The organism is Lutibacter agarilyticus (assembly GCF_900188235.1).
Taxonomy (GTDB): domain Bacteria; phylum Bacteroidota; class Bacteroidia; order Flavobacteriales; family Flavobacteriaceae; genus Lutibacter; species Lutibacter agarilyticus.
Genome location: NZ_FZNT01000002.1, coordinates 1 through 57,671 on the forward strand (window position 1 = coordinate 1; position 57,671 = coordinate 57,671).

At 31.7% G+C, this 57,671-nt stretch carries 51 protein-coding genes (1 of these 51 running past the window's edge); 15 read left to right on the plus strand and 36 right to left on the minus strand.

Annotation, left to right across the window (positions count from 1 at the left end):
- Positions 1–217 precede the first annotated feature (217 nt).
- Positions 218–1,012 carry a hypothetical protein gene (locus tag CHB67_RS02720; protein WP_089380220.1) on the plus strand — a complete coding sequence of 265 codons (795 nt, stop codon included), beginning with the start codon at positions 218–220 and terminating at the stop codon, positions 1,010–1,012.
- 29 nt (positions 1,013–1,041) lie between these two features.
- On the opposite strand, the gene CHB67_RS02725 is transcribed toward CHB67_RS02720, so the two are convergent.
- The gene (locus CHB67_RS02725) at positions 1,042–2,268 is read right to left on the minus strand and encodes a hypothetical protein (RefSeq protein WP_089380221.1); all 1,227 of its coding nucleotides are present in this window, start codon (positions 2,266–2,268) and stop codon (positions 1,042–1,044) included.
- A gap of 124 nt (positions 2,269–2,392) precedes the next feature.
- On the opposite strand from CHB67_RS02725, the gene CHB67_RS02730 reads away from it, so the two are divergent.
- From CHB67_RS02730 to aqpZ, 6 genes are all read left to right on the plus strand, one after another.
- Positions 2,393–4,756 (plus strand): TonB-dependent receptor, encoded by a 2,364-nt coding sequence (locus tag CHB67_RS02730; protein ID WP_089380222.1) that lies wholly within the window; start codon positions 2,393–2,395, stop codon positions 4,754–4,756.
- Between the two features lies 1 nt (position 4,757).
- Positions 4,758–5,795, plus strand: a complete 1,038-nt coding sequence (locus tag CHB67_RS02735; RefSeq protein ID WP_089380223.1) for a M29 family metallopeptidase — start codon at positions 4,758–4,760, stop codon at positions 5,793–5,795.
- Entirely contained in the window at positions 5,796–7,049 is a 1,254-nt protein-coding gene (locus CHB67_RS02740) for a purine-cytosine permease family protein (RefSeq protein WP_089380224.1), read from the plus strand.
- Positions 7,050–7,262: 213 nt separating this feature from the next.
- Positions 7,263–7,688: a response regulator gene (locus tag CHB67_RS02745; RefSeq protein ID WP_089380225.1), complete on the plus strand. Its 426-nt coding sequence runs from the start codon at positions 7,263–7,265 to the stop codon at positions 7,686–7,688.
- A 149-nt stretch (positions 7,689–7,837) separates the two neighbouring features.
- Positions 7,838–8,542, plus strand: a complete 705-nt coding sequence (locus tag CHB67_RS02750; protein WP_089380226.1) for a hypothetical protein — start codon at positions 7,838–7,840, stop codon at positions 8,540–8,542.
- Positions 8,543–8,727: 185 nt separating this feature from the next.
- Positions 8,728–9,417 (plus strand): aquaporin Z, encoded by a 690-nt coding sequence (aqpZ, locus tag CHB67_RS02755; protein ID WP_089380227.1) that lies wholly within the window; start codon positions 8,728–8,730, stop codon positions 9,415–9,417.
- Positions 9,418–9,483: 66 nt separating this feature from the next.
- Here the strand turns inward: aqpZ and CHB67_RS02760 are convergent, their stop codons facing one another.
- The 12 genes from CHB67_RS02760 to queG all read right to left on the minus strand — a co-directional run bounded on the left by CHB67_RS02760 (position 9,484) and on the right by queG (position 27,652).
- On the minus strand, positions 9,484–10,464 hold the full coding sequence (locus CHB67_RS02760; protein WP_089380228.1) for an aldose epimerase family protein: 981 nt from the start codon (positions 10,462–10,464) through the stop codon (positions 9,484–9,486).
- Positions 10,465–10,570: 106 nt separating this feature from the next.
- On the minus strand, positions 10,571–12,667 hold the full coding sequence (locus tag CHB67_RS02765; RefSeq protein WP_089380229.1) for a gliding motility protein RemB: 2,097 nt from the start codon (positions 12,665–12,667) through the stop codon (positions 10,571–10,573).
- Positions 12,668–12,676: 9 nt separating this feature from the next.
- Complete coding sequence (locus CHB67_RS02770; RefSeq protein WP_089380655.1) at positions 12,677–13,252, minus strand: acyltransferase; 576 nt, start codon at positions 13,250–13,252, stop codon at positions 12,677–12,679.
- A gap of 1 nt (position 13,253) precedes the next feature.
- The gene (deoC, locus tag CHB67_RS02775) at positions 13,254–13,997 is read right to left on the minus strand and encodes a deoxyribose-phosphate aldolase (protein ID WP_089380230.1); all 744 of its coding nucleotides are present in this window, start codon (positions 13,995–13,997) and stop codon (positions 13,254–13,256) included.
- Positions 13,998–14,104: 107 nt separating this feature from the next.
- Complete coding sequence (locus CHB67_RS02780) at positions 14,105–14,836, minus strand: energy transducer TonB (protein WP_089380231.1); 732 nt, start codon at positions 14,834–14,836, stop codon at positions 14,105–14,107.
- A 236-nt stretch (positions 14,837–15,072) separates the two neighbouring features.
- Positions 15,073–15,792: an energy transducer TonB gene (locus tag CHB67_RS02785; RefSeq protein ID WP_089380232.1), complete on the minus strand. Its 720-nt coding sequence runs from the start codon at positions 15,790–15,792 to the stop codon at positions 15,073–15,075.
- A gap of 62 nt (positions 15,793–15,854) precedes the next feature.
- A complete protein-coding gene (locus CHB67_RS02790; RefSeq protein ID WP_089380233.1) occupies positions 15,855–16,223 on the minus strand; it encodes a VanZ family protein in 369 nt (122 codons plus the stop codon).
- Positions 16,213–16,593, minus strand: a complete 381-nt coding sequence (gene gcvH / locus CHB67_RS02795; RefSeq protein ID WP_089380234.1) for a glycine cleavage system protein GcvH — start codon at positions 16,591–16,593, stop codon at positions 16,213–16,215. Before gcvH ends, CHB67_RS02790 begins: the two co-directional genes overlap by 11 nt.
- Positions 16,594–16,620: 27 nt before the next feature.
- On the minus strand, positions 16,621–23,688 hold the full coding sequence (gene sov / locus CHB67_RS02800) for a T9SS outer membrane translocon Sov/SprA (RefSeq protein WP_176461198.1): 7,068 nt from the start codon (positions 23,686–23,688) through the stop codon (positions 16,621–16,623).
- Between the two features lie 4 nt (positions 23,689–23,692).
- Entirely contained in the window at positions 23,693–24,274 is a 582-nt protein-coding gene (gene ruvA / locus CHB67_RS02805; RefSeq protein WP_089380236.1) for a Holliday junction branch migration protein RuvA, read from the minus strand.
- A 14-nt stretch (positions 24,275–24,288) separates the two neighbouring features.
- On the minus strand, positions 24,289–26,592 hold the full coding sequence (locus tag CHB67_RS02810; RefSeq protein ID WP_089380237.1) for an NADP-dependent malic enzyme: 2,304 nt from the start codon (positions 26,590–26,592) through the stop codon (positions 24,289–24,291).
- A gap of 136 nt (positions 26,593–26,728) precedes the next feature.
- Positions 26,729–27,652 (minus strand): tRNA epoxyqueuosine(34) reductase QueG, encoded by a 924-nt coding sequence (gene queG, locus CHB67_RS02815; protein ID WP_089380238.1) that lies wholly within the window; start codon positions 27,650–27,652, stop codon positions 26,729–26,731.
- A 106-nt stretch (positions 27,653–27,758) separates the two neighbouring features.
- Between queG and CHB67_RS02820 the strand changes: the two genes are divergently transcribed.
- On the plus strand, positions 27,759–28,769 hold the full coding sequence (locus CHB67_RS02820) for a DUF4421 family protein (RefSeq protein WP_089380239.1): 1,011 nt from the start codon (positions 27,759–27,761) through the stop codon (positions 28,767–28,769).
- 3 nt (positions 28,770–28,772) lie between these two features.
- Here CHB67_RS02820 and CHB67_RS02825 read toward each other — a convergent pair whose 3' ends face one another.
- From CHB67_RS02825 to CHB67_RS02835, 3 genes are all read right to left on the minus strand, one after another.
- On the minus strand, positions 28,773–29,885 hold the full coding sequence (locus tag CHB67_RS02825) for an alkaline phosphatase (protein ID WP_089380240.1): 1,113 nt from the start codon (positions 29,883–29,885) through the stop codon (positions 28,773–28,775).
- A gap of 329 nt (positions 29,886–30,214) precedes the next feature.
- Positions 30,215–33,106: a molybdopterin-dependent oxidoreductase gene (locus CHB67_RS02830; protein WP_089380241.1), complete on the minus strand. Its 2,892-nt coding sequence runs from the start codon at positions 33,104–33,106 to the stop codon at positions 30,215–30,217.
- 140 nt (positions 33,107–33,246) lie between these two features.
- On the minus strand, positions 33,247–34,863 hold the full coding sequence (locus CHB67_RS02835; RefSeq protein ID WP_089380242.1) for a 4Fe-4S dicluster domain-containing protein: 1,617 nt from the start codon (positions 34,861–34,863) through the stop codon (positions 33,247–33,249).
- Positions 34,864–35,019: 156 nt separating this feature from the next.
- Between CHB67_RS02835 and CHB67_RS02840 the strand changes: the two genes are divergently transcribed.
- Both CHB67_RS02840 and corA read left to right on the plus strand, forming a co-directional pair.
- On the plus strand, positions 35,020–35,262 hold the full coding sequence (locus CHB67_RS02840; RefSeq protein ID WP_089380243.1) for a MoaD/ThiS family protein: 243 nt from the start codon (positions 35,020–35,022) through the stop codon (positions 35,260–35,262).
- Between the two features lie 37 nt (positions 35,263–35,299).
- Positions 35,300–36,355: a magnesium/cobalt transporter CorA gene (corA, locus tag CHB67_RS02845; protein ID WP_089380244.1), complete on the plus strand. Its 1,056-nt coding sequence runs from the start codon at positions 35,300–35,302 to the stop codon at positions 36,353–36,355.
- Positions 36,356–36,367: 12 nt separating this feature from the next.
- Here the strand turns inward: corA and CHB67_RS02850 are convergent, their stop codons facing one another.
- Entirely contained in the window at positions 36,368–36,643 is a 276-nt protein-coding gene (locus CHB67_RS02850) for a DUF3817 domain-containing protein (RefSeq protein WP_089380245.1), read from the minus strand.
- 78 nt (positions 36,644–36,721) lie between these two features.
- Here CHB67_RS02850 and CHB67_RS02855 point away from each other — a divergent pair, with 78 nt between their 5' ends.
- On the plus strand, positions 36,722–37,147 hold the full coding sequence (locus CHB67_RS02855) for a molybdenum cofactor biosynthesis protein MoaE (RefSeq protein WP_089380246.1): 426 nt from the start codon (positions 36,722–36,724) through the stop codon (positions 37,145–37,147).
- On the opposite strand, the gene CHB67_RS02860 is transcribed toward CHB67_RS02855, so the two are convergent.
- From CHB67_RS02860 to rplU, 15 genes are all read right to left on the minus strand, one after another.
- Positions 37,144–38,913, minus strand: coding sequence for a MutS-related protein (locus CHB67_RS02860; RefSeq protein ID WP_089380247.1), 1,770 nt, complete (start codon positions 38,911–38,913; stop codon positions 37,144–37,146). The genes CHB67_RS02855 and CHB67_RS02860 overlap by 4 nt on opposite strands.
- The gene (locus CHB67_RS02865; RefSeq protein ID WP_089380248.1) at positions 38,914–39,990 is read right to left on the minus strand and encodes a HesA/MoeB/ThiF family protein; all 1,077 of its coding nucleotides are present in this window, start codon (positions 39,988–39,990) and stop codon (positions 38,914–38,916) included. It lies immediately after the preceding gene.
- Positions 39,987–40,823 carry a DUF1835 domain-containing protein gene (locus CHB67_RS02870; protein WP_089380249.1) on the minus strand — a complete coding sequence of 279 codons (837 nt, stop codon included), beginning with the start codon at positions 40,821–40,823 and terminating at the stop codon, positions 39,987–39,989. Before CHB67_RS02870 ends, CHB67_RS02865 begins: the two co-directional genes overlap by 4 nt.
- The gene (locus tag CHB67_RS02875) at positions 40,816–41,928 is read right to left on the minus strand and encodes an NTP transferase domain-containing protein (protein WP_089380250.1); all 1,113 of its coding nucleotides are present in this window, start codon (positions 41,926–41,928) and stop codon (positions 40,816–40,818) included. The genes CHB67_RS02870 and CHB67_RS02875 overlap by 8 nt, the downstream gene beginning before the upstream one ends.
- Positions 41,921–42,400, minus strand: coding sequence for a cyclic pyranopterin monophosphate synthase MoaC (gene moaC / locus CHB67_RS02880; RefSeq protein WP_089380251.1), 480 nt, complete (start codon positions 42,398–42,400; stop codon positions 41,921–41,923). The genes CHB67_RS02875 and moaC overlap by 8 nt, the downstream gene beginning before the upstream one ends.
- A gap of 99 nt (positions 42,401–42,499) precedes the next feature.
- Positions 42,500–43,261 (minus strand): phosphatase PAP2 family protein, encoded by a 762-nt coding sequence (locus CHB67_RS02885; protein WP_089380252.1) that lies wholly within the window; start codon positions 43,259–43,261, stop codon positions 42,500–42,502.
- Positions 43,262–43,340: 79 nt separating this feature from the next.
- A complete protein-coding gene (locus tag CHB67_RS02890; RefSeq protein WP_089380253.1) occupies positions 43,341–44,558 on the minus strand; it encodes a molybdopterin molybdotransferase MoeA in 1,218 nt (405 codons plus the stop codon).
- Between the two features lie 89 nt (positions 44,559–44,647).
- Positions 44,648–45,634, minus strand: a complete 987-nt coding sequence (gene moaA / locus CHB67_RS02895; RefSeq protein WP_089380254.1) for a GTP 3',8-cyclase MoaA — start codon at positions 45,632–45,634, stop codon at positions 44,648–44,650.
- On the minus strand, positions 45,634–46,266 hold the full coding sequence (locus CHB67_RS02900; RefSeq protein WP_089380255.1) for a Crp/Fnr family transcriptional regulator: 633 nt from the start codon (positions 46,264–46,266) through the stop codon (positions 45,634–45,636). The genes moaA and CHB67_RS02900 overlap by 1 nt, the downstream gene beginning before the upstream one ends.
- Before the next feature lie 10 nt (positions 46,267–46,276).
- On the minus strand, positions 46,277–46,690 hold the full coding sequence (locus CHB67_RS02905) for a DUF6691 family protein (protein ID WP_089380256.1): 414 nt from the start codon (positions 46,688–46,690) through the stop codon (positions 46,277–46,279).
- Positions 46,691–46,701: 11 nt separating this feature from the next.
- Complete coding sequence (locus CHB67_RS02910) at positions 46,702–47,259, minus strand: YeeE/YedE family protein (protein WP_089380257.1); 558 nt, start codon at positions 47,257–47,259, stop codon at positions 46,702–46,704.
- A 74-nt stretch (positions 47,260–47,333) separates the two neighbouring features.
- Positions 47,334–47,969, minus strand: coding sequence for a Crp/Fnr family transcriptional regulator (locus tag CHB67_RS02915; protein ID WP_089380258.1), 636 nt, complete (start codon positions 47,967–47,969; stop codon positions 47,334–47,336).
- Positions 47,966–49,198, minus strand: coding sequence for a 3-deoxy-D-manno-octulosonic acid transferase (locus CHB67_RS02920; RefSeq protein WP_089380259.1), 1,233 nt, complete (start codon positions 49,196–49,198; stop codon positions 47,966–47,968). Before CHB67_RS02920 ends, CHB67_RS02915 begins: the two co-directional genes overlap by 4 nt.
- An 87-nt stretch (positions 49,199–49,285) precedes the next feature.
- A complete protein-coding gene (gene rpmA, locus CHB67_RS02925) occupies positions 49,286–49,546 on the minus strand; it encodes a 50S ribosomal protein L27 (protein WP_089380260.1) in 261 nt (86 codons plus the stop codon).
- Between the two features lie 27 nt (positions 49,547–49,573).
- Positions 49,574–50,068 carry a 50S ribosomal protein L21 gene (rplU, locus tag CHB67_RS02930; RefSeq protein ID WP_089380261.1) on the minus strand — a complete coding sequence of 165 codons (495 nt, stop codon included), beginning with the start codon at positions 50,066–50,068 and terminating at the stop codon, positions 49,574–49,576.
- 311 nt (positions 50,069–50,379) lie between these two features.
- On the opposite strand from rplU, the gene CHB67_RS02935 reads away from it, so the two are divergent.
- Together CHB67_RS02935 and CHB67_RS02940 are read left to right on the plus strand one after the other, a co-directional pair.
- The gene (locus CHB67_RS02935) at positions 50,380–51,699 is read left to right on the plus strand and encodes a M16 family metallopeptidase (protein ID WP_089380262.1); all 1,320 of its coding nucleotides are present in this window, start codon (positions 50,380–50,382) and stop codon (positions 51,697–51,699) included.
- A gap of 12 nt (positions 51,700–51,711) precedes the next feature.
- Entirely contained in the window at positions 51,712–53,766 is a 2,055-nt protein-coding gene (locus CHB67_RS02940; RefSeq protein WP_089380263.1) for a M16 family metallopeptidase, read from the plus strand.
- 51 nt (positions 53,767–53,817) lie between these two features.
- Here CHB67_RS02940 and CHB67_RS02945 read toward each other — a convergent pair whose 3' ends face one another.
- Positions 53,818–54,690 (minus strand): DMT family transporter, encoded by an 873-nt coding sequence (locus tag CHB67_RS02945; RefSeq protein ID WP_089380264.1) that lies wholly within the window; start codon positions 54,688–54,690, stop codon positions 53,818–53,820.
- 158 nt (positions 54,691–54,848) lie between these two features.
- On the opposite strand from CHB67_RS02945, the gene CHB67_RS02950 reads away from it, so the two are divergent.
- Together CHB67_RS02950 and CHB67_RS02955 are read left to right on the plus strand one after the other, a co-directional pair.
- Positions 54,849–55,217, plus strand: a complete 369-nt coding sequence (locus CHB67_RS02950; RefSeq protein WP_089380265.1) for a heavy-metal-associated domain-containing protein — start codon at positions 54,849–54,851, stop codon at positions 55,215–55,217.
- Positions 55,218–55,288: 71 nt separating this feature from the next.
- Complete coding sequence (locus tag CHB67_RS02955; RefSeq protein WP_089380266.1) at positions 55,289–55,543, plus strand: hypothetical protein; 255 nt, start codon at positions 55,289–55,291, stop codon at positions 55,541–55,543.
- 48 nt (positions 55,544–55,591) lie between these two features.
- Here CHB67_RS02955 and CHB67_RS02960 read toward each other — a convergent pair whose 3' ends face one another.
- The 3 genes in view from CHB67_RS02960 to CHB67_RS02970 are tightly spaced (at most 7 nt apart) and all read right to left on the minus strand, a layout consistent with a single transcriptional unit that may run on beyond the window.
- Positions 55,592–56,644: a COX15/CtaA family protein gene (locus CHB67_RS02960; RefSeq protein ID WP_089380267.1), complete on the minus strand. Its 1,053-nt coding sequence runs from the start codon at positions 56,642–56,644 to the stop codon at positions 55,592–55,594.
- Positions 56,645–57,196: a gliding motility lipoprotein GldD gene (gldD, locus tag CHB67_RS02965; RefSeq protein ID WP_089380268.1), complete on the minus strand. Its 552-nt coding sequence runs from the start codon at positions 57,194–57,196 to the stop codon at positions 56,645–56,647.
- A 7-nt stretch (positions 57,197–57,203) separates the two neighbouring features.
- On the minus strand, positions 57,204–57,671 hold the final stretch of the coding sequence (locus CHB67_RS02970) for a gliding motility-associated protein GldE (protein WP_089380269.1). The gene runs 843 nt beyond the window's last position; the window shows 468 of its 1,311 coding nt (coding positions 844–1,311); its start codon lies beyond the right edge, outside the window — the gene reads right to left on this strand; its stop codon occupies positions 57,204–57,206.

Sequence of the window (57,671 nt, forward strand, 5' to 3'; positions counted from 1 at the left end):
ATAAAACTATTAATGAATTTGAAATAGAAATGTATAATCAAAATGTAGCGGCTTAAGTCTCGCAATTAATTGTACAGTTTTTTGTTGTAGGTCCAATCTAAAACGAAATAAAAAAATAACCGATAAAAAAAATTAATTAACTTTGAAGTGTTAGTTAAATACACTCTGCAGAAAAGTCAAAATTAGCTAGAATACTTACAAATAAAATACTACACTAATGGTTTCAAAAAAAGAGAACATATCTAATTTCAACTATTTCTTATTTCATTTTAAATCAATAAACATATTTTTAGTTTTATTACTTATAAGTAACTCGGTTATTGGTCAAGAAAAAGCTATCAATGAAACGGTTGAAATTCCTGAACCACTTATGTTTGATTTAGTTAGAGGTTTAGGTGCTAAACAAGGAGAATTAGAAATTAATGCTTTAGCTGACTTCCCTTTAAATGACACTTCAATAAGAGGAGTAGATTGGGCGCCTGAAATAGAATATGCACTATTTGATAATTTTGCTATTGAATTAGAATTCCCTTTCAATAATTTTGAATTAGAAGCCTACAAAATGGCAGTTCAATGGACAATTGGATCCTCTAAAAATAATAAATACATTCATGGTATTCAGGTGATTGGAGAGAAATACATACATGATGCTATTTTTGAACTCAACCTTCTCTATGTTCCTGCTTATAGATTTAATGAAATTTGGAGCGCAATTGGTTTATTTGGTGTAATGCTAGAATATGGTGATGATACTCCTAAGAAAAATCACACCATTATTTTAAACGCCTCTCTTTTTGCTAACCTTAACAAACATACTGTGGTTGGGCTTGAAATAAATAATTCAGACCCTACATTTCAAAGAATAGATGACAACAGCATGGAATTACTTTTACTACCTCAGGTACATTATGAATTTGACAGTGGTTTTGCATTTCAATTTGGAATTGGACCTAAGTTTAACGAAGATAACACAGATCTTTCTGCTGTATTAAGAGTTATTAAATCTTTTTAAATTCTTTAATCGAAATTAAGGATCGAAGGTTAACAAGTACTGTATTTAAGCGTTAAAGTACCATTTACCAATCTATTTTCATTATCAATCCCACTAAATACACCTTTCTGAATTTCTCTACCGTCTTTTAAATAATAGGTTTTGAAATAAATGTTAACTCTTTCAAGTGCAATAATTCCTGAAAAATTAAATCTAAAATTTAGAATAGAGCCTTTATTTAATAATTCTATTCTATCTTTTTCTATGTAAACATTTTCAGTAAGTGTATTAATTTTATAATTAGTTCCTACAATTTCAAATTTTAATACTTCTGAAAAATCATTTTTAAAATTAAATGTAATCTCATAAATACCTGGTATTTTCCCATAAATAGATGAGAAAGGACTCAGTTTTGATAATTCTAATGAATTCTTAGGAATTGTACTGGTATTAATAATACGCTTATTTCTAACTTCCAAAGCAATATAAGCCGGGATGTTTGGGTCTTTAGATTTCTCTTCCATCTCTTCCTTATTTTCGCATTTTTCTAATATTGAACGCCCAGCAACTGTATTTGTGTAAATATCAAAAGTACAATAGGTTCCAACCAAATATTTTATACTTGAAGGTGATTTATGACCTATATAGTAAATTTCACTAGCTCCATCAATATACTTTTCACCAGAAAGTGTTTTTGAATTTATACATAAAGTATCTCCTTTTAAAATTACATTTCCATTACTGTAATGTTCTTTAAAAGAACCATCCTCGAGCGGATATAAAAAAGTATGTTGAATTTTTTTCCAGTTATTAAAAATAACGGTTCTTCCCTTTATAATCACATCATCTTCACCAAAGTAATAGTTCAAATAATAATGTGTTTCGTTTTGTTTAATTTTTCCATTTAAAGACAGTTGCTTTTCAATTTCCAACTCAGATAATGGATGCTCTTTTAAAAAATCTTCAAAATTTTCATAACCAATATATAAAAGGAGTACAGATTTGTAATACTCATTTAGTTTAATAATTTGCTTGTCTTTAAAAACCTCTCTAGATTTATCATATAAATATTTACCATTTACAAAATCATCTCCAATATTCTCAAAGTCGCTTTTTAAATTTGGTTTATCTTCATTGTATACGCCATACCCATATAACTGAAACGTTTTGGGTAATTTTTTAAGCGCATGTTTTTGCATAAAGGTTTCGTGCACAAGCGATAATAATATTTTAAAATATTCAATGGTTAATGAAAGTGAATCTGACTTTGTTTGCATATAAAAATTCCTAAAAATGTATTTAAAATTATTAAAAATATTAATAATAATCAAAATTAATAAGAATTAATATTTGAAAACTACTTTTGATACTATTATTGACAACTATATAAAACAATTTACCATGAAAAAAAGTATTTTATTCTTATTACTATTATGTTCTGCAGTTGCTTTTTCGCAAAATACCATAATGGGAAAAGTAACAGATATTAAAGGAGAACCTTTACCTGGAGCTTCAGTTATTGAAAAAGAAACTTCAACCGGTGTTGTAACAGATTTTAATGGAAATTATGAAATATCAGTTTCTTCAAAAGATGCTATTTTATTGATTTCTTTTATCGGTTTTGAAAATTTAGAAGTTCAAATTGAAAACAGAAACAGGCTAAATATTGAATTGATTGAATCTGCTGAATCTTTAGATGAAATCACAATTCAAGGTTTTTCAGGAATTGTTGGTAAATCAAGGCGAAGAACTGAAACAATACAAACTACACCAGAGTCTGTTACCGCTATCAATTCTGAGGGAATTGAAAATTTAGGCGTTAATAATGTAGCTAATTTTGCAAATTTAGTTCCTAATTTAAAATTGAATGCTTCTCAGGCAGCAGGAATCAACACCTTAACTGTTAGAGGTATTCCTCAAATAAGAAATTCAGATGCTCCGGTAGCTTTTGTAATTGATGGTGTTACCGTACCAGATCCAAGTTTGTTGAATCAAGAATTATTTGATTTAGCGTTAATTGAAGTTGTAAAAGGTCCACAAGGTGCTTTATATGGTAAAAATGCTATTGGAGGAGCCATTAATATTTACACTAAAGAACCTATAAATAAAGCTAAACACAATTTAAAATTAGGTGGCGGAAATGGTGGAGGAGCCTTAGCTCAATTCATTTCATCTGGAGCCATTAAAAAAGACAAGGTTTTCTATAGAGCATCTACACAGTTTACGAATTTTAATGGTTTGTTAACCAATGAATATTTAAATGAAAAAGTAGATTTTACTAGAGAATTTAATGCAAGAGCTCAAATAATTGCACGTATTACAGATAATTTTAAAATAACTGTAGCTGCACAATTTATGAATATTGATGCTGGTGCTGCTTATTATTCTGTAAACCCAACAGGCAATGTTTGGGTTGAAGGTGAGCCTGGAGGGTATTTAGATCCAAATCCAAAAAAAGGAAATAATATTATTTCAATGGATGAACCTGGAAAATCAAATCTTCAAAATTTATTTACCAATCTTAATTTAGAATATATTTTAAACAACGTTAAAATTCAAAGTGTTACGGCTTATAATCATGTAGACAGATCGTTGTCTGGAGATTTAGATTTTACACCATTTAATGATTTTACGCAGGGCGAAACTGCTGATACAAAAACGTTCAATCAAGAAATACGTTTTTCTAATTTAAATACAGATGCTGATTTGAATTGGACAGCCGGTGGTTTTTATCAGAATTTAGAGAAAGATTTCTTTCAAGATGGTTTGTCGCGTGATTTTGATGTAGACGAATTATTTTACGGTGTATCTGCTGATGTAACTAACACAACATCAACATTTGCAGCCTTCGGTTTTGTTGATTATAGCATTTCAGAAAAATTTACATTATCCGTTGGATTGCGATATGACAATGATACCTTCAAACAAGTTGATCATTTATCTGGTGAAACGAACCAAAGAACCAACAATATTTTTCAACCAAAAGCCTCTATTTCTTTTCAAGCGACAAAAGATGCGCTTATCTATGCAAATTACGGAAGAGGGTATAGAACAGGAGGATACAATCCTGCTACAACAGATCGATTTAATAGAGATTATGAAGATGAACTTACCAATAATTATGAGTTAGGTTTTAAAACTTCGTGGTGGAACAACCGATTTATATTAAACGGTTCTGTATTTTATACTGATTACAAAAATCAACAACAATATATATTTGATTTAGATACTTTTTATGCGGGAAATTACAACTATGACGAAAGCAGAATTATTGGGTTTGAAGTTGATTTAAAAGTGCGTTTATTTAAATATTTAGATTTATTAGCAAATTATGGTTTTGTAGATTCTGAAATTACTGAAGGTGGTACAACTGGAGGTGAAAACGGTGATACTACAGATTTAAGTGCTTATAACGGAAATAAAATACCTTTTGTACCTGTTGATAATTTTAATATTGGTTTAGAATCTAGTTTTCCAATCAATGATAACATTGATTTCAATGCAAACATAAACCTCAATAATACAGGAAAAACGTATTGGGAAGAAAATAATGCACCTGAATTTACAACAAGCGCTTATCAATTATTAGATGCTAGAGCTTCAATTTCTTTCAATAATATGACAATCGCTATTTGGGGTAAAAATATTTTTGACACACAATATTATACTGAATATATTCCTGGTTCTATTTTTGGAGCAACGGATGATTATGGTTGGAGAGGTCGCCCAGCAACATACGGAGCAACATTTTCTATAGATTTTTAATATGACAGATTCTCAACAATTAAGAAACAAGTTTTCCAAAATATTAATGGAAGATATGTTTCAAATAAAACCAGGTGAAACTGTAGCAATTACAATTGATTTAACTTCAGACAGGACTATTGTTGATGCTTTGGCATCTGCAACTATGGCCGCAGGAGCGCTACCATTAATAATGGTAGTTCCAAAAGCCGAAAAAGAAAGCCAGGCAGGTATGCAATATTGGCCTTCGGAAGCTTTGACTGCAGCATTATGTAAAGCGGATGTTTGGATTGAAGCCAACTCTATGGTGATTTTATATTCTGATATTTGGGAAACAGCTATGCGTGAAAATAAAAAATTACGCTATTTAATAATTTCTGATAGTACCATTGAATCTTTAGATCGTGTTTTTACAGGATTTGACATACCAACTTTAAAAATGTTGTTAAGCAAGGTTAAAGATATTGTGATGTCTTCAAAAAAGGTAAGAATTACAAGTGATAACGGAACAGATATTTCTTATGATATAGATTTGAATTATATGTTTGATATTGACGATGGAGATTATTCACAACCAAAATTTGGAACAGCACCAGGTTTTGTAAATATAGTTCCTAAATTAGCTAGTATGAATGGAAACATTGTATTTGATATTTTACAAAATTCAGAAACGACTTCTAAATTAGAATTCACTATGAAAAATGGTGCTATTGTAGATGTAATAGGTGAAAAAGGAGCTGAAGCTTTTAAAGCATATTTAGCATCATTTAATGACGAAAACATGTACAAAATATCTCATAATATGCTTGGGTTTAATCCAGGAGTTCGCAAATTAACTAGAGAACTTGTTGAAGATGAACGTATTTGGGGAGGAGTTGATTTTGGATTTGGACACACAAGTGCTATGGATATGCCTCCGTTAGGTCAAGTAGCAAAATCACATTTTGATGGTGTTGTAGAAAATACGAGTATTTATTTAGATGATGTACAAATTACCAATAAAGGTGCTGTTTGTCATCCAGAGTTAAAGGAATTGGCTGCTAAATTATTAAACAATTAAATGTCTGAAGAAGGAAACCAGTACACAACAACAAAAGTGCAGTCCAAAGATTTTACTTCGGGTTGGTTAGTTGCCTTAATTATTGCAGGCACAGGACTTACATTGCCTATTTTATTTTTAGGCTCAGAGGTTGCTTTGGGTGTTGGTTTCAAAAAAGCCTTGTTGGCATTTGGAATTTCAACCTTAGTGCTTACGCTATTATGCATGGCTACAACTGTAATTGGGAACCGTTCTCGTTTATCAACATATATGATTTTGCACTTTAGTTTTGGCAGAAAAGGAGCTAAAATTATGAACTTTATTTTTGGAATTACATTGCTGGGCTGGTTTTCGGTTGCTTTAGAATTGTTGGCTGTAGCAGTAAAAGATACGGCTTTAGAAACCTTATCGCTTGATTTACCCAAATGGCCAATTATTATTGTGGTTGGAACTTTAATAAGTGTAACTACTATTTTTGGAATTAAAAGTTTAGAACGCTTGGCTAATTTTGCAGTTCCTATTTTAACGCTATTTTTAGCATATGTTGTTTACAGGTCTTTACAAGGAACTTCTTTTCAAGAAATTATTGATTTTGTTCCTAAAAAACCATCTATGACGTTGTTTCAAGCAACTTCAATATTAGTTGGATCTTCTATTTTATTCCCGGTTTTAATGGCTGATTTTTCAAGGTTTATTTATAATGATAAGCAAAGTTTAATCGCTGTTTTGGGAATTACTGTAGGATTTCCTATTGCCTTACTTTTTAGTGCAATTCCATCTATTCAAACTGGTGAAGTTGATATTATTAAAATTATGGGGAATTTAGATTTAGTAATCCCTGCATTTGTGCTTTTATTTGTTTCAACCTGGGTTGGAAATGCTTCTAATTTATATTCAACAGTATTAACTTTTTCAACAGTAAAAAAGGGCTGGACATTCAAAAAAATGACCCTTATTTCAGCAATTATAGGGATCATTGTTGCCTTATTTGGATTTTCAGATTACTTGTTTGATTTTTTAGATTTATTAGGGGTTTTAGCACCTTCAATTTCAGCTATTTATATCATAAATTTTTTCTTCGTAAAAAAGGAACAATACAATTTAAGTGAAATTACAGAATGGGAATTCCCTGCATTAATAAGTTGGGGGGTAAGTTCTATAATTACAATTTTTACATACCTTGAAATTTTCCAATTAACACAGGCTTATTTTATTGATTCTTTTTTATTAGGAGGTATTATATATGTAATATTAAAACGGAAACAAGTATTTTAAATTGCTAAGTAATTATTTGTATCCTTTATTACTTTTCACTTAAAACTAATGTAAAACCTTTAGTTTTTAAACGCTCACCTTAAATATAGTTACAAAGCAATTAATCCAAAAAAAACAATTTACTCCTATTAAAAAAAATTGTATTTTTAATATTTGATAAAAGTAAAATCCACTTTCATCTAAAAAGTAATCATAAACTTGCGCCCTCTTTATATGGAAAATAAAAAAGATGATACTACACCAATTGATTTTACACCTTTAAACTTCGCTATTTTATTGGTTGAAGACAGTGAAATAAACCAAATATTAACTAAAACAAGACTAGAAAAATGGGGTTGTATTATTGATATTGCTAATAATGGTTTAGAAGCGATAGATAAAGTGAAAAACAATTTATATAATATAATTTTAATGGATATAGAAATGCCCGTTATGAATGGCTATGAAGCTACAAGGATTATAAAAAACGACATTTCCCCTAAAGCTTCAAAAACTCCAATTCTTGGCATGTCTGGACATAATTCTAAAACAGAAACAAGTAAAATGATAAACGTAGGTATGGAAGCTTTTATAATTAAACCCTTTAACATGGAAGAATTATATAAAACACTTATAAAATACGCTATAAAACAACTTTAATTTTTAGACAGCTATTCTAAACATTTCAATGGTCACATCTTCATTTACCCATCAATTTAAAAGGATTTTTTATACACAATAATGTTATTAATTTTTTAGTATGTTTGTTACACATATAAAAAACTTAATATTTCAATAAATACTTATCTATGAAAAAATTAATTTATTCAATAACAATCTTAACTATTTCAATACTATTATATAGTTGCTCAAGTAGTATAAACGTTGTAAATAAATGGAGTGCTGAAGGTACAAAAAGCCTTAAAGATAAAAACATTTTAGTTATTGCAAGAGCTGCTAATGAAAAAGTGAGAATGGCTTTTGAAGATGAAATGGCTCAACAATTAAGAAAAAAAGGGTTTAACGCTACTGAAAGTTATAAAAAACATCCAAACCTTAAAACTGATCAAAAATTAACGGATGAAAGAAAGGCCAAGGTTAAAAAAATATTAGATGAAGAAGGCTACAATAGTGTTATTTTAAGTGTTTTAAAAGATAAGCTTGAAAACGTAAAATCTACAGAAGAAGGTGGTTATTACGCTGGTCAATCTTTAAAATCATATTACCCACCTTACATTCCAGTATATTCTTACGGGTTTTATGGTGGTTACGGATTCTCATCAGGGTACCTTTACAACACCAAAACATATCAAGATTACGGAACTTATGTTGAATCTACTGTTGAAACTGAAACAACAAATAGCTATGTTTTAGAAACTTTAGCCTATAATTTAGAGTTAGCTGAAGACAAACAATTAGTAGCATACGTTATTACTAGAATTGACGAACCAGATAATTATAATATTGCAGCTAAAGGAAATGCTAAAAAAATATTAGAGAGTTTTTCTAAATAAAAACAACATTTAATTCGTAAAAAAGGCTGGTTGAAAAATATATTTTTCAACCAGCCTTTTTTTTAATTTACACACAACTTCTTCTTCAAAAAATAAAATAAATTATTGAAATTTAATTATAAACACTTAAATTTGAGGAACTAGCAATCAATTTGATTGTACATATAACTTAAACTTTAAAACTTATGAAAAAATTAGTAGCCGAATTTATTGGAACTTTATGGTTAGTGTTAGGTGGTTGTGGAAGCGCCGTTTTAGCAGCAGGTTATCCTGAATTAGGAATTGGATTTGTTGGTGTTGCCATTGCTTTTGGTTTAACCGTTGTAACAATGGCTTATGCTATTGGTCACATTTCAGGTTGCCATTTAAATCCTGCTGTTTCAATAGGGCTTTGGATTGGAGGACGATTTGACAAAAAAGAATTGTTACCTTACATTATAGCGCAAGTACTTGGTGGTATTGCTGGAGCGGGTATCTTGTATTTAATTGCTACAGGAAAAGAAGGCTTTAGCCTAAGCGGCGGTTTTGCTGCAAATGGTTATGGAGAACACTCTCCTGATGGCTACGGAATGGTAGCTGCCTTGGTTACTGAAATTGTAATGACGTTTATGTTTTTAATTATCATATTAGGTGCTACACATTCAAAAGCTCCTAAAGGCTTTGCAGGTTTAGCAATTGGTCTTGGACTAACACTTATTCATTTAATTAGTATTCCTGTAACTAACACCTCTGTAAACCCTGCTCGTAGTACAAGTCAGGCAATATTTGTTGGCGATTGGGCTACAGGTCAGTTATGGTTATTTTGGGTAGCACCTATTATTGGCGCTATTTTAGCCGGGTTGGTTTACAAATTTATATCTCCTGAAACTGAGTAATAACAAAACTATTAAACACAAAAAAGAGGCTTTAGAGCCTCTTTTTTGTGTTTATAAATACTTCTTTTAACAAATTGAAAATTCAAAAACCGATTCATTTAAATATGCTTCTCCAGGATTCAAGATACTTGAAGGAAAATGATCGTTATTTGGTGCATCTGGCAAATTTTGTGTTTCAAAACAAATTGCTGAAAACTTAGCATAAGTTGCTCCATTTAAATACGGCAAATCATCTAACTGAACAGGTGTATAAATTACAGAAGCAGGCTGATTTGTATGTACTTTCATTTTAATTCCGGTTTTTGGTGAATACAATACAGCTTTCACTTCTTTCTCCTCTAAAATAAAGGTATCATCAAACCCTATAAAGTCTTCTCTCCCAATTTGTTCCTTTTCTGAAAAATCAAATCTGGTATTTTTTGAATTTATAAATTTTCCTGAAGGAATTAATTTAGCATCAACATCTAGAACCTTATCGCTATTCAATTTTAATTTATGATCTAAAATTGAACCACTTCCATTTAAATTAAAATAAGCGTGGTTTGTTAAATTTACAGGTGTTGCCTTGTCGGTAGTTGCTTTATAAGTCATTTTTAACTCATTACTTTCCGTAAGCTGATAAGTAACTGTGACTTTTAAATTTCCAGGATACCCTTCTTCCATATCCTTACTTTCGTAAGCAAATGTAACATTTGGGTTAAAATCATTATTCAGTTTTTCAACAGTCCAATACTTTTTATCAAAACCTGTTTCACCACCGTGTAAATGCACACCATCTTCGGCATAAATTGGGTATTCAACATCGTTTAGTGTAAATGCTTCTTTTGATATGCGTCCTGCATACCTCCCTATTGAAGCACCTAAATACGTACAATTATCTAAATAAGCTTTTGATGTATATGCTTCAGGCTCTAAACCAACCACAACATTTACTAACTTATTTGTTTTATCAGGAACATTAACAGCAATTATTGTAGCTCCTAAATTAGAAATAAGCAATTCCATTCCGTTTGAATTCACCAATTTTGTTACTTCAATTTTTGACATAATTTATTATTAAATTTTGAATATCAAAAATAAACTTTTCCTATGGAAAACTACCCCAATTAAGAATGAAAATTTTAAAGAAATGTGTTGATTCTAACTTAGTATTTTAAAAATCAAAATACCAGTTAAATAATTCAGCTTTTAAACCAATTGAAAACCAAGTTGAGTTTGAACTATAAACGTTTGTAGTATTTGTTGTTGGCTGAAAACTGCGATATGCTACTCTACCATATAGTTTTAAATTTGTTGCAGGGTTTATCAAATAGCCAGCCTGTAAGTCACCTATAAAAACATTTGCAGTATTTCCCTGCCCAATAGAATTTCCGTAGTCAGAGGCTCTATCATCATTGTCTCTAAAAACATCTCCTCCATAGCTATAAGAATCTGAAGTAGTATTAAAATCAAAGCCTTTTTTCCCTACAACTGCTTTTGCATCAAAGAACCAACGGTCAAAAGAATAACGACCAATGCCAATAAATTCTCTAAAGTTTGCGCCCCATAAATGCGCCATAGGTTGATTGTTATGTCCAAAATTATAATTCAATTCATCATGCGAATATGTGTAAGGCCTAACCGAATTAAATTCAGCCTGAAAATATAAATTATCAACGTTGAAAGCATTGAAAAATTTAGCTCCTAATTGGTATCCAAACTTATTTGCCCACCAACCACTATTACTAGTTATTTCAGAACCTCTAAATTCATCTAAAATTAACTGACCATATAACGAAATAGCATTGAATTTATATTTTAAGTTCATTCCAAGCAACACATTACCAGCACGTGAGCCTGTTGCAAATTCAACAGCTGTATAAAAAATGATTGGATTTAAGTAATTTACATCAAAACCTCTTCCGTTGGTATCGTCCCAAATAACGGTTTCATACAGTCCTAAATTAAACCTCTTTGTAATATTCCAACTCAAATAATGTAGCGACATAAATTTTTGTTTATAAGCGCCATCAACTGTTAATTCGGGGCGTACATCTTGACCCCACATCCAAAGATTTGTGTATTTAATTTTCCAAAAACTAGTATTTATTTTAAAATAAGGCAATGGTGAAGCTACATCAGAAAGTAATAATGATCTATACCCGTCTCCAATAAAATTTTTACCATTCCCAAACTGAAAACTAAAATGTTTATTTGGCGCATAGGATAAATAAGCTTCAGCAACTGGATAATCATACGCATCCGATTTATAACCTTTCGCTATTCCACGTCCAGGAATAAGTGCCGGATTTCCTCCATCTGGTTTTAATAATTCAGCATATTCATTAAAATATTTTGAAAACCTTCCCTGACTTTCATAAAAAGTGGTTGAAAAATTAAATTTTCCCCCTATTCCACCATTAATTTGAAGCGCTCTTGTGTTGTTAAAAGTAGTAATACCTTCACTATCTCTACCCAATTGTAAATCAAGTGGTAAATCTAACGTAAGCCAAAAATCTTCCCCTTGCACGTTTACCAAATGTTCATTCCATAATTTACGTCCAAACCAAGTTTTACGTTCGTGTAGTAATTTAGTTTTCTGAACATCTAAATTCAAATAAGGCATCACATCTGAATAAACATATGGCTTCATTGAGGTATGCGTGTTTTCTCCCTGACCGAGATACTGATCAAATTCGTTATACGTAGCGTGTACAAAAGGAACGTTCAATTCGCTTTTATGTTCAGGAAACAATGCTTTTTTTTGATTTACAAGTGTTGAATCTTTTTTAGTTTTATGAACTTCTAACAACATTACATCGTTTTCAACGATTTCAACTTTTGAATTTTCTTCAATAGAAAAATTTTCTATGACATTTTCTTCTAAAGGGATTTTTAAAGGCAAAATAAACTGCATTTCAACAGTTCTGTTATTGTATTTTGCAGGCTCAATTTTAGGTAATGTTAAAACAACACGTTCAATTTCAGTTTTTAGTTCTTTATAAGGTGAGTTAACGTAAATTAACTTAACTTCTCCCGAAGTTGTAACCAAAAAAACGGTATTTACCGTTCCCCTATAATTATCTTGAAGTACATTTTTAGGCGTTTTAAACTCGGTAATTACGGCATTTTTAAATTCACTATTAAAACAAGATTGCATTTGTGTTACCGAAACTGTATCACAAGCTTTAAAAACAGGATATTTCTCAATTTGCGAATAAATCGTTACTGAAAACAAAAAACAAAGTAGAGGTAAAAGTGTTTTGTTCATATACTTTATTTAAGAAATTTTTAAAACTTTATGTTCTTTAAGTTGATATTTTTCACCACTTTCAGGGCAAATTGCATTTCCTGTTTCATCAAAATTTAAACGATGTCCAAATTCACTAACCCAACCAATTTGTTTTGAAGGATTTCCAACAACCAATGCATAAGGAGGTACCGGTTTTGTAACTACTGCACCAGCACCAATTAACGCATAAGTTCCAATCTCATTTCCACAAATAATTGTAGCATTTGCTCCAATACTAGCCCCTTTTTTCACTAAAGTTTGTTGATACTCATCTCTTCTGACAATTGCACTACGTGGATTTATAATGTTGGTAAAAACCATTGAAGGACCTAAAAAAACATCGTCTTCACAAATAACTCCTGAATAAATTGAAACATTGTTTTGAACTTTTACATTTTTACCCAAAACTACTTGAGGCGAAACCACAACATTTTGACCAATATTACAACTTTCACCTATTGTTGAATTTTGCATAATATGACTAAAATGCCAAATTTTTGTTCCAGCACCGATACTGCAGCCATCATCAATAACAGCTGTTTCATGCGCAAAATAATTTTCCATTTTAATATCCGTTGGTTGCATTACCTCCGTCAGCAATTGATTTTGCTGAAGAAGTTCCAATACGAGTTACACCTAAATTAACCATTTTTACAGCATCTTCATAATTACGTACACCCCCAGCAGCTTTTGCAGGTAGTGGTTTGGCATTTTCAACAATTAATTCCATAGCTTGAAAGGTAGCTCCGTTTGGTTTTCCTTCTTCGGTTTTATAAAAACCTGTTGAAGATTTCACAAATACATTTAATGCTTGTGCTTCTTCAAAATTTTCTAAAACTACATCTCTAATCAATTGAGTTAAAACTACAATATCTTCATTGGTTAATGCAGCAATTTCAATAATCCATTTTACAGCTTTATTATTATCAAGTCCCAGTTTGGTTCCTTTGTAAACCTCCGCTTTTACTAAATTAATTTGTCCGTTTTTATAGGCTTCATAATTTACTACATAATCTAATTCATCAACATCATCATCTATTGCTTTTTGAGCTTCAACTAATTTTTCATTGGTTGAATAAGTTCCTTCATGAAATCCGATTACGGTTCCTATTAACACTTCAGAATTAGCATCTTGCACCATTTTACGTGCCATAGCCACGAAATCTGGACGAATCATAGCTAATTTAAAGTTATTATCGATAGCTTCTTGCACTAAATTTACTACTTGTTGTTTGGTAGCTTCTTCAGAAATATTGGCTTGTGTTGCTGTTTTTAAATAGGTTGAATCTAAATATTGATTGATATTCATTTTCTAAATTTTTATTGAAAGTATCATTTACTCCACAAATATAAGGTATTAATTAGCAATTAGGCATAAAAAAATCCTGCTGTGGCAGGATTTTAACTATATGAATTTTATTGAATTTTAAAGGTGATGGGTAATGCATATTTTACACCAACAGCCTTACCTCTCTGCTTTCCTGGAGTCATTTTAGGTAGTAATTTCACAACTCTTATTGCTTCTTCCTGTAGTCTTTTATGTGGTGCTCTTGCTTTTACATCAACAATATCTCCATTTTTATCAATTTTAAACATCACAAATATGCGTTGGATACTTCCAGAAGACAAGCCTAAATCTGTTGCTAATTCAGAATTAAATTTTTTATTGACAAGTTTGCTAACCTCAGCAGAGAAACAAGCACGCAATTCGCTTTTAGATCCCTTACAACCTGGGAATACAGGAACATCTTCAATTATTACAAAAGGAACATCTTCTACAACTTCCTCCTCCTCTTCAACCTCAACAACATCTTTATCAACGTCAACAATTACAGCTTCGGATTCATCTGTTTCTGTAGATTCAATAATAGTTTCTTCAACCTCAACCTCATCATCAACTTTCAGTATTTTATCTGGAATAACCGGCTGAGCAGATTTTGGCTGTACGACTTCAATTGGTTTAAATTCTACTATTTGTTCGTTATCATCCACACCTACTAATGTGCCTACCAACTCTTTTACTTCTCTAGGATATGACTTTAACTGAATAAATTCGTACACTATAAAAAGTGACAATACTAAACCTAATTGAATTAATATTTTACTGTAATTTTCTAAAACTGCATTTGGGTATTTTTTGACTTGCATAACTTTTAAGTTAAGTGAAACAAGAACATTTTAACATAAACTGTATTACTACAGCCAACAGAATTAACAAGGTTTGGGTGAGAAACAAAAAGCAATTTAAATTGCACCTTGTTTGAATAGATCATATTAAAGTTACAAAATTTATAGCTTATTTACAATTATTACCATGTGATAATTTAGCACAAAAAAACCCAATCAACTGAATGATTGGGTTTTCAACTATATTTAAAAATATATTATTCTACTTTAAATGCAATTGGTAAACTGTATTTTACACCTACTGGACGACCACGTTGCTTACCTGGAGTCATTTTAGGTAGTAATTTCACAACTCTAATAGCTTCTTCTTGCAATCTTTTATGAGGTGCACGCGCCATTACATCTGTAATATTACCAGTTTTATCAATTTTAAACATTACAAATATTCTTTTAATACCTGGAGATAAACCTAAATCAGATGCTAATTCAGAATTAAACTTTCTGTTTACGTGTTTAGTAATTTTTTCTTGTAAACAAGCTCTTAATTTTGCTTTGTTTCCTTTACAACCAGGGTAAACAGGAACATCTTCAATAATTGCAAAAGGAACGTCTTCTTCAACTTCTTCAACTTCTTCAATTTCAATAATTTCTTCAACCTCTACAGCTTCATCTTCATCTGTCTCAGTAGATTCAATTACAGTTTCTTCAACCTCTACTTCATCTTCAACAACTTCAATTTTATCTGGTGTTGGTGGTGGTGGAGTTTTTGGCTCTGGCGGCTTAATTTGCTCAATTTCTATAGTTTGCTCATCTTCTTCCATATTTAAAACAACTGGTCCAAGATCTGCAATTACTCTATCATACGTTTTTTTCTCAATGGCTAAGTACACCACTAAAAGCGCCAACACTAGACCTAACTGCATAAATATTTTTGTGTAGTTTTCTAGGTTTGCTTTTGGATTTTTTTTGATTTGCATCTTTAAAATTTTTATAGTCCGCTAATTTAATAATTTTAATACAACTTTTGCAAGTAAATAATTTATTTCACATTTATTTTTTGTAAAACTTTGCTAAAAACAAGTAAAGCTACTAAAACACCCGTAAAATTAGCTAATATATCATAAATATCTGCTTGCCTTACAGTTGTTAATGTTGCCTGTAAACCTTCAATAATTATGCCATAAACAACTACCAAAAAAGCAACTGTTAAGGCATATTTTACATCTTTTGACTTTTTAGCAGAAGCAAGTAACCAACTTAATGCTAATAAAAAATAAGCACCAAAATGGATTACCTTATCAAAAGAAGGCACTTTAACCTCAACTACTTTTTTTGGAGGAATTAAACTTCCAACGGTAATTAGTACGGTTAAAAACAGCCCTATATATATAAAATAATTACGCTTCAATTAATGCTTTATAATCATCTGCTGAAAGTAAACCATCTAACTCTGCGTTATCTGAAATGGCAATTTTAATCATCCAGCCTTCTCCATAAGGATCTGAATTCACTTTTTCAGGCTCATCCTCAAGTCCATCGTTAAATTCAATAACTTCACCCGAAAGTGGCATAAATAAATCTGAAACTGTTTTTACAGCTTCTACTGAACCAAAAACTTCATCTTTATTTACAGTTTCATCAACTGTATCAACATCAACATAAACAATATCTCCCAATTCACTTTGGGCAAAACTTGTTATTCCTACAGTTGCTATATCTCCTTCAACACGCACCCATTCATGGTCTTTTGTGTATTTTAATTCTGCTGGTATGCTCATTATTTTAAATTTATTATTGTTGTTTATTTAATTTCCTAAAATATATCTTACACTAAACCCCGAACTAACTGATTGGCGAGGGAACGTAGTTGATACTGCGTATTGAGATGAACTTTGATCAAAATAAAACGATGTTGTTAAATTACGTGTTAAAGCATAATCTGCAAATAATTTAAACGAAAGTAATTTTTGACCTGCTGTTACTTGGCTATTATCGTTATCAATGGCTCCAATAATAGTTTTATTATCTCTAAGCGCCAAATCTGCACGAATATTTAAATCTCCTTTTAAACGTGTTAATTGCCCCCCAAACCTAAACTTCATGGCTAAATCTCTAATTCTATATCCTACTCCAACAATATATTCAATTCCATTTATTTGCGTAACTGTATTATTATTAAAATTTAGGGTCATCCCCCTATCTTTATTAATTATACCTGTGAATGAAACCGAATTTTTCATTTTCATATCAACCTTCACTAAAGGAGAAAATTCTTCGATTAAATTTACATTGGTAAATAATGTTTCGTTAAAATAGTTCCCTAAAACATCTGTTTCACCGTAAGGGTCATCTGCATTGAATTCTAAATTGTTTCTGAAACTTGTTATTGAATACAATGAATTATATGCATGAGTTAAAGAAAAACTTCTAAAATTCTTTTTAAACCAATTTATTTTCATTAATCCTTTATAATTGATACTCCAACTAGGAATAGGCACATCTCTAAAGGCTGTTAATTTAATTGTATTAGCATCCTTTCCTGAATAGGACGCTAAAAATGCTGGCAACATAACTTGCTGACTTGTTTCTCCAAATCCATCAATTGGCTGACCTGACTCTGTTGCTAAACGCTGTGCTATAATTGCTCTATTTTCTCTAAATTTTTGAAAATTTTCAACTGTGTTTTTGAAAACAGACCCCAACATATTGTAATTAATACTAAAATTACCAAATTGTGTTATTGGTGAGTCGTCATTTAACACATTATTTACAACATCAAGTTGTTGTGATATGGTTTTTGTATAGGTTTTATTCCCTCTCAAATCTATATCTAAACTTGGTGCTGGCTTTAAAGTAATAGCGGCTTCTAATTTATTTAAATGTGTTTTTCTATAAGTTCTATTATAATATGGATCATCAATATCGCGCGAAATTAACCAACCATTCTCAACGGCACGTTGTTTAATATCAATTTGACTTCCAAATACAAAACCAAATGTTGGTGCTAAACCTCCACTATAATTATCTCTACCTAAAAAGCCAACTTCAGGAACATAACCTGGCAAATAAGTACCGTTATTTTCAATATAATTAATTCTAGCATTTTTAACCATTGTCAACACATCATACACTATGTTTCCAATTTTTGCTCCTGTACTTTTTTTCTTTCTTGAAGTTGCTGAATTTCTATCTTTTGGAGCACCTGGTTTGTTGACACTTGCACGCGTATTTCCTTTCTTCACTAATTTATCTACACCAATTGCACTGTAAAATTTATTAAAATCTAAATTAACACCTAAAGTTTGCGTATTTGCATTTTGAATAACGTTTCCTATTTGATTTACATAAGACTGTGATGAAGCCTGCCAATCAAAATCAGCGGTATAGGAATAATCTGCCGAAACAAAATCTAAATATGGAATTTTATCAATAGGTATTCTGTAGGTACCACTTAATGATTGATGATAGTTATCTGGTCTTCCAATGGTGAAAAATTTATCATAAATTTCAACTTCATCATCGGCTCCAAATTGATCATAAATATGATTGTTAGCTGCTCTAAAATCTAACTGAAGTGACTTTGTTAAATTAAAACTCACCCCATAATTCCAATCGAACATATAACGCCTTTGGGTTAACGTTGGTAAATCTGGTAAACCTATCACTAAACTTCTTGAAAGTTGTTCGTTATAATTTCTTATAATATTTGAATTTACAGAAACTGAAGTTGGAACTATGTTTAAATTAATATCTTTTATTAATTGTAAATATTTACTACTAAGAGTAGTTGAATTTTTAAATGGCTCTAAGTCCCAAGGCTCAAAATTAAAGTTATATCCTGCGGAAGCTCTTACATTTTGATCCAGAAACTTTTGAACATTGTAATCTCTATGGTATACTTCATTGTGCGCATAAGAAACCGATAAATTTTCAACATTGTAGAATTTTGGCTTTTTCCCACCGTTAGGATTGTAATCTTTTCGAACATTAATTAAACTAATACTGGTACGTTTTGTATAATCTCTTGCCGCATCAGTATTATCGTCAATGCTTTTAGCATCCTTAAATAATACATCTTGGTATTGTGGGTCGTATTTTGGATCTCTAAATTCTTCAGAAATACTGTAATTAAAAGGTAATTGTACCGCCCAATCTTTAGGTAATAATTGCCCAACATTTACATTGGTAACAACATCATACAGTTTGGTATCTTGTTGCGTGCGTTCGTTTAAACGTTGTTCAACACCACCAAAACCAATAGTTTCCATTCTTCCTGTAACGGCTACATTGGCAAAATCTGCTAAATTTAAATCGGCATTTAAAACTGCAGACCAACCACCATCGTTATCAAATTCTGAAGCTCTTAATTCATTAAACCAAATTTCTCCACTTTGAAGTGTGTTTGAAACGTTTTGAACTCCTAACATTATAGTTTTAATGTTTCCTAAATTAGGATTTCCTTTTAAGCGAATTTCATAACCTTCAAGACCAGGAATTGGAGGAGCACCAGGTATTGGATATAAAATATTTGAAGGAACTCCTTCATCAAACCTAAATAATTTTAACTGGGTTAAATATTCTAAAACTGCTTCTAAATTATTTTCCTCTGGCCAAATTTCAAGTGCTGTTGTAGCATCATAATCAGTAACATTTAATAACTTTTCTAATTGATAAAAGTTATCAGTCATATCGCTTCCTAACCTAACAATAGCCTTTAGATCTTCGTTTTGAACTTGTGGTTTTGTTTGAAGTCCTTCTAAATGCAAAAACATTTTTAAGCGTTTATACATTCTTAAATCTACACTTACATTTTTAAAAATGGCTCTGGTTTCATTAGGAGCCAAATCACTAACTTTTAAAGACAATGATTGCTCATTTTGCTTTTGTAAGGTAGTAGATCCTCTTAAAATTTCACGTTCAATTCCAGGAGGCAATACATACGGAATTGGTTTTCTATCTTCATTTTGTTCAATATTAACAACACCTACTTCAAAATTTTGTAAGTCGTTAGGATCTAAATCTTGTGGCGGCTGAATAGCTTCATCAAGTGTTTTAGTATAGCGTCTCCAATCACCTCTTACTAATTGTAATTCTCCAAAACGCAACACCACAGGCATTTTAAATTGCGTTAAAAATATTCGCATAAATCGAATAGAATTAAACCCTGTAATGTTATTAATTACTTCATCGGGTGTAGAAACTTGAATTCTAAACTGTAACCACCTGTATTCTTTTTCGCTTCCATCATCTAAAGTAACTTTTACTCTTTTTTCATCAACAATATGGTTTTTACCAACCTGTAAATCACCTCTATTTAACGATACTTTGTATTGATAATAACTTTCAACAGAATTCATTGTTTGGTCTTTATCAATATCTTCAACATCAGGAAATGTTGTTGCTGCTGTTGGATAATTTTCTGGTGATAAATTATTAGTTGGCGAGTTTCCTTGCGTAAGGTTGTATTTTTTATAGCGTGTTAATATGGAAGCATCACTATTGTCATATTCTGAACTTCTGAAATATTGATAGTTATCATTTGATGGATCTTCTCCAAATAGTGTCCCAAATTTTTCAGTTTCCTGTTCATCATTCAAACCATCAAAACCAACATCTTGATTTAATCGATCACTATCACTATCTGTAAAGGTGTATAATAACGATTGATTTGTTGGTATTTTACCCCAAATTGTATTGGCTGTATTGGTATCACTTAAAGCATCTTCAGGCAACCCGTTTTCATACATTTTTCTACCATCTTTCAAAACGTCTTCCGAAACATTTCCTAAGTTGAAATACACATCACCAACCTGATTTGAAGGGTCTGAAGGGTCAACACCAACTGGCAAACCTTCTTCATTAGTTATTGAATAATGCTCGTAAGGATCCATTAACCAAAATTGAATATACTCTACATTTGACTGTTGAAAGTTTGTAGTTGTTAAAGCTCTTGTAATACCTGCCCAACGCTCTTGCGGATCTGTAAATTCTCCGTTTGGAGCAATATTGTTTGTATCATAATTATAAGGACCTCTTTGGTTTGGATAAAAAGCTAAATCAAAAGTTCTTACTACGGTTGATTGTGTTAAATCTAAATCTTGTTCAGGAAACAATTCGTTATATTTTACACGTCTTACTTCTTGTCTAGAAAGTTCTCTGTTATCAATATTATCAGGTTGCAAAGATGAACCACCGTAAAAAATTGGATCAATTATATACCACGCCAACCTTGCTCTTTTGTAACCGTAAGATAAATCAGGTGCGTTACCACCTAAATCAAATTGGGTTTGATATTGCGGTGTACTTGCAGTATGCCATTGTTGAACTGAACGAATATCTAAAGGAATTTGAGAACTTTCAAAATCATCAATGTATGAAGTTGCTTCACCATTTAAATCAATTCGTTTTGATGAACCTGGTAATAAATAAGCAAAATCACCTCTAACAGAAAAATTAGAAGCTACATCGGTATCAATATTCGGTAATTTGTTAATCCATTTTGTCAACTTCGGAACTTCGGTTCCGTAACTTGCATTTACACCAAAAATGGTATTGTTAAACGGTTCTTGCCCCAATGAAACTTTTTGCGTAATAGGTCTTTCACTTAAATTTAAAATCGTAGCTCCAACAATTAAATTATCAGAAAATGTGTGTTCAATATCAACTCCTAAAAAACGTTTTGTTTGTAAGTTAAAGGTCGCATTGTTTTCAACTGAAACTTCTATAGGCGCATTGGACGCTTGTAAACTAGGGTTTACAATTTGAACTCTACCCATTTGATAATCTACTACATAATCAACACCCTCCACCAATTCTCTTCCACCTGTGGTTACTCTTACTGATCCTTGCGGTACATTAAAAGCTCCTAAAGGAATTCCGTCTGTCGCTTCAGATTTATGGTAACCTTTTAAAAAATATTTATCTTTTGTTTGGTGGTTATTTTTAGCTTCAGATTGTGTTTCGCTATACATCTCTTCAAAAACGTACACGGCATCAGCTGGATCTGTTAACTTACTCGCTAAATCTTCTCCGAATGGTTCTACTGTTGGAAAAATTACAATACCCTTTTCTGAATTGATGGTGATTCCTTCAATGTAATCAAAATACCCATCACCCTCAGGTGTATAATTCTGAGTTTGATCTAATTTATCAACATCTAATAAATTCAATAAGGTTTTATCTGAAATATCGGGTGTTTGTGCATTTTGAAGTATATTAACTGGAACACCAGTAGCATCATCAGCATATAAAACATCTAACCTAAAACCATCTCTTTGCATTCTAAATGTTTGCAATGAGTAGACGTTTTTCATCATTAAATCCCACATCGGAATTTCAGTACTAATGATTTCACTTCGTAATAATTTTAACACAAGGTTTGAAGGTGCATTAATCCCATCACTTGTAAATTCACCAACCCTATAAACTGTTGATTCTCCATTAACTGTGTATTCAAAAGCCACTGCTAAAACATCTGAATCGGCGAGTCTTCGATTTAATGAAATATACCCTAACTGTGGGTGAATGGTATAATCTCTTAATGGATCTAATTTTAAAGCATTTTCAAGCACCGAATAATCACGTCCTTGCTGCATACTAAATGGCGCTAAACCTGTTGCAACTGTAGCAATATCTCTAACTGGATTTGTAGGCGTTAAAATGGTTGATAAATTATTCGCTTCATTTGTAGGCAACAATCCACCAGGAACCGGAATTACATTTGCAGGACCAATATTTGAAGGGTCGGCTTCTGCTAAATCGGCTAAACCAACAATATTTCTCACATCCTGAATGGTACTATTTCTATTGGTTACCCAAACTTCAATTCTTGTAATATTTATTGGACTATTTACTAACGGATTGTCTTTTAAAGCATCATTATAAGCATCTCTAAAATATTGCGATAAAAAGAAATGTCGGTCAACATCATAATCTGTTGTTTGCAATTCAAATTCCTGAATTGTAGAGCCTCCTTCAGCTGAAACCGAGCGAGTTTGCGATTTTTGTTCTGCAATAACTCCTGTAATTCTGGTTTTCCCAAATTGCAATTCTGTTTTTAAACCAAATAAACTTTGAGCCCCAATAATTAAAGAGTTTTTAACTGGCATACTAATATTACCAACTTCTATTTTCTGAAGAATATCATCTTCATTGGGCAAGTATTCTAACTTCACCTGATTTTGAAAATTAAAGGAAGATTGTGTATCAAACTGCGCTCCAAATCTTAACCTAGTTCCTACTTTAGCAACAATGCTAGCGCTTATTTGCTGATCAAAATCAAACGTAAAACTGCTTCGGTTACGTTCTGATAGTTGAGGATTATCTACCTTTTGATATAAAACACCCAAATCAATTTGAATAGATCCTTGCGGATTTACTTCAACCGTATTTCCTCCAAAAATAGATTCAAAAAAATCAGAATTCACATAGTATGTTGGTAATAAGTTTTTTTGAGCATCTTCGCTCCCTTTCTTCTTACTATTTGTTGCGCTTATTTTAGACTTGTAATAATCGAGCATATCACGCTTAAGCTTATAATCCATATACTCTTGTTGCGTCATATAAACCGGACGCTCCACATAATAATTACCAACTTTTTCGGTAATTATGTACTTTCCTAATTCTTCATCAAATACAATTTCTACGGAAGGATCACCTAAATACAAGCTTCCTGATTGATTGTTTTTAAAAGGATATTTTAGTTTTAGAGTATCTGTGACTTTTGAAACTTTAGCAGTATCAGCTGTTACTAATACTTTTGTAGAATCTAGTTGTTTTGGTGCAGGAGGTACTTGTGCTTTTACTGTTGAAGTAAAAAACAACAAAAAACAAATTAAAATATAAGCTTGATTTATGAATTTATTTGTTCCCAAATGTCTATAAATTTTTAAGCGCCGTTTTAATAATACCTTCAACGCTCAATGTTTTATCTTTTTGCAATATTTTATCAATTACTTTTTCAGATAATTTTTTATTAAACCCTAAAACTTCTAAAGCAGTTAACGCTTCATTCTTATTGGTATTGCTTACAGATACAGAAACTTCATCAATTGCATAGGTTTTTGAAATTTTATCTTTTAAATCTATCAAAACACGTTGTGCTGTTTTAGCACCAATTCCTTTTACTGATTGAATTACAGCTACATCACCTGAAGCTATTGCCTGTTGAATTTCATCAGTAGTCATAGACGATAGCATTGTTCTTGCAATGCTAGGTCCAACACCTGAAACTGAAATTAATAATTTAAAAATTTCACGTTCAATTTTAGAAATAAAACCAAACAGCGTATGTGAATCTTCTTTAACTGATAAATACGTGTATAAAAATACTGCTTCTTCATCAGGTAATTCTGAAAATGTGTTCAATGAAATATTTAACAAATACCCAACACCATTAACATCTATTACTAGATATGTTGGGTTTTTCTCTATAAGTTTACCTTTTAAATGGGTGATCATTTTTCCTAGGTGTTTTAATCACCAAATGTAGTAAAATATTCTGTATTATTGTTAGCATTTTCCTGCGCATCTAGCACCGCTACACAAACCATATTTACCATCTCATCAACACTTGCACCTAACTGTAAAATATGTACAGGTTTTTTTAAGCCCATAATAATTGGCCCAATAGATTCAATATTATTTAATTCCTTAATTAACTTGTAACTAATATTGGCTGAATTTAAATCTGGAAATATCAATCCGTTTACTTTTCGGTTTACCAATTTAGAAAACGGAAATTTTTCTGCTCTCATTGTATTATTCAAGGCAAAATCGGCTTGAATCTCTCCGTCAATAACAATTTCAGGATGGTATTTATGCGTATAAGCAACAGCTGCAGCTCCTTTATTTGCAGATATTGAATTTGCAGAACCAAAATTTGAATACGACAACATGGCCAAATGAGGTATTACTCCAAATATTTTCATAACCCTATCAGTCATTCTTATAATTTGAGCTAATTCTTCTTCATTCGGGTTTATATTAAAAGCGGTATCTGAAAAGAACATGGGTCCACTGTCAGTCATCATAATATTTGTGGCTGCAACCCTTTTAACTCCGTCAGCTATTCCTATTAAATCAATAATTGGTTTTGCAACCGTAGGATAACTTCTTGAATAACCTGTAACCAATGCATCTGCTTCGTTTTCATTCACCATCATTGCAGCAAAATAATTACGCTCTCTCATCCATTTTCGTGCAACTAACAACGTAATTCCTTCACGTTGATGTTTTTCCCAATACACTTGCGCATACCTATGTCTTCTTTCTCTTTCTTCTTCAGATTTTGGATCAATCAACTGTAAATCGGCTTCAAAATTCAATTCAGCCATCAATTCTTGGATAATTTCTTTATTTCCTAATAAAATTGGAATTCCAATACCATCTTCATAAACAATCTGAGCTGCTTTCAACACATCTAAATGATCTGCTTCAGCAAAAATAACCGTTTTAGGATTTGCTTTTGCACGCTCGCTAATCATTCGCATTAACTTACTTCCGGCCCCTAAACGCTCTGCTAATTGTTCTTTATAACCATCCCAGTCAATAATTGGTTCTTTTGCAACACCCGATGCTATGGCTGCTTTTGCAACAGCTGGCGGAACTTCAGTAATCAATCGTTGGTCAAATGGTTTTGGAATAATATATTCTCTCCCAAACTGCAAATGCTTTTCGCCATAAGTAATATTTACTTGCTCTGGCACTGTTTCCTTTGCTAAATTAGCCAATGAATGTACCGCTGCCATTTTCATTTCTTCATTAATTTTAGTTGCTCTAACATCTAAAGCGCCTCTAAAAATGAAAGGAAAACCAAGTACGTTATTTACCTGATTAGGATGATCAGATCTTCCTGTAGCCATAATAACATCTTTACGTGTTTGCACAGCCAATTCATATTCAATTTCAGGATCTGGATTTGCCATTGCAAAAACAATTGGATCGTTAGCCATAGATAACAACATTTTTGGAGTAAAGACATCGGCAATTGATAAGCCAATAAAAACATCGGCATCTTCCATAGCATCTTCCAACGTGTAAATATCTCTATCTGTAGCAAATTCTGCTTTTTGAGACGACAAGCCTTCGATATCTTTTCTAATAACACCTTTACTATCACACATTACAACATTCTCAATTTGCACTCCCAAAGCTAAGTACAATCTAGTACATGAAACCGCTGCTGCACCTGCACCGTTTACAACAATTTTAATTTTCGCAATGTCTTTATTCGTAATTTCAATTGCATTTTTTAGTGCTGCTGCTGAAATAATTGCTGTTCCGTGCTGATCGTCATGCATTACAGGAATATCTAATTCTTCCTTCAACCTTCGTTCAATTTCAAAAGCTCCGGGTGCTTTAATATCCTCTAAATTGATTCCTCCAAAAGTTGGTGCAATATTCTTTACGGTTTCAATAAATTTATCTACATCTTCTGTATCAACCTCAATATCAAACACATCAATATCAGCAAATATTTTAAAAAGTAACCCTTTACCTTCCATTACGGGTTTACCCGCCAATGCGCCAATATTACCCAAACCTAAAACAGCCGTACCGTTAGATATTACGGCTACCAAGTTTCCTTTTGACGTATATTTATAAGCATCATCTGGATTTTTTTCAATTGCCAAACAAGGCTCAGCTACACCCGGTGAATATGCCAATGATAAATCTTTTTGAGTAGCATATTTTTTAGTTGGAACTACTTGAATTTTCCCTGGAGTTGGGTACTGGTGATATCTTAAGGCTTCGCTTTTCTTTTTTGAATTGCTCATAAAATTAGTGTGTTTGATAAAACGTCAAATTTAATAATTTAAAACAAACACAACCTTAAAATAATGAAATATCGCAGCTAAACGTAATAAATACAAGAACTTGACAAATATCATTCACTTTTAATAGCGCTAATTCTTATTTCAGAAATGAAATATTTCGTTTTAAACCTAAAAATTTGGTGCGCTTTACGGCTGATTTTTGAAATACTTTTTTAAAGATTTCTTCTGTGATTTCTTCCCAATCTTGTTTATTCATTGCTAATAAATCTGGGTGTGGATTTAATTTTTCTTCTGAATGTGGTGTTGAAAATCGGTTCCACGGACAAACATCTTGGCAAATGTCACATCCAAACATCCAATCTTCAAATTTCCCTTTTACACTTGCAGGCAATTCGTTTTTTAATTCAATAGTAAAATAAGAAATACATTGACTGCCATTAACCGTATTATTTGGCAAAATTGCGTTGGTTGGACAAGCATCAATACATTTTGTACAGGAACCACAATGATTGGTTTTAAAAGGTGTATCGTATTCCAATTCTAAATCCAAAATAAGTTCAGCCAAAAAGAAAAAAGACCCTTTATTTTTTTGAATTAATAAGGAGTTTTTACCTCGCCAACCCAAACCACTTTTTTGAGCCCAAGCTCTTTCCATTACTGGAGCCGAATCTACAAAAGCCCTTCCGTTTACTTCTCCAATTTGGTTTTGAATAAAAGATGTAAGCTCTTTTAATTTTGATTTTAATATATGATGATAATCCTCTCCATATGCGTATTTTGCCAATTTATATGAATTGTTTTGTTGTTGTTCTTCAGGGAAATAATTAAACGATAAGCTTATAACCGATTTTGCATTGTCAACTAACAACCTTGGATCTAAACGTTTATCAAAATAGTTTTCCAAGTAGTGCATTTCGCCCTGATGACCTTTTTTTAACCACGATTCTAAATTTGAAGCCTCTTCCTCTAAAAACACCGCTTTTGAAATTCCACAACTTTCAAAACCTAATCTATAGGCTTCTTGCTTTATCAATTTTGAATATGTTTGCTGAAGTTTCATAAACTACAAAAATACTTGATTTTTTTCATTATAAAATTCACCTAAAACCTGTTACCGTTAATTTATTTTATATATTGAACTTTGAATTTGATTTTTATAAATTACTATGCCTAATAAATGGTTGCTTTTTTTTAGTATTCTTATTGCTTCTGGTACTGCTCACGCCCATAATTTCAAAAAAAACGACACCTTATTAAAACCTGCTCAAATAATTGACTCGCTAGTTTTTAGTGAAAAATTAGATTGGTCCGTTAGACTTGTAGGGAATTTTAAACAACAACGGTTTACCCTAAAAAACAACCAAGATAAATTATATTACAAACCTAATAATCCTTATGGTATTGGTATTGGTATTGCCAATCAAAAAATAATAATTGATATTGTTTTTAACATCAAAACTCAAGAAGAAGCTTTACAAACCGATAAATTTGCAGCAGAAGGTGGGCTTGTTATTAAAAAGAATTACATAGGGTTTTTACTAGAAAATGTTAACGGATATAATATTTATAGCAATGTAAATGATGCTGAAATTTTCAGAAAAGACATGTCCATATTTTCTCTCGGCTTAAATTATTTACATTTATTTAAAAATGAACATTTTTCTGTTAGAATGATGAAATCGGGAGTTACCGACAAAGAAAAAACCTCCGTTTCTTTAGGTTTTGGAGGTTTTTTTATTGTCAATAAAATTTCTTCTGACGGAACAATTGTTCCTACTAACTCAAACCCTTATTTCAACGATCAAGCTGAAATTACAGAATTTACTGCTATTGGAGCTGGAATATTGGCTGGCGTAGCAACCTATATTGTTTTACCTGCCAACTTTTTCTTTGCATTAAGTGCTTCGCCAGGAATTGGTTTAGAATATAAAGAAATAAGCGCCGAAACCGAAAGTTACGTTCCTACAAATCCTTTAGTCTATAAATTAGACCTGTTTACAGGCTTAGGTTATAAGGGTGAAGAATTTTATGTGCACTTTAATTTTGGCACAAATCTTTATGCTACCGATTTAGATTTTAACAATAAAGCCTTATTAAGCGTCACCAAATCTAAATTGATTTTTGGATACAACATTGGCAAAATTAATTTTAAACCTAAGAAAAATAAAGTTTTTTAAGTTTTATTTCCAGCCAGTAACTTTCATTATTTTTTTATAAATATCATTGTTTTGATAAACACCTTGAAACTCTTCAGAACCTGGTCCAAAAGCAAAAACAGGAATTAATGTTGTAGAGTGCCCATTGGTTGAGAATGTTAAATTAACATCGTTATAATCACTATATTCTTTACCATGTTGATTTACTTTCTGCTTTGAAGACAAAGACAAACCTCCTGTTTCGTGATCTCCAGTTACAACTACTAAAGTATTTCCATCTTTTTCAGCAAAATCTAATGCTTTTCCAACAGCATCGTCAAAATCTAACAATTCAGTAACTAAGTATTCTCCTTCATTTGCATGACCTCCCCAATCAATTTGAGAACCTTCAACCATCATAAAAAAGTTGGCATTGTTTTTACTTAAAAATTCAATTCCCAATTCGGTAGCATTTTCTAAAAAGTCACCTCTATTTTCAGTCATTTTAGGCATTCCATCTTCTGCCAATAAAAAACCAGCTTTTTCGGCATTTTCAATACTCTTAAAATCACCTAAAGAAAGTGTATCAATTACAAAACTTTTAGCTTCTAATTCATTTAACAAATTACGTTGATCTTTACGTTTGTTAAAGTATTTCAATCCACCAGCTGCAAAAAAATCAACTTCTGAAGCCACCATATCTAAGGCAATATCTTCTGCCAAACTTCTGCTTAATGCGTGTGCATAAAAAGCTGCAGGTGTTGCATGTGTTATAGAAGAAGTTGCAATTAATCCCGTATTTATATTTTTTGTAGAAATAACTTCTACAATATTTTCAATTGCTGTAGAATCTACACTTACACCAATAGCACCATTGTATGTTTTTTCTCCACTAGAAAAAGCAGTTGCTCCAGCCGCAGAATCCGTAATATTATGACTTGCAGATGATGTATTAATTAAACCAATATTTTTAAAACGCCCGTAGTTTGGAGCGGTTTCTTTAAAATAAAAAGCTGTTGACACTTGTGTTAATCCTGTCCCATCAGCAATTAATAAAATCACATTTTTTGGAGCCTCATTTTTTGGAGCTTTCTCTTTTTCAGTACAAGAAAATAGTGCAAAAAACACTAAAATCAACGTTGTTTTTATTAGATTCATTATCTATTTTTTTTAGAAATGCAAAGGTAAAAATTTAAAACTTTAATTCTAAAAAAACACAAAGGTTTATTGATTATTTAACAGAACCTTTACTCGTGAAGTTTACCAAAAAAATAAAAATTTCATAAAAAAGAGACTGTCTAAAAAGTAAACTTTTCGTCAACCTGTGCTTCGACTCCTCTCAGTAACCGGTTATTTAGCGGAGTCGAAATACAGGTTATCAGAATAATTGATTATTGTGAATGAGATTCTGAAATAACACTTCGACAAGCTCTGTGTGACACTTTCAGAATGACGAATTTTAGCACTTTTGAGACAGCCTCATTAATTTACTTCTCTTTTTCATTAAAATAATATGTTGATTCATCGGGTCTAAAAGCTCTATCAAACCATAAAGGCCTGCGTTCTCCATTTGGTCCTGGTGCTGGCCTTGTCATAGCCATCCATTCTTTAAATACTTCATGAGATTTATTGGTATCTACAAAAATGTCTCCATATTTTTCGTCTTTTCCAGGTTTTTCAATGCGAACTCTTTGATGCCAACAATGCATACCACTTATTGGGTCAGGGTGCACAGCATGTGTTATATTTTGATGCACACCTCCATCTTTCCAAAAAATACGTTTTGAATCTTTATCGTCCGATTCAAATGGTTTAATACCCGAAATGGTATTCATTTTCCAGCCTCCTTTACCATCACCTTCAATATTTACTGTATTGGTTGCCCAACGATTTCCTATTTTATCTTGTGGTCTACGCCAGCGTCCAATATGGTGTGAACAAGCTACCACACCCGGCTTCATACTTTGAGTCACCCATACCTTATCTATAAAATAACCAATATCCGTATTCATTTTTACCAAATCTCCTGTTTGAAACCCCCATTTCTTCGCATCATCAGGATGCATCCAAATTGGATTTCTGTTTGAAATTTCAACCAACCATTTTGCATTTCCAGATCGGGTATGAATTAACGTTGGCAATCTAAATGTTGGAACTAAAACATACTCACCCTTAGATTTATCTAAATTATCATTATGAATATGACTTTTAATATACTTTGGTGTTGCATATTCTGGCCATTTCCAATCTACCATAGTTTGTGAATAAAATTCATTTTTACGTGATGGTGTAGGAAAACCTACACAGGCCTTTCCATTTACCATAACACCTATAGCTTTTCCATCTTTTGAAATAACCTCTGTTATTGGATCAACCACACTTCCTTTTAATTGCTCTTTTGAAAGTTCATTTTCATTTACCTTGTATGATTCTCCTTTTTCAATTTCAAAAGCACCGTATTTTTGCATATACTGCAACTCGGTTAAACCTTCAGATGTTGCTTTTTCAGGTAAACCCTTTACACGTTCAAAAATATATTGGTAATATTCATCAATGGTAATTTTTTCTCCAGGGCGATATGGCGATTCAAAATGCTTGCGAATTCCCATACTTCCGTCAGGATCAATTCTCCAACTCAATTCAATAAAAAATTCATCTTCTTCCCAAACTTCCCCCGGATTAGATTCGTAGGTTAACTTTACTGGTTTTCCATTTCTTCGGGCAGCTTCACGTAAAACTGGCTGACGGAAAGCAACCCAAGTTCCTCCATGTGTGGCATAACTATTTAAATCGTGCCGTTCAGATGCCAAGCCCATTGGCAATACAAAATCGGCATAAAAAGCGGTTTCATTCCAAGTTGGCGTTAAAGCTGCGTGTAATCCAAATTTTGTTTCATCGGCATACATTTCCATCCACGTAAATCCATCAGGATAGGTCCAAACTGGATTAAATACACGTGAAAAATACACATCCATTTTACCTCTTCCTGCTTTTAAGAAATGAGGTAATAACTGACTCATTTCAAAAAATGCCAATGGATATTCTTTAGGAAAATGCAATTCGTTCCATTTCTTTTGAGGTTTTGGCGGATTTGGTTGTGTTGGCTTGAACTTGTTCCAAGAATTTGGTGACGTTCCTCCTTTTGCACCAACAGCTCCAACCAATGCCGTTAAAAAATGCAAACAACGAGCCACTGCCCAACCGCCTAGATTTGATGCTCCTGCAGCACGCCAGTTATGTGAAGCAAAACGTTCACCTGCCTCACCAATTTTATGCGCAATTTCCACAATCATTTCAGCCTTTACTCCCGATTCTTTTTCAGCAAATTCAGGGGTAAATTCTTTGTACTCATCAATCATAGCGGCAATATAATTCTCAAAAGTGATTGCTTTACCTGAATGCCGTGCGCGTAAGTATTCTTTCCAATTGGTCCAATTTTCTAAATAAGCCCTGTTGTACAAACCTTCTTCTAAAATTATTAAAGCCATTGCCAATAAAACAGCCGCTTCAGTACCAGGGTATGATGGCAGCCAATAATCAGACATACTTGCCGTGTTAGATAGGCGAGGATCCATAGTTGCTAACTTTGCACCTTTCATTTTCCCTTCAATAATTCGTTGCGCATGCGGGTTGAAATAATGCCCCGATTCTAAATGTGCAGAAACTAATAATATAAATTTTGCTTCAGCGTGATCGGGTGAAGGCCGGTTGTAACCGTACCATAAATTATACCCAAAACGAGCTCCTGAAGAACAAATATTGGTATGTGAATTATGCCCGTCTATTCCCCAACCTTGTAAAATCCAGTTCATAAATTTTTCCTTTCCTGGTCTTCCAACGTGGTAGGCAACTTCATTATGACGATCTTCTAAAATAGCTTTTCTAATTCTACCTGCAATGGTATCCAATACCTCGTCCCAAGAAACACGCTCCCATTCACCATCACCTCTTTTCCCTTTTCTTTTCAAAGGAAATAAAATACGATCGGGATCTGTAATTTGGTTGATTGTTGCCGGTCCTTTGGCGCAGTTTCTACCTCTACTTCCCGGATGGTGTGGATTCCCTTCAAACTTTTTAACCTCTTGTGTTTCCTTATCAATAAAAGCAGTTAAACCACACGCACTCTCACAATTAAAACAAGTAGTTGGTATAATTTGATAGGTTTTCTTTTCCTTTTTAGGCCAAACTTTTGGATTGTACTCAACCCAATTATCCCATTTTTCTGGCGGTGGAAAGTTCTCGTACATTTGAGCAACTTCTTCATCGGTAAAATGGCGCATATCTTTATCAAACTCTTGATAACCTTCTTTATGCAGATTTGGAATAATTCCCATTTTTTCTGCAATATTTTCTATAAATGATGGTTTTTTATATCCCATGACTTTTAAAATTTCAATTTTTTTAATTACGAATTACAAATTATTTATTAGACTGAAAATAGATTCCTGCCTTCGCAGTAATAACAAACCATAACCCTTCAACCCTTAAACCTTTAAACTTCTTCAACCCTTCAACTTAATTAAGCTAATGGAATTCTTTGAGGTGCTTCCACCCAAATTTTCTCCGTTGCTACAATTCCTATTAAAACGAATACCGCCGACCCAATTACCAATGGTTGTGAATTTCCAAGCATTAAAAATACCAATGGAATAATGTTCCCTACAATTACTGAAACTATCCAAAACAGATTTCTGTAACGTCCTTTAATAATCATGCTAACTACTTTTTTTGCAGAAGTTGTAGGGTGCGTAATTGTCAACTCCGTAACCAATGTAAATAAGTTTGTAACCAAGGCAATACTTAATATCGGTACTAAAATGTGCATCCAACTTTCGTTTCCTAAGAACAATCCTGCCAACACAAAAATAGAAGCTCCAGCCATTACACTATGCACTAACATATGTAATGGTAATGTTGGACTTTGCCAAAAATCGCGTCCTTTTGCTTGTGCGAATAAGAATGCTGTATACACTGCTAATAAAACAGCAAAAACTGCAGTACCCCATACTAAAATGGTTTCTCCTGTTTTAATTTCGAAGAGTGTCATAGCTGCCCAAATGGTCACTAATAATCCGAAAATTGAAATGATATAACCACCTTTTACCAACCAAGAATTCCACTGCGGACGTAATAAAACGTTCAAGAATCTGTCTGGTCTGTCTAAATCCATTACCAAGAATAAACCTGTTAAGGCCAAGCCTACTAATGATATTCCTGCTGACCATAATTTAGCTATTGAAGAAACTTCATAACCTAAAACAATGGCAATAAACGGAATTAAAAATGCGCCAGCTGCAATTGCTTTTGTAAATACATACGCAGAAACTTCCCAACCCCAAAGAATTCCTTTATCTGGTGTATCATAAACTCTACGTGCTTTTCCTGTTAACACATCAATATAATTTGGATTTTCTGAATCTTTTCGTTGATATGCCGCTTCAATATCATTGTCAATTGTCATTTGTAATAAATCAACGTCATCATTAGTGTTCAACATTTTTTCTGCAGCTTTTGCAAAATGTCCCACACCCCGAGCTTGTGAATTCCACAAACCAGGACCCGATTTATCCGTAGCTTCAGGAATTAACGAAGCATCATCACCATCAATATAAAATAGGTTTGGATTAGTACCTTTTTCTGGCTTACGAACTTTTACTGCCTGACGTGCCAATAATTGAGAAATCTCAGTTTCAGGATTGTGCATATCACCCGCAATAATGGCGTGTTCTGGACACACCGTAACACAGGCCGGCTCACGACCAACTTCAACCCGATGAGAACAATAATTACACTTTGCAGCAGTATTGTTATCAGGGTCAATATACAAGGCGTCGTAGGGACAAGCCTGCATGCATGATTTACAACCAATACAACGATTGTTGTCAAAATCTACTATACCGTCTTCACGAGTATAGAGCGCTTCCACAGGACAAATTTCAACACAAGGAGCATCCGTACAATGGTTGCATCGCATTACTGAAAAAATTCGTCGTGTATTGGGGAATTCACCTTTTTCAACTTGCTTAACATACGTTCTGTTAACTCCAACCGCCACGTCGTGCTCAGATTTACAGGCAGTTGTACAAGCATGACAACCAATACATTTTCGGTTGTCAATTATAAAACCGTACTTCATTTTTTGTAAAATAGTTTGAATTATAACAAATTTAATCAATGAAAAAATGAGTTTTGTAATCCATATCACACATATACTATTTAGAATTATTTTAAATAATTAAGAAATATTGTTAAAATAAATACCCTATTTTTGTAATACATTTAAAATGAACTTATGAAAATTCAACTTTTATTTTTTGGAATTACCACTGATTTAGTAGGTGAGAGTTCAATGTCGTATGAAGTTCCTGAAAACAGTTCTATAGAAGCATTGAAGCTAAAACTTATTGCGCAGTTTGCTTCATTAAAAAATATCAACGATTTTGCGATTGCTGTTAACGAAAGTTATGCTAAGGATCATCAATTACTACTAAACAACGATGTAGTTGCTATTATTCCGCCAGTTAGTGGAGGTTAATATTGTTTTAGTTATTTTTAGCTTATAATTCAACCAAGTGAAAAAGAAACGATTAAATAGAAAAAAAAACAACCCGTTAAAATTTGTATTTACGGGAACCCAGTTTGAGAAAGAAATCAGTCTTCAATTATTTGAATATTCTGAAGACAGTTTTATGGAACTCTCACATTTAAAAGCAACCGATTTTAATAATTTTGCAACTAAAAATAAACAATACTGGCTTAACACACATGGCATACATGACGTTGAAGTTATTGAAAATCTTTGTAAAAAAATTGGAATTCATAATTTAACCATTCAAGATATTTTAGATGTAAATCAACGTCCAAAATTTCAGGAATATGAAAATTATTGGTTCTTTTCATTGCAATCTATTTTACCTTCAGAAACCAATGAAATTAATTCGGAACAAATAAGTTTTATTTTAGGAAAAAACTTTTTGGTTTCATTTCAAGAAAGAAAAGCAGATTATTTTACTCATATTAGACACCGGTTAAGAGAAAAAACGGGGATTTTACACGAAAGATCTGTTGATTATTTATTGTATTTATTAATTGAAGCTATTTTGGATAATTATTTTAAAACCATTGACACTATTGAAACTAATACTGAAAAATTTGGTATTATTGATATCAATGAAGATCCTTCGCCTGCAATTTTGAAAGAAATTGAAGTTTATAAAACGCAACTAAATCATCTTAAAAAAAATGTCAACCCTATAAAAGAATTTATCACAAAAATTGAACGTGAAGAATTTGCTTTGATTGACAAAAGGCACATTAAATACTTTTTTGAATTGAAGGATTTATGCTTGACAATTATTGACAACTGCGAAAAAATTGAAAACAGTTTATCTAGTAGTATTGAATTATTTTTCTCGGTTCAAGGGCATAGAATGAACCAGGTTATGAAAACACTCACGGTGGTTTCTTCAATATTTATTCCGTTAACATTTATTGCTGGAATTTACGGAATGAACTTTGTAAATATGCCCGAATTGCATTTTAAATGGGGTTACCACATTGTTTGGGCGGTAATAATTGTAATATTTGGAGCTATGATTGCCTATTTCAAAAGAAAAAATTGGTTTTAAGCACGCTTAAAATTAAGCCCTTAAATATTTTTTATCAACATAAAATGTTCCAAAAGGAATTACAGAAGCCATTAAAATTATGAAGAATTTTTTGGTTTCCCAGCCCAATTCATATTTCAACATAATTGCTAAAATAATGTACACAATAAATAATAAACCGTGCGGCATTCCTAGCATTTTCACAAATATTTCATTTCCTAAAATATATTTTATAGGCGTTGCTATAAAAAGTAATAATAAATAAGAAACTCCTTCTAAAATGCTTACAATTCTAAATATTTTTTTCATCAATAATTGAATATAATTTATGAACGGGCAAAAGTACATTTTTGATTTGTTAACTTTGTAAAAGATTTAGTTAAAAGAATGGAAAATAGAACTTCAGTAAAAATAACCGACGAACCATTAAGCCAACAAGATTGTTACAATTTTGTGCAAGATGCATCTTGTGGTGGTATTGTGGAGTTTGTGGGCACTGTAAGAAATGCAACTCAAAACAAAGAAGTAATTTTATTAGATTTTAGCGCTTACGAACCAATGGCTTTAAAGGAAATGCAAAAAATTGCAAATTTGGCTTTGGATAAATTTGACGTTCATAAAATTGCAATTCATCATGCAGTTGGACCGTTAAAAATTGGTGATATTCCTGTAATAATCTCGGTTTCTTCGGCGCATAGAAAAGCTGCGTTTGAAGCTTGTGAATATTGTATTGACACTTTAAAAGAAACGGTTCCTATTTGGAAAAAAGAACATTTTAAAGATGGAGAAGTTTGGGTAAATGCACACCCTTAAACTATGTCCATTTTTTTCAATAAAAACGAAGCGTTCATATTTTTACAAACACCATTTTTTAGTTGATAATCAAAATTTAGTTCGTTGTTTAAAATTTCAGCATCAAAATAATAATTTTTTATTTGAGGTAATTCTTCTTCAATTTCACACAAACTTAAATCATGTGTCGCAATAATTCCTGTAGAATTTGAAGCCACCAACTTTTGAACAAATTTCTTTGATCCAATGGCTTTATCGGTACTATTGGTTCCTTTTAAAATTTCATCTAAAATTATAAAATAATTATCAGTTTTAATTTCATCAACAATAAATTTTAATCGCTTTAATTCAGAGAAAAAATACGATTCATCATCTGCTAAAGAATCGGTAGTTCGCATACTTGTAATTAATTTTATTGGATTGTATTCAAAACTTTCCGCACAAACCGACAAGCCCATATTAGCCATAACTATAGACAACGAAACCGTACGTAAAAAAGTACTTTTACCCGCCATATTTGCGCCTGTAATAATAAAAAATTGTTGATTCTCAATGGTAAAATTATTATCAACACGTTGTTTTTCTTTTAACAGGGTATGCCCTAAATCTTGAGCTTTTATCACCTCTCTATTTTGGGTGATTTTTGGAAAAACATACGCGGGGTGATTGAACTGAAAATTTGCCAATGAGTTTTGCGCATCAAAAAAAGCAATTACCTGAAACCATTGTTCAACATTATATTTATAGGTTTCAATCCACTGTTCAATTTTAATAGCAATTTGAATATCACGTAAAAAAAGTCCGTTTCCAAATACGGCAATTATCACATTATTTCGTTGATCTAATGCATCTAATAATTTTGAGTATTTTTTAAAAATAAGCGATGCTTTTAGGCTATCAGTTTTAATTTCTTGCTGCTTTCTTTTTAATAGTTCTGAAGAAAAACTAGTGGTTTCAATTTCATTTAATAATTTATGATATTGCTTAAACGTATCCTTTGCATTGCAAGCGTTTGTGTACAACTCGTTTATCTGTTTTAAATAAAATCCTGAAATACCCAAACCAATAAACAACCAAAAAAGCAACAATACTTCAGGCAATAATTGGAATGCAACTAATAAAATAAGCGCCACTGAAATTAATGAAACCAACTTAGGTAAATAGCCTAGAAATTTAGGAAAAGCTATTGTGTAATTATGAATCCATTGTACAATATTTTTTGCTGAATGCTGCACTTTCACCAAACTTGCAATGGCCGAAAATTGTTGCCTCCAAATTGGTTGTTCGCTTAACTCTTTGATTCCTTCCTGCTTTTCTTGAATAGCATTAATAGCATTTGAAGTTAATTCTAAAAACAGCTTATTTTTACCTTCAACCGTAACTGTTCTATTGCAATACTGAAAAAATGAACCGCGCCCAAACAAATCAATATCATAACTATACGGATGTTTTGGATCTATAAATTCACTACCATCATCAAGCCCTAAATAATCCCGATTTAAAACTTTTAATTCGGTTTCATTTATGTGAATTACCGCTTTTGCAAAGTTCGATTTGTACACTAATTTTTCGTGCTTAAAAATTAAGAAAACAAAAAGAGCAATGCCTATTACAACACTTAAAATCATAAATAATGTATTTCCAAAAGACAGGTAAACACAAAAAATAGTTCCTAAAAATGTTAGTAAACGTGTACTGCTAGAAATGGTTAATTTCTTTTTTAGTTGCACTAATTCTTGTTCAACTAAAGTTTTTTGCTTCTTATAAAATTCTAATGGTTGCTGCATTTAATAGTTTTCAATTCCTTCTGCTAAACTTAAAACATTCAGCGCTGGAAATTTATCTTTTAGTTGTTGTGTTATGTTGTAACTAGTAATTCCTTTGTTACAAACAATCACATAGTTCTTAGTGAAATCTGGATTAAAATTCTCAATATCAAATGAATGAAACGGCTTTTTTTGATGAACTTCAAAAGGAATAGGTGTATTTATATTATTTATTACACTAATTATTTCCGTTGCAGTATCGTTTAATTTTAATTTGAAATCGCCTTTTGAAATTAATAATATTGGTTTTTGAGTTGCGCAATTTAAAGCCCCATAGGTTGAATTTTTAAAAATCTCTTCAATAGCAATCGACTCGTTTTTTTTCAATTTCATTTTAAACTGCGAATTCTCCAAAGCATTGTAAATTAACAATTGATTTGTTAACAATTTGCCAGTTTTGGTGATTAATTTAATTACTTCATTCACTTGTAATAAAGCAATTAATCCTACAATTGGGTTCATTGTTCCTGCTTCTCCACAATTAGGAATATCGGTTGCTATTTTAGGAAAAGCATCACGTAAATTACACGAATACGCTTTACTTTCAAATACATTAAAAGTTGCTACATAACCATCAAATTTATACAACGAACCATAAACCAACGGCTTTTTAGTCAACACACAGGCATCGTTTATTAAGTACTTAATTTGCAAATTATCTGTACCATCAACAACCACATCAAACTTAGAAACTAATTCTAAAATATTTGTTTTAGAAACTGCCTCTTCTGAAAAGGTTACGTTTGTAAAAGGTGTTTTTTTCGCTATTTCTGAAGCTAAAACTGCCGCTTTAGATTTTTCAACAGTTGCTGTATTGTAAAATACTTGTCGGTGTAAATTTGAAATTGAAATTGTATCAAAATCTACCAAATGTATATTTCCAACGCCACTCGCTGCCAAATAAATAGCCACAGGACTTCCTAAACCACCACAACCAATTACCAAAATGTTGGCTTTTTGCAATAGTTGTTGTCCTTCTTCACCTATTTCAGATAAAGTTGTTTGGCGTTTAAAATATTCCGATTTTGATATGTTCATTCTATTGTTAGTAGCTTTTTTGCTTTAGTAGTTACAAAATATTTTGCGTCTTTTATAGTATAAAAATCCTGTAACTTTTTTAGTTCTAAAATGTATTGTACATCTCCAAAACCATAAACTGTTTCAGTCTGTTGCCAAATCAATAATTCACGCACAATTTCGTTTTCAGTTAAAGCTTTAGAATTTATAATTTCAATTATTTTTTGCTGAATTTCATTCAATCCGTTTTCAGTAGGAAATCGTTTTAAATGTTGATTTATTGCTGCTTGTAAATATTGAAACTTAGGATTTCTAAAATTGAAGTTTTTTAATTTTTCAACATCATTTTCTGCATATAACTTCCAACATTCTTCTGCGAAAATTAAATTACTTTTACTTAAATTCAACCTATTTTTATATAGTTCTACAAAATCTTTAGGCGAAAAATCAGTTAAGGCTTGCAGGTTTTCTTTCCCTTTAACTCTACCAACACAAACCAACGATAGCTTTACATCTTTTCTGAAATCTTTCAATAAATAAGAACAAGCCGCCAATAAATTTATTTGGCAAAACAAATCATATTCAAACCATAAAACCACCTCATCAAGCCCTGATATATCTTCAATCTTTAAAATTTCTTTGATTGTTTTATCGTAATATTCTAATCTATCAACACCTAACTCTTCTTTAAAATAAGTGTAGCGTTTTTTCCAAAAATCATCGCTTGCAAAATCTGTATGCAACGCTCCTTCGCACAATAATTCTCTCCAAACGGCAATTTCTCCTTCAAGTCCAGATTCCTTCAATAATTGAACTGAACTATCGCCATTAAGTACGTGAATAATTTTACTCATTAATTTCTTTATATGCTGTTTTAAATTCTTCGGGTGTATTTATATTTCGAATTAAATCGTCTTCAATTTCTATAATTTCAACTTCTGAATTGATCAATACTTTACGCGGACACGAATAACCTTGAGCTAAATAATTCAACAATAATGTATAACTTTTTGGCTCCCAAATAGTGATTAAAGGCTCTGGAAATTGTTTATTTTTCCCTTTAATTGTTGTTGCAACTTTCGACGGGTTTCTATGCTTCAATAATAACTGAATTACTTCATTAGTTAAAAAAGGTAAATCGGTAGCAATTACCAACCAAGCAACATCAGGATTTTCTTGAAAAGCCGAGCAAATTGCTCCAAAAGGTCCTAGTCCAATAAATTTATCTGTGATTTTATGCGCTGTAGAAACATCTTGTTCTTTACGAACAGAAAGATAGGTTTTCAGATTGTTTTTCTCTAATAATTCAATGGCTACATCGCGTTGACTTTTACCATAAAAATTGAGTTGCCCTTTATCAGTTCCCATTCTAATACTTTTTCCGCCAGCCAACACCAAACCTTGAATAGGTGCTATTTTTTCTTGAATTAAATTCTCAATGTGTTTTGAAATTTTTTCAACCTCATTTATATGATAACACAGCAAGTTTTTAATTTGTGGATTGTGCGCTTCTAAAAAATCAAAATAGGTAGCATCTTCTTTTAATTTTATCACAAATTGAATATTATCTAATTGTTCTAATCGTTTTAAAACTGAAGCTTCTTTTTCAGGATCTAAAATTAAAATTTGCTTTGCTCCTTGGTAATGATTTCCGTTGATAAATACATAATCATATTGCGAAAATTTAACCCGTTGATTGAATTTATTTACTTCAGCATTTACTGAAATAGCCGCCGTTCCTTTATGATGAAACGTATAGGTTTCAACAGTTAAATCTTCACTATTTTTAGCATGAGAAGCATCAAAATAAGCTAATTTATAGTTTGATAGTTGCTCGGAAATATTTAAAACCAACTTAGAAATATTGGAACAATTTGTACCAACTATTGAAATTTCATTCGGTGCAAAATTATCGTTATCACGAAGTTTTAATTTTGCGTGTTTTTGATGTTTACCCATTTTTAATATCGCTTTTTCCTCCTGATTTTTGGACTAATTTCACTTCTTTAATCACCATTTTTTGAGAAATGGCTTTGCACATATCGTACACGGTTAAAGCGGCAATATTTGCACCCGTTAAGGCTTCCATTTCAACACCCGTTTTCCCTTCAATAGAAACCGTACATAAAATTTCAATGTGTTCGCTATCTGAAATTTCAATGGTAATGTCTACTCCATTAATTAGCAAAGGGTGACACATAGGAATCAACTCTGAAGTTTTCTTAACCGCCTGAATTCCTGCAATAATTGCCGTTTGAAAAACAGGACCTTTTTTAGTGTGTAATTCGTCATTATTAAAATGAGCAATTATCTCAGTCCCCAAAAACATAGTTGCTTTCGCAATTGCTTTGCGTTTGGTACTATTTTTATCACCAACGTTTACCATTTTTGGCTGATTATTTTTATTGATATGTGAAAATTTATGCTCCATAAACAATGATTGCTTTGTATTTTAAAAAGCAGAATCAAATATACGTTTTTTGAATTATTTCACCTTAACTATTACTACCTAGAAAGCGATTCAAAAAAATTATAAGGCATACGAAAAATAAAATCCGTAGGTTTTTTCTTTATACTGCGGAAAAAAGGAAATATTTTTTGATTTTTTAAACGGATTGAAATTTTTAAATGGCTCAAAATGATACACCAATTGCGTTACTAAAATTCCGATTCCTGCACCCATCAACACATCAGACAAGTAATGTCTATTGTTTAACATCCTAAAAACGCCTGTTGTTGCCGCAAAAGCATAACCGCTGTAGGCAAAAACAGGAGAAGTATTTTGAAATTCATTTTGTAAAACGGCAGCATTTGTAAATGCAATAGTGGAATGCCCCGATGGAAAAGAATTACCATCAGTTGTATCTGGTCTTGTTTTAGTAATAAGGCTTTTAAGTAGTTCTGAAATTCCTGTAGAAACAACATTTGAAATAAACAGGTATTTTGTTTGATCAAACCAATGATTTTTAGCTTTCATACCTAAAGCATCAGCTGCATACATTTGCACAATTGGCACAAACAAAATGTAATCGTCAATGGGAAATTCATAATCATTCCCAACTTTATCTCGTAAATCTGATTGCAAGTTTCGCTCAAAATCACTTCCATTTATTATTAAACCTAACCCAATTAAACTGGCAGGTACCATACTTTTTTGCAATACTGTTCTAGATTTTTTTGACTGTAAACTATCTAACGAATAATTGTTTTGTTGACTTTGAGTGGTTTGAGCGTTGAAACTCAATACATTTAAAAAGAAGCATCCTAAAAGTAATTTTGAAGCAATTTTCATTAAATAAAAGAATTAGCAATTAATTTCACAAATGTACACTTCAAAATTGAATAAACTTAAAAAATAATCTGTTGGTAGTTTATCGGTACAAAATAACTGGAAAAACTTCACCTTTTGCAAAATCCGTTCTATCATCTGGTAATTCTAAAAAGGCATCAGCATCTACTAAATTAGCCAAATCTCCCGAACCTTTTCCTGCGGAAGGAGTTGCGTAAATTTTACCTTCATGTTGCGATAACTTCACTTGTAAAAAGTAGGTTAAATTTGGTTTAAAATAAAAATCTTCAGAAAGAATTGCTTGTTGTGTATTTTCAAAATTTAAACCCACCGATTTTTGATACCACGGATAAAAATATTTTAAACAATTTACAAATGTTGAAACTGGGTTCCCTGGAAATGCAAAAACCGTTTTACTGCTTCGGCTTCGCTCAGCACAGATTTTTTTTCCAAACCAAAAAGGTTTTCCCGGACGTTGTTGTACTTTATGAAATAACTTTTCAACCCCTAAATCGTCTAATACTTCAGGAATAAAATCGAATTTACCTTTAGAAACTGCGCCACTAAAAATTAGCACATCGTACTCATTTAAAAAGGCTTCAATTTTAGTTTCTAACACTTGTTTATCATCTAAAATATGAGCGGTTTCAGCTTTTATATGCAAACGTTCTAATAAGGAAACTAAGGTATACACATTGCTTCTTCTTATTTGATGTTTTTCGGGAATTTGATCTACTTCAACCAATTCATTTCCTGTAGAAACAATCATAACTTTTGGCTGTTTAGCAACCTTTACTTTAGATTTTCCAACTGTAGCCAACACCCCAATTTCAGCTGAAGAAATTAGCGTATTTTTTTTTATTAAAACAGCTCCTTTAGATCTGTCTAGCCCTTTTTTATGAATGTTTTGAAAATTTCGTACAGTTTCTAAATTAACGGTAGCTTCTCCATGTTCAATTGTTAATAATTCGTATTGAATAACCACATCACAACCATCAGGCAACATTGCTCCTGTCATAGCTTCCAAACAATTATTATTGTTTTTCAAGGTTAATTGTGGACTTCCAGCAGCCTGAACACCTTCAATTTTAAACGTACGTTGTCCGCTATTAAAAGCAGCTTCAGCAATAGCAATACCATCCATACTTACTCTGTTAAATGGAGGCAAATCGCAATCAGCAATCACATCTTCTTTTAATACGCGTCCTAAAGATTTTATAAAGTCAACCTCTTCAATTCCAAATTCCTGAGAACTGTTTAAAATAGTTTCTAGAGCGTTTTTTACAGTAGTTAAGTTCATTTAAATTAATTACGAGTTACTAATTACGAATTTTTAATTACCAAAATGATTATGAGTTCGTAATTCAAAATTGCTAATTATTAATTGCTTTATCCTCCAATTGTAGACATACTTTCTGAAACATCATTTCCACGAGCAGCTTCAGCTATAAATCCGTTTTCGGGTTTATGATGTACGGTTTTTATAAATAATTCTTTCAAATCGTTATCACTTGCTCCTTTACGAATAAAGTCTCTTACATTAAAAACACCACCATCAAACAAACAGTTTTTAAACATTCCGGTTGCAGTAATCCTTATTCTATTACAATCGTTGCAAATGGTACGTGTAAAAGCAGGAATTATTCCAAAAGTACCTTTATAGGTTGGTATTTTGAAGTTTTTAGAAGTAGATGATTTTTTAGATTGAACAGGAATTACTTCTGAATAATGCTTTTGAATATGATTTATAATTTTTGTGTAATTCCATTCTTCATTCATTTGTCGCTGACCTTTACCGTTAAAAGGCATTTCTTCAATAAAACGAACCGCAATATTTTTATCTTTTGAAAGCTCTACAAAATCTATAATTTCATTGGTATTAAAACCAGACTGCACCACTACATTTAATTTCAAATTTAAATTACTCTGGGCTAATTTTTGAAACGTCTCAAAAACATTTTCAAAAACATCGCGTCGGGTAATTTGCGCAAATTTTTCTTTGTGCAAACTATCAATACTTAAGTTAACCGATTTAATTTTTAGCGCTTCTAACTTTTCAATATGATTAGAAATTAATGCGCCATTGGTGGTAATATTAATTTCATCTAATTGATCATTAAATGAAAGTGATTCCAAAAAATTTATAAAATCTTTTCTTACAAAAGGTTCACCACCCGTTAAACGCACTTTGTTAACTCCTAATTCAGAAAGTACTCTTGTAATTCGGTACATTTCTTTATAGGTAAGCAATTCTTGCCTGTCAACAATATTGATACCTGCAGCAGGCATGCAATATTGGCAACGCAAGTTACATCGATCTGTAACCGCTAGTCTTAAATAAGATATTTTTCTACCAAATTTATCTGTTAACTGCATTAATTTAAGATGATTTTATTTCTTCCTAATGTAATAATTTCTTCGTTCTCTAATTTTTTTAATATTCTTGAAATGGCTTCTCTTGAAACCCTTAAATCTCTTGCAATATCAAAATGTTTTCTATGTATGGTATTATCATTATGCACCAAACTTGTTTCTTCTAAATAATTAATCAACCTAAATTCTAAATCTTCAAAAGCAATATCGTTGATTTTTTCTAGTAAAAATGAAGTTTGAATTTGACTCATTTTTAAATAAAAATTTCGCCATGATTCATATTTTTGAAACCACGAATTTACAACTTTTACAGGAACAGATATGTAAGTAATATTACTTTCCGCCTTTAGTCTTATTTCACTTTTCTTATTCTCTAAAGCATACAAAATTGACGTTGCACTTGCTTCATTTTCAGATAAATAATACAAAAACAAACCTTTACCTTTTCCGTTTCTACGCATTGTTTTTACAATACCTGAAATTATTAAGGGAATAAAATGAATATCTCTTCGTATTTCTAAAATAATTTGATCAGGCTCTGCATGTTTTAACAATCCATAATCCGCAATTTCTTTTACTAATTTACTTTCAAAAGTAGCAGAAAAATTATTGGAGACTATTTCATGTATTTTCATACCAATTTATTTAATGTGGCAGTTTATCTTTTAAAGATCCATAGAAAAAAGCACCTAAAGTAGCTCCAAAAATAACCACTAAAATAGAAACTACACCTTTACCAACTAAAACAAACATTGGTCCTGGGCAAGCTCCTGCTAAAGCCCAACCCAATCCAAATAAAATTCCGCCTAATAAATTGCGGTACATTCCTTTCTTTTTTGGAGCAATGTGTATATCTTGTCCTTCAAAAGTTCTAACTACTTTTTTTCTAAACAACAACATACTTACCATACCAATTAGCACTGCTGAACCAATAATTCCATACATATGAAACGATTGAAATTTAAACATTTCGTAGATTCGATACCATGAAATTATTTCGGCTTTACTCATTACTATCCCGAAGAGTATTCCTACTAAAAAAAACTTTATGTATTTCATAATTCTTCGTTTTAAAATATTAGTGGTAAAATAAACCAGGTCATAACCAAGCCTCCAATAAAAAATCCAACTACTGAAATTAGTGATGGTAATTCTAAATTACTAAGTCCTACGATAGCGTGCCCTGAAGTACAACCTCCAGCCCAACGCGCTCCAAAACCTACCATAATACCCGCAATTAACAATACCAAAAATCCTTTAAAGGTTAACATGGTTTCTATGCTAAAAATTTCATCGGGTAAATACGTAGCTCCTGCATTTTGAATACCAATAGCTGCTAAATCTTGTACTGTTTGTGGATTTAAATCTACAGCATCACTTGGAGACAACCAATTAGCTGCCACAAAACCACCTACAATAGACCCTGCAACAAAAACTAAATTCCAAGAGTTTTGTTTCCAATCAATTTTAAAGTAATCGATAAATCTTCCGGCGCCACCAATAGAGCAAAAAGTCTCTAAATTAGATGAAACACCAAAACGTTCGCCAAAGTAATACAGCAAGAACATGACAAACGCAATTATGGGTCCGGCAACATACCAAGCCCAAGGTTGTGTAATAAATTCCATAATTTATTTAATTAGTTAGTTTTATAAAAGTATTGTATAAATTATGCTGCTATGTAACTTTAGTTACTTTTGAGCTAAAACTGTAAAATTTCAATTTTGTTTCTGTGCAACTTAATTTTCCCCTCATTCTCTAATTGTTTTAACAATCTTGAAATTACAACTCGAGAAGTGTGCATATCATAAGCAATGTCTTGATGCGTTGTATTTAGGGTAGTTTCACGCATAATTTGTGCCTTATCTGTCAAATATTTATACAAACGCTGATCCATTCGCATAAACGCTAGGGTGTCAATAGTTTCCATCATTTCATTCAAACGAATATTGTAACTATCAATTACAAAATTACGCCATGATTTGTATTTTACCAACCATTCGTCCAATTTTTCTTTTGGAAGAAATACAATTTCACTTTCTTTTTCGGCAATGGCTCTAATTCCGCACTTCCCATTTGAAATAGCGCTCGCAAAAGAACTTGCACAAGTATCTCCTTTTTCTAAAAAATACAATAAAATTTCCTCTCCTTTTTTATCTTCACGCACAATTTTTATAGCACCGTCTAATAATAAAGGAACACCTTTCATTTGATCACCTAAGTCAACCAGTAATTCGTTTTCACGTAATTTTTTATAAACACCAACTTGCTCCATTTCATCCATTAATTCTTTTTCAAATACGAACGAATAATAGCTATCTAGTTTTTCTCTTATCATTTTATGAAATTTAATATTTTTGAAGTAGCTCCTGTTTTACTTACAACATAATTGTACGCATTGCTACCTGCCTGTTCTCTTTTTTGTTTTTCTTTATAAAACTCGTTTAAAAGTACGGATAATTTTTGAGAATTATCTACCACAAAACAAGCCTTATTTTCTACCAAACCAATTGCCTCGTTAAATTTATGATAGTTTGGACCTATGACTATTGGCACTCCAAAAGTTGCCGGTTCTAGCACATTGTGAATTCCAGATTTTGTATAACCACCTCCAACATACGCAATAGCTGCATAGCTGTATACTTTTGTTAAAATACCTACCGTATCAATAATAAAAACCTGGTAGTCTTTTAAATTTTTACCTGACTTTTCAGAAAAAAGTACTGTTTTTTTTGAAATAGCATTTTTTAACTCTTCAATATTTTTTGGATTGATATTATGAGGTGCTACTATAAATTTTTCTTCATCAGAAGCATGATGATTGATATAATTTACCAACAATTCTTCATCTTCTTTCCAGGTACTCCCAGCTACTAAGGTGTATTGTTTATTTTTAAATTCAGCAATAAAATCTAATTCATTATTTTGCTGAGTAATTTCATACACACGATCAAAACGTGTATCTCCGCTCAACGTAACATTTTTAAACCCTATTTGTCGCAATAATTGCTCTGAACCTTCATCTTGCACAAAAAAATGAGAAAATGCTGCTAGCGACTTTCGCATCCAACCTCCATACCATTTAAAGAACGCTTGCTTTTTTCTAAAAATTCCTGAAACCAATAGGGTTTCAATATTCCTAACTTTTAATTCACTTAAAATAGAGGGCCAGAACTCATATTTCACAAAAATGGCCAATTTAGGATGTACAACATCTAAGAATTTTTTGGCATTTTTTTTAGAATCTATTGGTAAATAACAAACTACATCGGCTATTTCATAGTTTTTTCGAACTTCGTACCCTGAAGGTGAAAAAAAAGTCAATACCAATTTATAAGTTGGATATTTAATTTTCAACTTTTCAATAATTGGACGCCCTTGCTCAAATTCGCCTAACGAAGCACAATGCATCCAAATTACCGAATCTTCAGGCTGTATGGATTCTAATAATTTAGGAAATGTTTCTTTTCGTCCTTCAACAAAGAAGTTAATTTTTTTATTAAATAAAGCAACTAGTTTTAACACAAAACCAACCCCTAAAATAAGTATGTTATAAATAAAGTACATAAGAAACAAAGGTACAAAATAAGCTTATAAAAAAACTCCTAAACTTTTCAGTTTAGGAGTTTTTAAAATTTTTAAAAGAATTGTTTCTTAAGCTTCGAAAGGTTCAATAGAAACATAAGATCTATTATCTCTTTTCTTTTGGAATTTCACTAAACCATCCACTTTTGCGTGTAAAGTATGATCTTTTCCCATATATACGTTCTCACCAGGATGGTGTGTAGTACCTCTTTGACGGATGATAATGTTTCCTGCAATTGCAGCTTGTCCACCAAATATTTTTACTCCAAGTCGTTTCGATTCTGATTCTCTACCATTCTTCGAACTACCTACTCCTTTTTTATGTGCCATGATGTTATGGTTTTAAAATTTTGGTTCTTATTTAGTTAATGCTTCAATTAATTCAGCTTTCTTCAAAGAAGTGTATCCTGAAATACCTTTTTCTTTAGCTAAAGCTTTTAATTCAGCTACAGTCATTGAACTTAAATCTTCAGAAGCAGCTACCTCAACATTTTCAGTTTTTGGAGCTTCTTTTTTAGCTGGAGCGCTTTTTTTAGCACCACTTGCTACGATAGTTTCAATTTGAATTTCAGTTAAAGCCTGGCGATGACCATTCTTTTTTCTGTATCCTTTTCTACGTTTCTTTTTGAAAACGATTACTTTATCACCTTGTAAGTGACGTAAGATTTTAGCCGTTACTTCGGCTCCTTCGATAGCTGGGGCGCCAACAGTTACAGTACCTTCGCTGTCTAAAAGAAGAACATTGTTAAAAGAAACTTTTGCTTCTTCTTCTTCTTGTAAGCGGTGCACGTAAACCTTTTGGTCTTTCGCTACTTTAAATTGCTGCCCTGCTATTTCTACAATTGCATACATAAGTATTGTGTTTTATTCGCTTTAATAATTAATTCACCTCTCAAATAAGGCGGGTGCAAATATAAAGTTTTTTTCTTATTGAACAAAACTATTTTAAAACAAAGAATTCGCTCATTTTAAGCTATTTAAAACACCATTATTAATTTTCACATCTATTACTTTTAACTTAATATCTTAAAGTGTAAAATTCAAGACTCATAAATACTAAAAAGAGATTCATTTTTTTTTAAATGATTAACTTTATAAATTGTAACAATTACAAAAAAAAGCGTCATATACGTATTAATTAAATTTAAAAACACTTTATGAAAATGAAAAAAATGTATTACTTAAGTTTTTTAAGCTTACTACTATGTGCAACTGCATTTGCACAAAAGGTGGCTTTTGAAGAGTATGATTTAAGCAACGGCATGCACGTAATTCTACACAAAGACAATTCTGCGCCAGTTGTAACAACTTCAGTTATGTACCACGTAGGTGCCAAAGATGAAAACCCAGAAAGAACAGGTTTTGCCCACTTTTTTGAGCACTTATTGTTTGAAGGTACCGAAAATATTGAAAGAGGTGAATGGTTTAAAATTGTATCAGCAAATGGAGGTACAAATAATGCAAACACCACACAAGACCGAACCTATTATTATGAAGTTTTTCCTTCAAACAACTTGGCTTTAGGTTTATGGATGGAATCAGAAAGGTTAATGCATCCTATTATCAATCAAATTGGTGTTGACACTCAAAACGAAGTAGTAAAAGAAGAAAAACGTTTAAGAGTTGACAATTCACCATACGGACAATGGACAGGGCAAGTTTTTGCAAATTTATTTAATGAACACCCATATAGATGGATGACAATTGGATCTTTAGATCATTTAGACGCTGCTTCATTAGAAGAATTCCAGGCGTTTAATAAAAAGTTTTACGTTCCTAACAATGCTGTTTTAGTTGTTGCAGGAGATTTTGAAACTGAAAATGCTAAAAAATTAATTGAAGACTATTTTGGAAGTATTCCAAGAGGTGAAGATGTTGTTCGTGAAACACTTACAGAACAACCAATTACTTCAAAAATTGAAGTAACGTATGAAGATCCTAACATTCAAATTCCGGCTGTTTTTACAGTATATAGAACACCGTCAATGACTACAAGAGACGCTAGAGTTTTAGATATGATTTCAACTATTTTAAGCGATGGAAAAAGCTCAAGATTGTATAAAAAATTAGTAGATGACGAGAAAAAAGCAATGCAAGTTGCTGCTTTTAACTACTCATTAGAAGATTATGGAGCTTACATAGTTTTAGCACTTCCTTTAGGTGATAATACGTTAGACGATTTAGTGGATGAAATGAACGAAGAAATTGTAAAACTTCAAACTGAATTAATCTCTGAAAAAGAACTTCAAAAATTAAGAAATAAATTTGAAAATCAATTTGTAAACTCAAATTCAAGTGTTGAAGGTATTGCAAGTTCTTTAGCAACTTACTATATGCTTTATGACGACATTAATTTAATTAATACTGAAATTGACATTTACAACTCTATTACTAGAGAAGAAATAAGAGAAATTGCTAAAAAATACCTAAACCCAGAACAAAGCTTGGTTTTAGATTATTTACCTAAAAAAGATATAGAATAAAACTTACAACATATGAAAACAAAATTTATATATTTTATAACACTACTTTTTCTGACAGTAACAGCTTCAGCACAAGTAGACAGATCAGTTCAGCCAAAACCAGGTCCCTCTCCTAAAATTAATTTAGGGAAACCTCAAACTTTCGAATTAAAAAACGGCTTAAAAGTATTGGTTGTTGAAAACCATAAATTACCTCGTGTTTCTGCAACTTTAACTATTGACAATTCACCTATTTTTGAAGGTGAAAAAGCAGGTGTATCATCTTTAACAGGAAGTCTTTTAGGTTCTGGAACTAAAAATATTGACAAAGATGCATTTAACGAAGAAGTTGATTATTTAGGTGCAGGTATTTACTTCGGAAGTCAAAGCGCTAGTTTAAATTCATTATCAAAATACTTTCCAAGAGTATTAGAATTAATGGCTGATGCTGCACAAAACCCTGTTTTTTCTCAAGAAGATTTTGATAAAGAATTAAACATCTTAAAAGATGGTATTAAATCTGTAGAAAAAAGCGTTCAAAACATCGCAGGAAGAGTTCAAAGTTTATTGGCTTACGGTAAAAACCATCCTTATGGAGAATACACCAGTTTAAAAACTCTTGAAAATGTAACTTTAGCTGATGTTGAAACATTTTACAACACCTATTTCAAACCAAACAATGCCTATTTAATTATTGTAGGTGATGTTAAATTTAAAGAAGTAAAAAAATTAGTAACAAAACAATTTTCTGACTGGAAAAGCGGTGAAATTCCTGCTTACACCATACCAGCTGTAGAAAATGTTGCTAAAACTGAAATTGACTTTATTGACATGCCAAATGCGGTACAGTCTGATGTTACTGTTTTAAGTACGGTTGATTTTAAAATGACAGACGACGATTATTTTGCTGTTTTATTAGCTAACCAAATTTTTGGTGGTGATTTCAACAGCTACTTAAACATGAATTTAAGAGAAGCGCACGGCTATACGTATGGTGCAAGATCTGGCATTCGTCCAAACAAACACACAGCTTCTTTATTTTCAGCAGGGGCTCAAGTTAGAAATGCCGTAACAGACAGTACTGTAATGGAAACTATGACCGAGTTGACTAAAATTCGCACAGTAAAAGTTACTCCTGAAGAATTGTCAATTGTAAAAGCGTCATACGTTGGAAGTTTTGTTAGAAATATTGAAAAACCCGAAACGGTTGCTCGCTATGCTCTAAACATTCAAACAAACAACTTACCTGAAAATTTTTACGAAAACTATTTAGATAAATTAAATGCAGTAACTATTGATGATGTTGAGCGTGTTTCTCAAAAATATTTCAGCTTAGATAACGCTAGAATTATTGTAACAGGAAAAGCTTTAGATGTGTTACCTAACCTTGAAAAATTACCTTACACTATCAATTATCTTGACAAAGAAGGGAATGTAACTTCAAAACCTGAATTGACAAAACCAATTCCTGAAGGTGTTTCAAAACAAACTGTTATTGATGCGTATTTTAATGCTATTGGAGGTGCTGATAAAATTAAAGCGCTAGAAAGCACCTTAGTTACCTACGAAGCATCAGCTATGGGAAGTACTATTTTATCTACTGAAAAAAGAACTGCTACAAAATATGCTAATGAAATGAGTATGGGCGGTAACGTAATGGCTAGAATTATTATGACTAAAGATGCCGTTACCATGAACAAACAGCCTTTACCAGCTGCAATGGCTAGTGAAATGAATTATACACTAGGTACTTTTTCTGAAATTGGTTTATTGACGAATGAAAATTCTAAATTAACAGGAATTGAAAATATTGAAGGTAAAGATATGTATGTAATTTCAACAAAAGGTGAAATTGTATCTACAACTATTTATTTTGATGTTGAAACAGGTTTAAAAGTGAAAGAAACCCAAGTAACAACTATGCAAGGGCAAACACAAAACCAAGAATCTAATTTCAGCGATTACAAAGAATTTAATGGCGTTAAATTTCCAGTAACAAAATCAGGAAATTTAGGCCCGCAAGCAGTAGAGTTTAAATTAGTCGAAGCTAAAGTAAACGAAGGTGTTTCTGAAAGTGACTTCGAATAAAAATTAACTTTAAAACACATTGAAGAACGACTCAAGAGATTGGGTCGTTTTTTATTTGGCTTTATTTACAATATACACGCCTAATAAAATAATAAAAGCTGCAATAAACTGCACAAAAGTAATTGTTTCGCCATCCAAAATTCCCCAAGTAATTGCAACTATTGGAATAATATAGGTGACAGATGAAGAAAATATTGCTGAGGAAATTTGAATTAATCGGTTAAACATTAATTTAGCCAGGCCAGTACCAACAACAGCTAAAATTGAAAGATAAAAAAGCCCTTTCAAACTACTATCATTTAATTCAAAAGTGCTATAAAAATCTGTGAAACCCAACAAAACAAGCGCAGGAATAACAGAAATAGCAAAATTAGCAACCGTAATACTTAAGGCATCTAAATCGTATAAATATTTTTTCAGAATATTTATATTTAACGCATAACAAATAGAAGCTACTAAAATAAATACTGAATAAGCATAATCTTGATTCGGGTTTAACTCTGCGCCTTTTAAAACAAGTAATACCGTACCTACCAAACCAATTAAAACACCAATTAATTGTCTTTTTCTAAAACCAAATCCAAAAACTAAAGCTCCAAAAATTAAGGTATTTAAAGGTGTCAATGAATTTAAAATAGACACCACGGAACTATCCATTTTTTCAACCGTATAAGCCATTAAAAAGGCAGGAATAAATGAACCTATAAGACCATTTAATGCCAAATAATACCAATGCCTTTTCTTAATTTTAAAAAGTCGTTTAAAACCAATAAGCAACATAAAAACTGCAGTAATTATAACTCTTAACGCACCAACCTGCATGGCAGTTAAACCCACCAAAGCATATTTCATTAAAATAAAGGAACTACCCCAAATTAATGAAAGCAAAAATAAATATACCCAACGCAGTTGTTTATGATCCATATTTTAAATAAAATGCAAAAGTCGTATAAAATTTGAAATGAAACCTAACTTAAAATCTAAAATAAGTTCAAAATTACTTTTCACATATATTTGTAATAAATCTAACACAGATTCATCTAAATAGTTCTTAAATTTGTTTTTTTAAACTAAAACTTATTATGAAACAATTAATTATAGCTTTCTTTTCAACAATTGCCTTTTTCTCTTGTAATGAAGTAAAAAAAGAAACCTCAACTAATAAACAAGAAGTTACTACTAAAGAAGTGGCTGCTGACTACAAAAGTATTGAAGTTGATATAGAAGGAATGACTTGCGAAATTGGGTGCGCAAGAACTATTCAATCTAAACTTTCTAAAGTAGATGGAGTTACTTTTGCAAAAGTTGATTTTGAAGCTAAAAAAGGGCAATTTACCTTTGACACTCATAAGGTTAGCAAAAATGAGATTATCAAAAAAATTGATGGAATAGCAGGAGGAGATGTATATTCCGTAACAAATACTAAAGAATTAGTCGAAATTATTAACTAAAATAGCCTTATTTAATTTTATTCTTAATAAGAATAGTTGTTTCTTTGTAGTTAATCAAAATCAATCTACAAATGAAAACAATTAAATTATTAATCGCAGTTGCACTAGTAAGTGCTGTTGCCATTTCTTGTAAAGAAACAAAAAAAGAAGCAACTACAGTAATTGAAGAAACTATTGAAGTTACAACGGACGAAGCAGAAACAGTAATTGATGAAACAGTTATTGCTATTGACAGTACTGGTGCTGTAATAGAAGAAGCTGTTGAAACTGTAATTGATAGTACTGGTGCTGCTGTAAAAGAAGTTATTGAAGAAATAAAAAAATAAATACCTCTTTTTTTCTAAAAGCTCCGATGTGAATTCATCGGAGTTTTTTTATCTCTTTTTTTGTAGACTGTAATTTAAAAACAGCAAACTCATAAAATACAACAACCCAATTAACTGGTGACTTACTCCATAAAATAAAGGTATTTTTCCTTCAATATTTAAAACGGTTAAAATACCCAAAAAGACTTGCAGCAACAACAAAGCAACCGTCAAATTCAACCATCTTTTTGAAAAAACAGCTACTTGATTTTTCAACTTTACAAACATATAAAAAGTAACAACCAACAACAAATAGGCTAGCATTCTGTGTGAAAATTGTATAAAAGCAGGCGCAAACAAATAGCTATCGTAATTGATCATATTTCCCCAGTTCCAATGCTCACTATTTAACAAAACATCAGGAACAAATTCACCATTCATATCTGGCCAACTAGGATAATATAAACCTGCTCTCATACCAGACATCAATCCAGCAAAAACCATTTGAACTATGGTAACCGCAATAGTAATTGGAACAATTTTATGTAAAGTTATTCTTTTTTTAGTTCCAAAAATATAAACATCAGCCACTGTTTTTACCATTGCCCAAATAACAAATAAAGCCAACATAAAATGAATAGTTAATTTATATGCATTTACCCAAGGCCTGTTTATTAAACCACTTTGCACCATAATCCAACCTGCAGAAGCTGTTAAAATTGTTAAGAAAACAACCAAGCTCAACCTTTTTATTAAGTAGAGGTCTATTTTTTTTCGAAGTACAAAAAACACAAAAGGAATTAAAAATATAAACCCTAAAGCGCGCACCCATAGTCTATGAAAGTATTCCCAAAAATAGATGAATTTAAAATCGCTTAACGACATGGTGGAATTGATTTTATGAAACTGAGGCGTATCCTTATACAAATCAAAAGCAGCTAACCATTCTTGCGCATTTAATGGCGGAATTACGCCTGTTACAATATCCCAACGCGTTATTGAAAGTCCCGAACCGGTTAAACGTGTGATACCTCCTAAAATAACTTGACCCACTAACATTATTAAACCTATTAGCAACCAATTTCTTATTGTTTTACTGTATTTAAATTTTGCTATTGTCATTTATTTCCACTCTAAAGATTCTACTAATTTCATCATATCTTTTTCAATGTATTTTATGGCAGGCACTATGGAATCGTAATTTGGTTTTGTATAAAAATACAATGCACCCGAAAGCACATGATTTAAACTATCAGTTGCTCTAAACTGAACATTTGTAGCCACATTTCCTTCAATATTATACAATTTTGCGTACACCTTTTTTTCTTCATCATTATAAGGCCTATCACTAATAACATCAGCTTTAATGGTATGTTCAAAGGTTAGTTTTTCAACTTCTTTTAAAATATCATTTAAATTATTATCTACACTTCTATAGGTAATATGAATAGTTGCTTTTAAATTTGGATATTCAATTTTAGCCCAACAATTATTTTTTAATTCAACTTTCGCCTGAGTTGAAGCCTCAAAAGTATACGGACAATTAGATTGTACTTGCTTATACGTAGCAATTGGATAGTGTAATTTTAAGTACGATTTTGGTTTTGGCAAGGTATCTCCAACACAAGAACTCAATAAAACTGCCACCATAAAAATAAAACTCCATTTTTTCATAACAGCATTAATTAGGGATGGTCACTTTTATTTTCTTGATTCTTTTTTTCTCCATGGCTTCAATTTTAAACAAGTAATTTTTAAAATGTATCACCTCATTCTTTTTAGGAAACTTACCGTAAACTTCTAAAACAAAACCTGCAACTGTTTCAGATTCACCTTTATTATCATCAAACAATTCAGTGTTTTCTAAATCTAGTATTTTATAAAAATCTTTTAAATTGGTTTTTCCTTCGAACAAATAATTGTGCGCATCAATTTTTGTATAAAATAAGTCTTCATCATCAAATTCATCGTTTATATCTCCAACAATTTCTTCAATAACGTCTTCCAAAGTAACTATACCACTTGTTCCTCCGTACTCGTCAACCACCACAGCTAAATGATTTTTCTTTTCCTGAAACTCTTTCAACAAATCGTCTAATTTTTTATTTTCAGGAACAAAATATGGTTCTCTAATTAAATTTTGCCAAAC

Bases quoted from the DNA above. Each gene is read 5' to 3' on its own strand.
- CHB67_RS02935 (WP_089380262.1), top strand. From the start codon at position 50,380: ATGAAAAAAATGTATTACTTAAGTTTTTTAAGCTTACTACTATGTGCA.
- CHB67_RS02840 (WP_089380243.1), top strand. From the start codon at position 35,020: ATGAAAATTCAACTTTTATTTTTTGGAATTACCACTGATTTAGTAGGT.
- CHB67_RS02915 (WP_089380258.1), bottom strand. From the start codon at position 47,969: ATGATAAGAGAAAAACTAGATAGCTATTATTCGTTCGTATTTGAAAAA.
- CHB67_RS02960 (WP_089380267.1), bottom strand. From the start codon at position 56,644: ATGACAATAGCAAAATTTAAATACAGTAAAACAATAAGAAATTGGTTG.
- CHB67_RS02735 (WP_089380223.1), top strand. From the start codon at position 4,758: ATGACAGATTCTCAACAATTAAGAAACAAGTTTTCCAAAATATTAATG.
- CHB67_RS02780 (WP_089380231.1), bottom strand. From the start codon at position 14,836: ATGCAAGTCAAAAAATACCCAAATGCAGTTTTAGAAAATTACAGTAAA.
- CHB67_RS02900 (WP_089380255.1), bottom strand. From the start codon at position 46,266: ATGAAAATACATGAAATAGTCTCCAATAATTTTTCTGCTACTTTTGAA.
- CHB67_RS02870 (WP_089380249.1), bottom strand. From the start codon at position 40,823: ATGAGTAAAATTATTCACGTACTTAATGGCGATAGTTCAGTTCAATTA.
- CHB67_RS02765 (WP_089380229.1), bottom strand. From the start codon at position 12,667: ATGAACAAAACACTTTTACCTCTACTTTGTTTTTTGTTTTCAGTAACG.
- CHB67_RS02940 (WP_089380263.1), top strand. From the start codon at position 51,712: ATGAAAACAAAATTTATATATTTTATAACACTACTTTTTCTGACAGTA.
- CHB67_RS02865 (WP_089380248.1), bottom strand. From the start codon at position 39,990: ATGAACATATCAAAATCGGAATATTTTAAACGCCAAACAACTTTATCT.
- CHB67_RS02855 (WP_089380246.1), top strand. From the start codon at position 36,722: ATGGAAAATAGAACTTCAGTAAAAATAACCGACGAACCATTAAGCCAA.
- CHB67_RS02820 (WP_089380239.1), top strand. From the start codon at position 27,759: ATGCCTAATAAATGGTTGCTTTTTTTTAGTATTCTTATTGCTTCTGGT.
- CHB67_RS02730 (WP_089380222.1), top strand. From the start codon at position 2,393: ATGAAAAAAAGTATTTTATTCTTATTACTATTATGTTCTGCAGTTGCT.
- queG (WP_089380238.1), bottom strand. From the start codon at position 27,652: ATGAAACTTCAGCAAACATATTCAAAATTGATAAAGCAAGAAGCCTAT.
- CHB67_RS02760 (WP_089380228.1), bottom strand. From the start codon at position 10,464: ATGTCAAAAATTGAAGTAACAAAATTGGTGAATTCAAACGGAATGGAA.
- rplU (WP_089380261.1), bottom strand. From the start codon at position 50,068: ATGTATGCAATTGTAGAAATAGCAGGGCAGCAATTTAAAGTAGCGAAA.
- aqpZ (WP_089380227.1), top strand. From the start codon at position 8,728: ATGAAAAAATTAGTAGCCGAATTTATTGGAACTTTATGGTTAGTGTTA.
- CHB67_RS02885 (WP_089380252.1), bottom strand. From the start codon at position 43,261: ATGAAAATTGCTTCAAAATTACTTTTAGGATGCTTCTTTTTAAATGTA.
- CHB67_RS02890 (WP_089380253.1), bottom strand. From the start codon at position 44,558: ATGAACTTAACTACTGTAAAAAACGCTCTAGAAACTATTTTAAACAGT.
- CHB67_RS02810 (WP_089380237.1), bottom strand. From the start codon at position 26,592: ATGAGCAATTCAAAAAAGAAAAGCGAAGCCTTAAGATATCACCAGTAC.
- deoC (WP_089380230.1), bottom strand. From the start codon at position 13,997: ATGAATATCAATCAATATTTAGATTCAACCTATTTAAAAACAGCAACA.
- CHB67_RS02920 (WP_089380259.1), bottom strand. From the start codon at position 49,198: ATGTACTTTATTTATAACATACTTATTTTAGGGGTTGGTTTTGTGTTA.
- CHB67_RS02860 (WP_089380247.1), bottom strand. From the start codon at position 38,913: ATGCAGCAACCATTAGAATTTTATAAGAAGCAAAAAACTTTAGTTGAA.
- CHB67_RS02910 (WP_089380257.1), bottom strand. From the start codon at position 47,259: ATGGAATTTATTACACAACCTTGGGCTTGGTATGTTGCCGGACCCATA.
- gldD (WP_089380268.1), bottom strand. From the start codon at position 57,196: ATGAAAAAATGGAGTTTTATTTTTATGGTGGCAGTTTTATTGAGTTCT.
- CHB67_RS02850 (WP_089380245.1), bottom strand. From the start codon at position 36,643: ATGAAAAAAATATTTAGAATTGTAAGCATTTTAGAAGGAGTTTCTTAT.
- CHB67_RS02830 (WP_089380241.1), bottom strand. From the start codon at position 33,106: ATGGGATATAAAAAACCATCATTTATAGAAAATATTGCAGAAAAAATG.
- CHB67_RS02835 (WP_089380242.1), bottom strand. From the start codon at position 34,863: ATGAAGTACGGTTTTATAATTGACAACCGAAAATGTATTGGTTGTCAT.
- CHB67_RS02750 (WP_089380226.1), top strand. From the start codon at position 7,838: ATGAAAAAATTAATTTATTCAATAACAATCTTAACTATTTCAATACTA.
- CHB67_RS02905 (WP_089380256.1), bottom strand. From the start codon at position 46,690: ATGAAATACATAAAGTTTTTTTTAGTAGGAATACTCTTCGGGATAGTA.
- moaC (WP_089380251.1), bottom strand. From the start codon at position 42,400: ATGGAGCATAAATTTTCACATATCAATAAAAATAATCAGCCAAAAATG.
- ruvA (WP_089380236.1), bottom strand. From the start codon at position 24,274: ATGATCACCCATTTAAAAGGTAAACTTATAGAGAAAAACCCAACATAT.
- CHB67_RS02740 (WP_089380224.1), top strand. From the start codon at position 5,796: ATGTCTGAAGAAGGAAACCAGTACACAACAACAAAAGTGCAGTCCAAA.
- rpmA (WP_089380260.1), bottom strand. From the start codon at position 49,546: ATGGCACATAAAAAAGGAGTAGGTAGTTCGAAGAATGGTAGAGAATCA.
- CHB67_RS02745 (WP_089380225.1), top strand. From the start codon at position 7,263: ATGGAAAATAAAAAAGATGATACTACACCAATTGATTTTACACCTTTA.
- CHB67_RS02950 (WP_089380265.1), top strand. From the start codon at position 54,849: ATGAAACAATTAATTATAGCTTTCTTTTCAACAATTGCCTTTTTCTCT.
- CHB67_RS02875 (WP_089380250.1), bottom strand. From the start codon at position 41,928: ATGGGTAAACATCAAAAACACGCAAAATTAAAACTTCGTGATAACGAT.
- CHB67_RS02720 (WP_089380220.1), top strand. From the start codon at position 218: ATGGTTTCAAAAAAAGAGAACATATCTAATTTCAACTATTTCTTATTT.
- moaA (WP_089380254.1), bottom strand. From the start codon at position 45,634: ATGCAGTTAACAGATAAATTTGGTAGAAAAATATCTTATTTAAGACTA.
- CHB67_RS02770 (WP_089380655.1), bottom strand. From the start codon at position 13,252: ATGGAAAATTATTTTGCGCATGAAACAGCTGTTATTGATGATGGCTGC.
- CHB67_RS02945 (WP_089380264.1), bottom strand. From the start codon at position 54,690: ATGGATCATAAACAACTGCGTTGGGTATATTTATTTTTGCTTTCATTA.
- CHB67_RS02955 (WP_089380266.1), top strand. From the start codon at position 55,289: ATGAAAACAATTAAATTATTAATCGCAGTTGCACTAGTAAGTGCTGTT.
- CHB67_RS02825 (WP_089380240.1), bottom strand. From the start codon at position 29,885: ATGAATCTAATAAAAACAACGTTGATTTTAGTGTTTTTTGCACTATTT.
- CHB67_RS02725 (WP_089380221.1), bottom strand. From the start codon at position 2,268: ATGCAAACAAAGTCAGATTCACTTTCATTAACCATTGAATATTTTAAA.
- gcvH (WP_089380234.1), bottom strand. From the start codon at position 16,593: ATGAGCATACCAGCAGAATTAAAATACACAAAAGACCATGAATGGGTG.
- CHB67_RS02785 (WP_089380232.1), bottom strand. From the start codon at position 15,792: ATGCAAATCAAAAAAAATCCAAAAGCAAACCTAGAAAACTACACAAAA.